Source organism: Acinetobacter sp. YH12099, from assembly GCF_013419195.1.
In the GTDB taxonomy this organism is placed as follows: domain Bacteria; phylum Pseudomonadota; class Gammaproteobacteria; order Pseudomonadales; family Moraxellaceae; genus Acinetobacter; species Acinetobacter towneri.
The window spans coordinates 1-45,819 of record NZ_VPAP01000019.1; the positions used below are offsets into that span (position 1 = coordinate 1).

49 protein-coding genes and 1 pseudogene are annotated in these 45,819 nt (G+C 39.5%); 21 read left to right on the forward strand and 29 right to left on the reverse strand.

Annotation, left to right across the window (positions count from 1 at the left end; all coding sequences use genetic code 11):
• Positions 1–467 precede the first annotated feature (467 nt).
• The 4 genes from FTU39_RS10715 to ftsY form a co-directional block, all read right to left on the reverse strand.
• Complete coding sequence (locus tag FTU39_RS10715) at positions 468–1,133, reverse strand: DUF2057 domain-containing protein (protein ID WP_180052168.1); 666 nt, start codon at positions 1,131–1,133, stop codon at positions 468–470.
• Between the two features lie 194 nt (positions 1,134–1,327).
• Positions 1,328–1,921 (reverse strand): nitroreductase family protein, encoded by a 594-nt coding sequence (locus FTU39_RS10720; protein ID WP_004976581.1) that lies wholly within the window; start codon positions 1,919–1,921, stop codon positions 1,328–1,330.
• Positions 1,922–2,186: 265 nt separating this feature from the next.
• Positions 2,187–2,873 carry a nitroreductase family protein gene (locus FTU39_RS10725; protein ID WP_154320761.1) on the reverse strand — a complete coding sequence of 229 codons (687 nt, stop codon included), beginning with the start codon at positions 2,871–2,873 and terminating at the stop codon, positions 2,187–2,189.
• A gap of 206 nt (positions 2,874–3,079) precedes the next feature.
• On the reverse strand, positions 3,080–4,186 hold the full coding sequence (ftsY, locus tag FTU39_RS10730) for a signal recognition particle-docking protein FtsY (RefSeq protein WP_004976589.1): 1,107 nt from the start codon (positions 4,184–4,186) through the stop codon (positions 3,080–3,082).
• A gap of 171 nt (positions 4,187–4,357) precedes the next feature.
• On the opposite strand from ftsY, the gene FTU39_RS10735 reads away from it, so the two are divergent.
• Together FTU39_RS10735 and FTU39_RS10740 are read left to right on the forward strand one after the other, a co-directional pair.
• On the forward strand, positions 4,358–5,707 hold the full coding sequence (locus tag FTU39_RS10735; protein ID WP_180052169.1) for a pitrilysin family protein: 1,350 nt from the start codon (positions 4,358–4,360) through the stop codon (positions 5,705–5,707).
• A 12-nt stretch (positions 5,708–5,719) separates the two neighbouring features.
• Positions 5,720–7,360, forward strand: a complete 1,641-nt coding sequence (locus tag FTU39_RS10740) for a pitrilysin family protein (RefSeq protein ID WP_131261451.1) — start codon at positions 5,720–5,722, stop codon at positions 7,358–7,360.
• Here FTU39_RS10740 and FTU39_RS10745 read toward each other — a convergent pair.
• Together FTU39_RS10745 and FTU39_RS10750 are read right to left on the reverse strand one after the other, a co-directional pair.
• Positions 7,257–7,574, reverse strand: coding sequence for a hypothetical protein (locus tag FTU39_RS10745; protein ID WP_004976594.1), 318 nt, complete (start codon positions 7,572–7,574; stop codon positions 7,257–7,259). The two genes, FTU39_RS10740 and FTU39_RS10745, sit on opposite strands and share 104 nt — an antisense overlap.
• A 126-nt stretch (positions 7,575–7,700) precedes the next feature.
• The gene (locus FTU39_RS10750) at positions 7,701–8,060 is read right to left on the reverse strand and encodes a hypothetical protein (protein ID WP_004976597.1); all 360 of its coding nucleotides are present in this window, start codon (positions 8,058–8,060) and stop codon (positions 7,701–7,703) included.
• A 219-nt stretch (positions 8,061–8,279) separates the two neighbouring features.
• On the opposite strand from FTU39_RS10750, the gene FTU39_RS10755 reads away from it, so the two are divergent.
• The 3 genes from FTU39_RS10755 to FTU39_RS10765 all read left to right on the forward strand — a co-directional run bounded on the left by FTU39_RS10755 (position 8,280) and on the right by FTU39_RS10765 (position 9,593).
• On the forward strand, positions 8,280–8,513 hold the full coding sequence (locus tag FTU39_RS10755; protein WP_004976599.1) for a hypothetical protein: 234 nt from the start codon (positions 8,280–8,282) through the stop codon (positions 8,511–8,513).
• Positions 8,514–8,664: 151 nt separating this feature from the next.
• Positions 8,665–9,039 carry a DUF2750 domain-containing protein gene (locus FTU39_RS10760; protein ID WP_004976601.1) on the forward strand — a complete coding sequence of 125 codons (375 nt, stop codon included), beginning with the start codon at positions 8,665–8,667 and terminating at the stop codon, positions 9,037–9,039.
• Positions 9,040–9,158: 119 nt separating this feature from the next.
• Positions 9,159–9,593 carry a CBS domain-containing protein gene (locus FTU39_RS10765; RefSeq protein WP_004976604.1) on the forward strand — a complete coding sequence of 145 codons (435 nt, stop codon included), beginning with the start codon at positions 9,159–9,161 and terminating at the stop codon, positions 9,591–9,593.
• 92 nt (positions 9,594–9,685) lie between these two features.
• Here FTU39_RS10765 and trpB read toward each other — a convergent pair whose 3' ends face one another.
• From trpB to FTU39_RS10810, 9 genes are all read right to left on the reverse strand, one after another.
• Entirely contained in the window at positions 9,686–10,894 is a 1,209-nt protein-coding gene (gene trpB, locus FTU39_RS10770) for a tryptophan synthase subunit beta (RefSeq protein ID WP_167845989.1), read from the reverse strand.
• A 104-nt stretch (positions 10,895–10,998) separates the two neighbouring features.
• Positions 10,999–12,186, reverse strand: coding sequence for a VWA domain-containing protein (locus FTU39_RS10775; RefSeq protein WP_180052170.1), 1,188 nt, complete (start codon positions 12,184–12,186; stop codon positions 10,999–11,001).
• 14 nt (positions 12,187–12,200) lie between these two features.
• Positions 12,201–13,052 (reverse strand): MoxR family ATPase, encoded by an 852-nt coding sequence (locus FTU39_RS10780; RefSeq protein WP_004976610.1) that lies wholly within the window; start codon positions 13,050–13,052, stop codon positions 12,201–12,203.
• Between the two features lie 22 nt (positions 13,053–13,074).
• A complete protein-coding gene (locus FTU39_RS10785) occupies positions 13,075–13,458 on the reverse strand; it encodes a hypothetical protein (RefSeq protein WP_096901448.1) in 384 nt (127 codons plus the stop codon).
• Positions 13,459–13,479: 21 nt separating this feature from the next.
• Positions 13,480–13,788, reverse strand: coding sequence for a YcgL domain-containing protein (locus FTU39_RS10790; RefSeq protein WP_004976615.1), 309 nt, complete (start codon positions 13,786–13,788; stop codon positions 13,480–13,482).
• Positions 13,789–13,957: 169 nt separating this feature from the next.
• Positions 13,958–15,100: an HRDC domain-containing protein gene (locus FTU39_RS10795; RefSeq protein WP_096901447.1), complete on the reverse strand. Its 1,143-nt coding sequence runs from the start codon at positions 15,098–15,100 to the stop codon at positions 13,958–13,960.
• Between the two features lie 224 nt (positions 15,101–15,324).
• Positions 15,325–15,921, reverse strand: coding sequence for a recombination mediator RecR (gene recR / locus FTU39_RS10800; protein WP_019837914.1), 597 nt, complete (start codon positions 15,919–15,921; stop codon positions 15,325–15,327).
• 10 nt (positions 15,922–15,931) lie between these two features.
• The gene (locus FTU39_RS10805; protein ID WP_004976621.1) at positions 15,932–16,261 is read right to left on the reverse strand and encodes a YbaB/EbfC family nucleoid-associated protein; all 330 of its coding nucleotides are present in this window, start codon (positions 16,259–16,261) and stop codon (positions 15,932–15,934) included.
• Positions 16,262–16,290: 29 nt separating this feature from the next.
• Entirely contained in the window at positions 16,291–17,478 is a 1,188-nt protein-coding gene (locus FTU39_RS10810; protein WP_180052171.1) for an O-succinylhomoserine sulfhydrylase, read from the reverse strand.
• Positions 17,479–17,629: 151 nt separating this feature from the next.
• On the opposite strand from FTU39_RS10810, the gene FTU39_RS10815 reads away from it, so the two are divergent.
• From FTU39_RS10815 to FTU39_RS10835, 5 genes are all read left to right on the forward strand, one after another.
• Entirely contained in the window at positions 17,630–18,724 is a 1,095-nt protein-coding gene (locus FTU39_RS10815; RefSeq protein ID WP_131261453.1) for an alpha/beta fold hydrolase, read from the forward strand.
• Positions 18,725–18,737: 13 nt separating this feature from the next.
• Positions 18,738–19,610 carry an NAD(P)-dependent oxidoreductase gene (locus FTU39_RS10820; protein ID WP_167845985.1) on the forward strand — a complete coding sequence of 291 codons (873 nt, stop codon included), beginning with the start codon at positions 18,738–18,740 and terminating at the stop codon, positions 19,608–19,610.
• An 85-nt stretch (positions 19,611–19,695) separates the two neighbouring features.
• Positions 19,696–19,965 carry a YARHG domain-containing protein gene (locus tag FTU39_RS10825; RefSeq protein WP_004976631.1) on the forward strand — a complete coding sequence of 90 codons (270 nt, stop codon included), beginning with the start codon at positions 19,696–19,698 and terminating at the stop codon, positions 19,963–19,965.
• A 38-nt stretch (positions 19,966–20,003) separates the two neighbouring features.
• A complete protein-coding gene (locus tag FTU39_RS10830) occupies positions 20,004–20,417 on the forward strand; it encodes an HIT family protein (protein ID WP_178867793.1) in 414 nt (137 codons plus the stop codon).
• A 352-nt stretch (positions 20,418–20,769) separates the two neighbouring features.
• On the forward strand, positions 20,770–21,810 hold the full coding sequence (locus tag FTU39_RS10835; protein WP_179990810.1) for a porin: 1,041 nt from the start codon (positions 20,770–20,772) through the stop codon (positions 21,808–21,810).
• A gap of 140 nt (positions 21,811–21,950) precedes the next feature.
• Here the strand turns inward: FTU39_RS10835 and FTU39_RS10840 are convergent, their stop codons facing one another.
• Positions 21,951–22,553 carry a YidB family protein gene (locus FTU39_RS10840; RefSeq protein WP_180052172.1) on the reverse strand — a complete coding sequence of 201 codons (603 nt, stop codon included), beginning with the start codon at positions 22,551–22,553 and terminating at the stop codon, positions 21,951–21,953.
• Between the two features lie 140 nt (positions 22,554–22,693).
• Positions 22,694–23,185, reverse strand: coding sequence for a DUF6231 family protein (locus FTU39_RS10845; RefSeq protein ID WP_180052173.1), 492 nt, complete (start codon positions 23,183–23,185; stop codon positions 22,694–22,696).
• Between the two features lie 34 nt (positions 23,186–23,219).
• Between FTU39_RS10845 and FTU39_RS10850 the strand changes: the two genes are divergently transcribed.
• Positions 23,220–24,092 carry a DUF2797 domain-containing protein gene (locus FTU39_RS10850; RefSeq protein ID WP_131261455.1) on the forward strand — a complete coding sequence of 291 codons (873 nt, stop codon included), beginning with the start codon at positions 23,220–23,222 and terminating at the stop codon, positions 24,090–24,092.
• 81 nt (positions 24,093–24,173) lie between these two features.
• Here the strand turns inward: FTU39_RS10850 and FTU39_RS10855 are convergent, their stop codons facing one another.
• From FTU39_RS10855 to FTU39_RS10865, 3 genes are all read right to left on the reverse strand, one after another.
• Positions 24,174–26,045, reverse strand: coding sequence for a SurA N-terminal domain-containing protein (locus FTU39_RS10855; RefSeq protein WP_131261456.1), 1,872 nt, complete (start codon positions 26,043–26,045; stop codon positions 24,174–24,176).
• Positions 26,046–26,176: 131 nt separating this feature from the next.
• Entirely contained in the window at positions 26,177–26,449 is a 273-nt protein-coding gene (locus tag FTU39_RS10860) for an HU family DNA-binding protein (RefSeq protein WP_004976639.1), read from the reverse strand.
• A gap of 220 nt (positions 26,450–26,669) precedes the next feature.
• Complete coding sequence (locus FTU39_RS10865; protein WP_004976642.1) at positions 26,670–27,137, reverse strand: phasin family protein; 468 nt, start codon at positions 27,135–27,137, stop codon at positions 26,670–26,672.
• A gap of 195 nt (positions 27,138–27,332) precedes the next feature.
• Between FTU39_RS10865 and FTU39_RS10870 the strand changes: the two genes are divergently transcribed.
• The 9 genes from FTU39_RS10870 (at position 27,333) to FTU39_RS10910 (ending at position 35,415) form a co-directional block, all read left to right on the forward strand.
• A complete protein-coding gene (locus FTU39_RS10870) occupies positions 27,333–27,980 on the forward strand; it encodes a hypothetical protein (RefSeq protein WP_180052174.1) in 648 nt (215 codons plus the stop codon).
• 123 nt (positions 27,981–28,103) lie between these two features.
• Positions 28,104–28,577 (forward strand): Rrf2 family transcriptional regulator, encoded by a 474-nt coding sequence (locus tag FTU39_RS10875; RefSeq protein ID WP_180052175.1) that lies wholly within the window; start codon positions 28,104–28,106, stop codon positions 28,575–28,577.
• 1 nt (position 28,578) lies between these two features.
• Positions 28,579–29,796 carry an IscS subfamily cysteine desulfurase gene (locus tag FTU39_RS10880; protein ID WP_168542054.1) on the forward strand — a complete coding sequence of 406 codons (1,218 nt, stop codon included), beginning with the start codon at positions 28,579–28,581 and terminating at the stop codon, positions 29,794–29,796.
• 105 nt (positions 29,797–29,901) lie between these two features.
• Positions 29,902–30,288: a Fe-S cluster assembly scaffold IscU gene (gene iscU, locus FTU39_RS10885; protein ID WP_168419045.1), complete on the forward strand. Its 387-nt coding sequence runs from the start codon at positions 29,902–29,904 to the stop codon at positions 30,286–30,288.
• A gap of 36 nt (positions 30,289–30,324) precedes the next feature.
• Positions 30,325–30,645, forward strand: a complete 321-nt coding sequence (iscA, locus tag FTU39_RS10890) for an iron-sulfur cluster assembly protein IscA (RefSeq protein WP_168419044.1) — start codon at positions 30,325–30,327, stop codon at positions 30,643–30,645.
• A gap of 101 nt (positions 30,646–30,746) precedes the next feature.
• Positions 30,747–31,262, forward strand: coding sequence for a Fe-S protein assembly co-chaperone HscB (gene hscB / locus FTU39_RS10895; protein ID WP_180052176.1), 516 nt, complete (start codon positions 30,747–30,749; stop codon positions 31,260–31,262).
• A 45-nt stretch (positions 31,263–31,307) separates the two neighbouring features.
• Complete coding sequence (hscA, locus tag FTU39_RS10900) at positions 31,308–33,167, forward strand: Fe-S protein assembly chaperone HscA (protein WP_180052177.1); 1,860 nt, start codon at positions 31,308–31,310, stop codon at positions 33,165–33,167.
• 15 nt (positions 33,168–33,182) lie between these two features.
• Complete coding sequence (fdx, locus tag FTU39_RS10905) at positions 33,183–33,521, forward strand: ISC system 2Fe-2S type ferredoxin (protein WP_004976656.1); 339 nt, start codon at positions 33,183–33,185, stop codon at positions 33,519–33,521.
• Positions 33,522–33,684: 163 nt separating this feature from the next.
• Positions 33,685–35,415, forward strand: coding sequence for a hypothetical protein (locus FTU39_RS10910; protein WP_158660381.1), 1,731 nt, complete (start codon positions 33,685–33,687; stop codon positions 35,413–35,415).
• Positions 35,416–35,463: 48 nt separating this feature from the next.
• Here the strand turns inward: FTU39_RS10910 and FTU39_RS10915 are convergent, their stop codons facing one another.
• The 7 genes from FTU39_RS10915 to FTU39_RS10945 form a co-directional block, all read right to left on the reverse strand.
• Positions 35,464–36,939 carry an adenylate/guanylate cyclase domain-containing protein gene (locus tag FTU39_RS10915; protein WP_218953095.1) on the reverse strand — a complete coding sequence of 492 codons (1,476 nt, stop codon included), beginning with the start codon at positions 36,937–36,939 and terminating at the stop codon, positions 35,464–35,466.
• A gap of 66 nt (positions 36,940–37,005) precedes the next feature.
• On the reverse strand, positions 37,006–37,440 hold the full coding sequence (locus tag FTU39_RS10920; protein ID WP_004976660.1) for an HIT domain-containing protein: 435 nt from the start codon (positions 37,438–37,440) through the stop codon (positions 37,006–37,008).
• Between the two features lie 208 nt (positions 37,441–37,648).
• The gene (gene mfd, locus FTU39_RS10925; protein ID WP_180052178.1) at positions 37,649–41,110 is read right to left on the reverse strand and encodes a transcription-repair coupling factor; all 3,462 of its coding nucleotides are present in this window, start codon (positions 41,108–41,110) and stop codon (positions 37,649–37,651) included.
• A gap of 150 nt (positions 41,111–41,260) precedes the next feature.
• The gene (locus tag FTU39_RS10930) at positions 41,261–41,620 is read right to left on the reverse strand and encodes a hypothetical protein (RefSeq protein ID WP_004976663.1); all 360 of its coding nucleotides are present in this window, start codon (positions 41,618–41,620) and stop codon (positions 41,261–41,263) included.
• A gap of 226 nt (positions 41,621–41,846) precedes the next feature.
• Positions 41,847–42,626 carry a glutathione S-transferase N-terminal domain-containing protein gene (locus FTU39_RS10935; RefSeq protein ID WP_004976665.1) on the reverse strand — a complete coding sequence of 260 codons (780 nt, stop codon included), beginning with the start codon at positions 42,624–42,626 and terminating at the stop codon, positions 41,847–41,849.
• Positions 42,627–42,679: 53 nt separating this feature from the next.
• Positions 42,680–43,192 carry a ribonuclease E activity regulator RraA gene (gene rraA, locus FTU39_RS10940; protein WP_004976667.1) on the reverse strand — a complete coding sequence of 171 codons (513 nt, stop codon included), beginning with the start codon at positions 43,190–43,192 and terminating at the stop codon, positions 42,680–42,682.
• A gap of 12 nt (positions 43,193–43,204) precedes the next feature.
• Positions 43,205–43,870 (reverse strand): NAD(P)H-binding protein, encoded by a 666-nt coding sequence (locus FTU39_RS10945; RefSeq protein WP_180052179.1) that lies wholly within the window; start codon positions 43,868–43,870, stop codon positions 43,205–43,207.
• A gap of 215 nt (positions 43,871–44,085) precedes the next feature.
• Here FTU39_RS10945 and rpsT point away from each other — a divergent pair, with 215 nt between their 5' ends.
• Positions 44,086–44,355: a 30S ribosomal protein S20 gene (gene rpsT / locus FTU39_RS10950; RefSeq protein WP_004976669.1), complete on the forward strand. Its 270-nt coding sequence runs from the start codon at positions 44,086–44,088 to the stop codon at positions 44,353–44,355.
• A gap of 196 nt (positions 44,356–44,551) precedes the next feature.
• On the opposite strand, the gene FTU39_RS14000 is transcribed toward rpsT, so the two are convergent.
• Complete coding sequence (locus FTU39_RS14000) at positions 44,552–45,709, reverse strand: TagA domain-containing protein (protein WP_373686612.1); 1,158 nt, start codon at positions 45,707–45,709, stop codon at positions 44,552–44,554.
• Positions 45,702–45,819 (reverse strand): annotated as a pseudogene (locus FTU39_RS10960) (IS982 family transposase); the annotation flags it as partial. The pseudogene FTU39_RS10960 and the gene FTU39_RS14000, both read right to left, overlap by 8 nt.

Genomic DNA, 45,819 nt, shown 5'->3' on the forward strand with positions numbered 1-45,819 from the left:
CCATGATCAAACTCTTCAGTTAAAATCATTTTGAAGTTTTAATCTAAACTTCCAAATCTGGCTCATCAATTTTCTGACTTAAATTTCGCTCAAATAAACTTCGAGTAATTTAAACCAATCAATCAATGAAATATTTTCGATCAATCAATCAGTAAAAATCCACACAAGTTGTTCTTCATAATCTCTTAATGATTTCCTGTTATTTCGTCAATAACAGCACCAATTCAATCAACACTGCGTTGGTGTGTTGCGTATTCTATACAGTTTTTGAATAGACGCAATATATTTTTTAGTTTTTTTTCAAAAAAAGCACCATCCGCCCAAATTTTAGACGCATTTCATATTTTTATCACACTTTTCTTATAATTTGTCTTTTTTTCGCACGTTACTGGATTGGTTTTTAAATAAATCCTTTTAAGGCGATAACAAAAAACAACCAGCTCAATGGAGCTGGTTGCAAATCAACATTAATTGGCTTGTTCTGCAAGCCATGACATGAATTTTTGTCGCTCTGCTTTAGTGGCTTGTTGCCACAATTGAATCAATTGTTGCTCTTTGCCCTGTGTTTGTTTTGCTGTAGGCAATGTTACTGAGGTGGTTTTCTCAGATGGCAACACTGCTGCCGCGGTATAAACTGCTGCTGGCTGATTGACCGCAGCACTATTTTGAGTGGTATCTACAGTTTTATTAAGCCAACTACCACCTAACCAACCAGTTGAGTTTGCTTTAGCACCTGTTTGTTGTACCAGCAACTGATTCTTTTGATTATATAAACCAACGCTTGGTTGATCTTTGAATTCTTTTGCAGCATCGAAGTCTTTAGGTGGATTTACCAAAGCGAGTCGATAGTTTTCGCCATCTTGAAGAATTGGGGTTTTGAGTGTAATGACGTCTGATTTTAAAATATCGTGCGCACCATTATGATGTTCAAAATATTGTTGATAACGCAAGTTAATGACATTTTCACCCGCATTGACTTTCACTTGCTGTGCAGAACTGAATAAACCTGAACGAATTTGTTGATCATTTACAGCGAGCAACTTAATTTCTTCAGGTACTGCAATAGTTACTGCTGAAAATGCTGAACTACAAGCCATCAATGTAATACTTGCTATGCCTAATTTAAATGCCATATTTCACTCTATATCGTTTATTAAAGTTTGATTGCACTATGCAATGTATAAATGACAGTTTTATGACAATTCATGGGTTTAGGCATTTGCACATGAATAAGTAAGTTGTAAGGCACATCACTACCCCCAGAAACAAAAAAGTAGGATGAACCATCATCCTACTTTTTTGTCTGTGCAGTATGTGTTGCTAGAGCTTAGTTAAAGCTTTTGAAACGTGCTGCATCATCCATAAATGTTTTTTCACCAGCAGGTGCTTCAATTGAACCAAACACTAATTGTGCACGTAGTTTCCAGTTTGCAGGAATGTCATAAGTTTGCGCAACTTCTTCATCTACGATTGGATTGTAGTGCTGTAATGATGCACCCACATTGATTTCAGATAAAGCTGTCCACGCTGCGAATTGTGCAATCCCTGTCGAATGTTCTGACCATACTGGGAAGTTGTCTGCATATAGCGGGAATTGCTCTTGTAGACCTTTTACAACATCTTGATCTTCAAAAAATAAAGCTGTACCAAAACCTGCAATAAAGCTATTAATTTTTGCTTCAGTGTTTGCAAATGCTTCTGCAGGAACCATTTTATGTAAAGTTTCTAAAACGATGTTCCAAAATTGTGTATGCGATGCACCGTATAAAGTCACAACACGTGAAGTTTGCGAGTTAAATGCAGATGGGCTTAAACGAACTGCTTGTTTGATTGTACTTTCAATAGTTGCCTGATCTACAGAAACATTTTTACCAAGTGCATAGATTGAACGGCGTTTTTCTAATTGATTTAAAAATGACATTTTTAATTCCTCTGCAGAATTTTGTATAAATTAATTGATACAGCGATATTAAGCTTTTTATTCAGCATAAACATTACAAAAAATACGACAGTGTGTTTTATGTATAGAACGATTATAGTTTTATAAAGTGACAAATGTATGTGACTGCATCTATATACCTCTAATTCTATAGATGCAGTCTATTGCAATATAAATATGCTGCGGTTCGCTCTTTGTAGCACATAATAATAAGCTGATTTGACCAATCTTCATCAAATGCTGTTATTTAAGCATAGACTTTAAATTGATTTTGATAGTGTGCATGACTCCGTTCGGTTACTTCTTCTTCAATTGATCCAAAAACGAGTTGTGAACGTAACAACCATGTATCTGGAATATCAAAATGCTCTGCCACAGCACGGTCTATGTTTGGATTATAATGCTGTAAAGATGCACCCACGCCTGAATCTGCCAATGCTGTCCACACTGCAAATTGCGCCATGCCTGAAGTTTGCTCCGACCAAATTGGAAATTCTGCAGCATTAAATGGAATTTTCTTTTGCAATTGACGAATCACTTGTTGATCTTCATAGAACAATACCGTGCCAAAAGCTGCTGCACATTGTTCGATTTTCATTTTAGTACCTGGAAAAACCTGCTCTGGTACAAACTGACGTTGTACTTCCTGTACTAAATTCCAAAATTTTTTATGTGATTCAGAAAATAAAATAACCACGCGCGTACTTTGTGAATGATGTGCCGATGGACAGCTACGCACAGCTTCCTGAATCAGCTCGGTCATATAAGTTTGGCTAAAATGAACGCGTTTTCCTAAAGCATAAATACTACGGCGCTTTTTTAATTGATCGATGAAAGTCAGTTCATTTGCGTCATAGTTCGGCTTTTTCTTAAGCTTAAAGTCTTTCGTGATATCTGCTGTAAGCACATGACCAATTTTATTTAACAGTGTCATTTTGACTTCCCCAAAAAATCAATCAAAATCAATCTAATATTTTTTCTTATTCTATATAGACGAAAGTGCTTTTATTCACATTCGTATTTTTAGCTGCTGCTTTTTACAACACTCAAACCCGCTAAAAACAACAAACTCCGCATTTTGCGAAGTTTGTGTGAAACTTACAGCATTTTACATTTTAGCTTTAAAACTTAATTCAGAACTTATTTTTCAGTTTCAAACAGTGCTGCAACAAATGCTTTGGCTGAGAATGGACGTAAATCATCAATTTTTTCACCCACACCAATAAAGCGAATTGGCACATGGCTACGGCTTGCAATGTTAAATAACACGCCGCCTTTTGCAGTGCCGTCCAGTTTAGTGATGGTGATGCCTGTTAAGCCAACAGCCTCATCAAACATTTCAACTTGGTTAATGGCATTTTGACCCGTGCCTGCATCCACAACCAACATCACTTCATGCGGTGCAGTCGCATCAATTTTTTGCATCACACGCTTAACTTTAGTCAATTCTTGCATCAGGTTGCTTTTGTTATGCAAACGTCCAGCAGTATCTGCAATTAACACATCAATGCCTTTGGCACGCGCACTTTCAAACGCATCGAAAATAACAGAAGCACTGTCTGCACCGTGACCTTGTGCAACAACGGCAACATCGTTACGCTCACCCCAAATCTGCAATTGTTCTGTCGCTGCAGCACGGAAAGTATCCCCTGCGGCCAACATGACTTTTTTACCTTCGCCTTGTAAGCGTTTCGCTAACTTGCCAATGGTTGTGGTTTTACCTACACCATTCACACCCACGACTAAAATCACATAAGGGGTTTTATTGGCATCAATATGTAAAGGTTTTACCCGTGGCGCAAGCAAAGCCACTAATTCTTCTTGCAAAGCCTTATATAAAGAATGTGAATAAATTAAGTCGCCACGCGCAGTACGCTCGGTCAAATTGGCAATAATGGTTTTCGTTGCATCTACACCAATATCTGCAACCAACAGTTGTTCTTCGACTTCTTCTAATAATTCATCATCAATTTCTTTACCGCCAATCAGAATATTCACCATGCCATCGGCAAAGTTTTTACGGGTTTTGGTTAACCCTTCTTTCATGCGACTAAAGAAACCACCTTTCGCAGGCGCATCCGTGTCTGATGATGTTTCTGCAGCATGTTCAGAGGTTTCTGCTTGTTGTAGAGGTGTTGTTTCAACAATCGGAATATTTACCGCTGGTAAATTCGGTAATGTGACATCATCATCTCCGATATCAGCATCAATCAAAAATTTATTTTGCCCATTAGATTGCTGTTGCATGCCGAATCCTTGAAAAGCATTGCGTTAAAAAATCGGATTCTAACATAAACCAATTGCTTTTACCTCGTATTCCAACCACATAGCCGCATACAAAAAATACCTACAGCAATCCTTGCCTTTCCGCTTTAATTTCTGAAAGATAAGCCGATAACGATTGATCTCCACTTGCTTATGTTCCAATTTTCGATGAAGTCTGTTTGTGCGTTGCTTTGGGGTTTAACAGCTTCGATTAGCCATGCTGAAGTTTTAGCTGCGAATAACACTTTTGAAACCACACTCAACAATGGTTTAAAAGTCATTATCCGTGAAGACCATCGTTCTCCCATGGTGACGACTCAAATTTGGTACAAAGTGGGCAGTAGCGATGAGTCCGGAAATACACTTGGGATTTCGCACGTACTTGAACACATGATGTTTAAAGGTACAGCCAAGGTGCCGAATGATGAATTTACCCGTTTAAGTCGTATTTATGGTGGCAGTGTCAATGCAGCAACCTTTACCAATTACACGAATTATTATCAGCTCTATCCCAAAACTTATTTCCCACTGGCTTTAGAGTTGGAAGCCGACAGAATGAGTAATTTGTTACTTCGCCAACAAGACTTTGAGCCTGAAATTAAGGTGGTAATGGAAGAACGGCGGCAACGTACCGATGATAATCCACGGGCTTTGGCTTTTGAACGCTTTAAATGGATTGCCTACCCAACCAGTCATTATCGCCAACCCATTATTGGGCACATGAAAAACTTGCAAAGCATTCAGCTGCAAGATGTACAGGCGTGGTACAAAAAATGGTATCGCCCCAATAATGCTATTCTAGTGATTGTGGGCGATGTAGATCATCAAGCCGCATTGTTGCAAGTCCAAAAGTATTTTGGAGATATTCCGAAAGCACCTACGCCACCGCGCAATGATGTGTTGGAGTTTGAACAATTAGGTTATCGACACATGGAATTGTCTGCGACTGTGCAAGTTCCTAATTTATATATGGCTTGGAATGTCGGTTCATTGGCAACAGCTAAAAATCCTCAAAATGCCTTCGCGCTCACTATCATCAAACAACTGTTAGACAGTGGAATTACTTCACGTTTAGAACAGCGCTTGGTCAGAAACAATAAGATTCTTAGCTCAGTCAGTGTCAGTTATGACCCGTATCAACGTGGGGATAGTTTGTTTAGTATTTCAGCATTGCCTGCAGCAGGTGTAACGTTAAGCGAAGCACAGGTCGCGATTCAAAACGAAGTGGATACGCTAAAACAGGATTTGGTCAATTCAAGTGAAATTGAGCGCGTGGTGACTCAATTTGTGGCCAATTGGATTTATAGTCAGGATGATTTGGCAGGACAAGCCCGAACCATTGGCAATTTGGAAGTCAATGGATTCAGTCACCGTTTAATCGATGTTTTACCACAACACTTCCAAGCGATTACTGCCCAGGATCTGCAACGTGTTGCGCAAAGTTACTTTAACAAAGACAGACTTAGCACCTTGTATTTATTACCTCAAAGCACAACACCTTAAACTGTGATTTTCATGAAAAAACATCTATTCAGCACGCTTATTTTAAGCACTAGTTTTAGCCTATGTTCTGCTGGCTTTGCGATGGAAACTGCCACCAGAGCAGCGCATGATTTTGCTGAAACAGATGTAAGTACGCCTTTACAATCTTTGAGCTTGCTGCACAGTTTAAATGCCGTAAATGAATTGGTCGATGTTCGCGCTCCACAGGTATATGAATTAAAAAATCATCGACACGTACGCACTTTATTTGTCGAAAATCCTGCTTTGCCAATGGTTGATATCCAACTGACTTTTAATGCAGGTTCTGCCCGCGATGCAGAAATTGAAAAAGGTTTATTTGGCGTTGCCAATATGGCAGCCCAACTGATTGATGAAGGCACCAAGCGTTATAAGGCAGAGGAAATTGCCGCAGCCTTTGAAACCACAGGCGCACGTTTTAGTACCACGGCGTACCGCGATATGTTTGTGGTACGGCTAAGAACACTGTCTGATCCGCAGAAAATGCAAACTGCCGTCAAAATGATGCTGGAAATACTGAAACATGCAACTTTTGAGCGTTCTAATATCCAGCGTGTGCAAAGCAATACACAAATTGGGCAAAAACAACTGCAAGAAAATCCAAGCCGTTTAATGAATATTCGCTTATATCGCGCAATTTACGGACAACATGCCTATTCAGAACCCATTACAGGCACCAATGGCAGCATCAAACGGATTCAACCAAAGCACTTACAACAATTTAGAGATCAGTTTCTGGTCGCGCAAAATATGAACATTGCCATTACAGGCAAATTAACCTTAAAAGAAGCAGAAAAACTTGCCAATACCATCAGCGCACATATTGCCCAAGGTGTTGCAGCAACAGCTTTGCCACAGCCTACACCTGCAACACGTTTCAACATCCAGCATATTCCCTACCGGTCACAACAGGCGCATGTCAGTATTGCACAACTTGCGACTACACGGGATGATCCTGACTATTTGGCTTTAGAAATTGCCAATAAAATGCTGGGCGGCAGCAGTTTCAATTCAATTTTGATGAAAGAATTACGAGTAAAACGTGGCTACACTTACGGTGTTAGCAGTTCGTTTCGTTTTACCCAAGCAGCGGGTTTGTTTAGCTTAGGCTATTCTACGCGCCAAGATCAGTTACTCGATAGTATTCAAGTCGCTCACCAGAGCTTAATTCAGTTTGTACAACAACCTATGAATTTAGAACAATTAAAAGAAACCAAAGCAGGTTTAATTCGTGCATTTCCGAATCAATACAGCAGCAATGCCAGTATTAATGCCCAGCTTGGGCACATCGGTTTTTATCGACTTCCTGCAAATTATTTAAGTGATTATGCAGAACGAGTGGAAAAAGTTACCGCTGAAGATGTGCAACGTGCAATTCGCAAACATTTGCATCCTGATCGTTTAACTTTAGTAATTGTGAGCGAACATTTAGATAAAGCCGCATTGGTAAAAATGCTGCAGGACAATTTACTCGCACCAACATCTTTAACACCGACACCGCACAATATGAATAACATGCCAACAGAAAAAATTACTCTTGCACCAAGGCAGGAAGTTGTTGAGCCCGATCTTGCTCCATTTGATGTGCCTGCATCAACTTTAAATAATGCACATAACGAATCGGACGTTGATTGAGTAAATGAACTGCCATGTCTTGGGTATTGGCATACATAGATTGTTGTGACAAACGCTCAACATTTTGAAATTGTTGCACCCCAACTGGGCGATAAAGCGCAACACTTGCTAAAGTTAAAATAATAAAAATGATACTCAGCACAACAATATTATAAATTTGCTCGAGTTTCAGTTGAGAAATAAATTGAATCGTTTTTTGAATTGCGTTGTGCATGACCTACCTCTAATCGCCTTAGTGTAGGATGCCCTTGTGAGATGTACAAGTTAAACAGCTCAATTTTACTGTATCGTCACAGTAAAAATTGAGCCTTTTTCTACAAATTCTACAAAGGATTTAGCTTTAGCCAATCGTGCCACGAATTACCGCAAAGTATAAAACCAATGCAATGACTGCAAGCACCAAGAAAATAGCAAATACACTGACACCGCCCTCTGCTTCGGCAGGATGCAGTTCATCTTCATCGGCAATACGGAGTAATTCACCATCATAATTACGATAAAACTCTATACGATCGCTTCGCTCTAAAGTTTTAGCAAAGTCAGCCACACGTTTACGTTGCGCCAAGCAGTATTCACCTAAATGAACATCTCGACGGAAAATTACCTCATCTAGTTTTTTACGGTGATGATGTGCCAACTCAATAATTTGAGAAGTCAATGGAGGTACATCAAAAGCACATCCGTCTACGGATCTTGTCATGTTGTTCTCCTTTTTTATCATGCTTAGAGCTTTAGTTTAATCAAAATTAAACTTGTTCAATGTTTAATCATGTAAACTTGAAATATGCTCATTAACCCCGATAATTATTTGACAATTCAATCAAATTGTAATATTAGTTTAACAATAAAGCGTTAAATTGATATGAAGCCTAAAAGGTAGGCTTAAATAAGTAATCATAATTACAATAAGGAGTTTAATATGATTCAAACGATCTCTCACCATGACTTAGAGCATGTTTATGCAAATGCAGTAAACACGATTCATTCACAAATGAACTTCCAAGACGCGGTAAAACAACTCGAAGAAGCTGCACGTGCAGGACATGGTAAAGCGGCAATGTTCTTAGCAGAACTGTATTATCAAGGTTTCCGCGTAGAACGTGATTCATTGAAAGCGCAATACTGGCAAAACATGGCCACCATGCAAGCATAATAAAACGTCACTTAGGTGGCGTTTTTTTTGACCCTTTTTTTAGATGCTCCAACCATAAATACATATTTGTTTACGATTTTAAGCAAAGCTTAAACGGTATATTCATCAATTCTTTTTACAATATAGCCAAATTTTACAACCTTGCTTGATTATGAATCAGATTAACCAACTCCACCCTTTACCAAAGGATTTTCTGCTTAAAGTTACACTATTAAAATCAATGATGTACTGCGGTGTACTTTGGGGTTTATTCCATCAAGGTTGGGCAATGAGTTCAGATCACGATGATTATATTTTCCCTTTTTGGTTAAATGCGGTACAAGCGCATAAATATGCTGCTAAACACTGGCCACAATATAGTCCTCGTAAAATTTCCGCGCAGGATTTTGAAACTTTTTTATTACCAACGCTCACCCGTTTAAATGTCACGCCAACCTTGTTTGGTTCGTCAAGTCAAAAAATTAAACTGACCACTTCACAAATGAAGCATTTCTTTTTTAATGAACCTGCGTTAAATATTGCTTAAATAAAAACTGAATAGAATTGACGTAAAAATCAACAATCGTGACTCTAAAGTATTTGCAATTTTTACAATTCACGTTACTTTAAAAGTCAAACAATAAACAACAAATCAGGACACAGAATATGACCAAGGTAACTCACGTTTTACAAGATAAAGCACATCACGAAATTTACACAATTCGCCCAGAAGCAACGGTTTTAGAAGCAATTAGTTTAATGGCTGAAAAAGGCATTGGTGCGTTGGTGGTTACCGATCAAAACAATCATGTGGTTGGTATTCTGTCTGAGCGTGATTACACCCGTAAAGTTATTTTGATGGAACGAACTTCTAAAAGCACAACGGTTAGTGAAATTATGACTGCTAAAGTACTGACCGTGACCAAAAACACCAGTGTGAAAGAATGCTTAAACTTAATTACTGACCATCATTTACGTCACTTACCTGTACTTGAAGGTGAGCAGTTGGTAGGTTTAGTGTCGATTGGTGACTTGGTGAAAGCGACTATGGATGATCAGCGCAAACTGATCGAGCAGTTACAACAATATATTGCAAGCTAAGACACTGTTTTATAAAACCTGCCAAATATAAAGTAAAGATAAAAAAACCGCCTAAACTTACACATTTAGGCGGTTTTTCATATTCAGTAGAATTAATTCAAACCTAATTTTTCTGCTACATAGTCTGAATCTTTATCACCACGACCTGAAAGATTAACCACAATTTTCACGTTTTTTGCCATTTTTGGTGCTTCACGTAATGCCCACGCCACCGCATGTGAGCTTTCCAAAGCAGGTACAATACCCTCTACACGTGACAACGTCATAAAGGCATCTAAACATTCTTGGTCAGTTGCCGTTGAATACTCCACGCGACCAATGTCTTTTAAGAAGCTATGTTGCGGCCCCACACCCGGATAATCCAAACCTGAAGCAATTGAATGTACTGGCAATGGCTCGCCTTGTTCATCTTCAAGCACATAACACGCCATACCGTGTAATTGACCCGGTTTACCCAAAGTTAAGGTTGCAGAGTGCTGATCTGTATCTAAACCATGACCTGCAGGTTCTACACCCACAAGCTTAACTTCTGGGTCATTTAAGAATGCGGTAAATGCACCCACTGCGTTTGAACCACCGCCCACACATGCCACGATATAATCTGGATTTACTCCAAAGCGTTCTTGGCTTTGCATTTTAATTTCATCGCCAATAATTGCTTGGAAATCACGTACCATTTTTGGAAATGGGTGTGGGCCAACCACCGAACCAATTGCATAAATATAATTTTTCGGGTCTTTTAAGTATTCTTCAAAAGCGCTGTCCACTGCATCTTTTAAAGTGGCTGTACCGCGGGTCACTGAAATCAGGTTGGCACCTAGAATTTTCATTTTCACCACATTCGGGTGTTCTTTTTCAATATCCACCTGTCCCATGTGAATTTCACACGGAATTCCCACTAGCGCACATGCCGTCGCCAAGGCTACCCCGTGCTGTCCCGCACCAGTTTCTGCAATGACTTTGGTTTTACCCATATATTTGGCTAGTAATGCCTCGCCTAAACAGTGGTTAATTTTATGTGCACCAGTATGGTTTAAATCTTCACGTTTCAAATAAATTTGCGCACCACCCAACTGTTCAGATAAACGCTTTGCATGAAACAAAGGACTCGGGCGCCCTACATAATTTGCAAATAAATCTTTTAATTCATTTTGAAATTCTGCTGTATGACGAATTTCTTCATAAGCAAGGTTAATTTCATCCATGGCTTCTTTTAAATGCGGTGGAATAAACTGCCCGCCATATTGTCCGAAAAAACCTTCTTCATTCGGTAATGCGATGCCATTAATTTGATGTTCCATCTCGATCCCCTCAAATTGAAATTCACGTTGCTTATCGTATTGCTATTTCATCAATATGCATGCAATAACTGATATTGATAAAAAATTAATGGAAAAAATGGCGCTTATCGCGCCAAATATTTCGTCATATCTTCAATGCCTTTTAAAGTCATTGGGTACATATGATTTTCAAAAATTTGTCGAATTAAACCAATGGTATGTGTGTAATGCCAATAGCCTTCCTGTTCAGGATTCAGCCATGCGGTTTTTTCAAAATGCTGACGCAGACGTTGTAACCAAACTTGCCCTGCCTCATCATTCATATATTCTACCGAACCACCAATCGAATTCAGCTCATAAGGTGCCATACTCGCATCACCGACCACAATTACCCGATAGTCGCGTCCATAGGTATTAAATAAATCCCATGTATTCATGCGGGTACTGCTACGGCGTAAATTATCTTTCCAAACATAGTCGTATAAACAGTTATGGAAATAAAAATATTCGAGAGTTTTAAACTCAGTTTTAGCCGCACTAAACAGTTTTTCACATTGTGCGATGTGTGCATCCATCGAGCCGCCCACATCAAACAGCATCAACACTTTGACGCGATTACGACGTTCTGGCACCAATTGCACATCTAAAATGCCCTGTTTGGCCGTTTCGCGGATAGTGCCATCAATATCCAGTTCTTCGGCAGCACCTTGACGGGCAAATTTACGCAAACGACGCAGTGCCAATTGCATTTGTCGTGTACCTAAAATCTGCTCATCGTCTAAATTTCGATACTGACGCTGCTCCCAGACTTTAACAGCTGAACGCTTACGTCCAGGCCCACCAATGCGTACACCTTCAGGATGATCACCAAAAGCACCAAACGGTGATGTACCGCCCGTACCAATCATACGGTTGCCACCCTGATGCTTTTTATGCTGCTCGCGTAAACGCTCTTCCAGCATTTTCATCAATTCTTCTAAAGAACCTGCTTTTTTCAGCTCTTCGCGTTGTTCTGGCGTGAGATGTTTTCCTAATAGTTCTAAGTCGAACCAGTCTTTAGGCAATTGATGAACTTGCTGCAGTAAATCATCTAAATCAAAAGTGGAAATGCCATCAAAATAATCTTTCATGGCACGGTCAAACTTGTCAAAAAAACGCTCATCTTTGACCATGACGGTTTTAACAAGTTGATAGAATTCATCTTGATCTGCAAAAACCAGACCCGATGCCACCGCCTGATTTAAGTCAATCAATTCACGTGTGGTGACAGGTACACCGTAACGTCGCAAGGTATAAAACAAGCGCACGAACATGGCGTTGTCCTCCCTTAACGGCGCGACATAAAGGCTAAACGCTCAAGCAATTGCACATCTTGTTCATTTTTGATTAATGCACCGTATAAAGGCGGAATGGCTTTGCTTTTATCGCTATTACGCAAAATATCTTCCGGCATGTCATCTGCCATCAATAGGCTTAACCAATCAATTAATTCAGACGTAGATGGTGGTTTTTTTAAGCCCGGAACTTGGCGCAATTTAAAGAAAACTTGTAAAGCTTCTGAAACCAATGTGCTTGAAATATTCGGGAAATGCACATCGATAATATCGCGCATGGTCGCTTCATCTGGGAAATCAATATAATGGAAGAAACAACGACGTAAAAAAGCGTCTGGCAGCTCTTTTTCATTATTTGATGTGATGATCACGATTGGACGTTGTGTTGCCGTAATGGTTTCGCCTGTTTCATAAACATAAAACGACATTTTATCAAGTTCATGTAGCAGGTCATTTGGGAATTCAATATCTGCCTTGTCAATTTCATCAATCAACAACACACAGCGTTCTTCGCTGGTAAATGCTTCCCACAATTTCCCAGGTTTAATATAGTTTTTAACGTCATACACACGGTCATCGCCCAGTTGGCTGTCACGCAAACGCGACACTGCATCATATTCATATAAACCTTGCTGCGCTTTGGTGGTCGATTTAATGTGCCATGTAATCAACTTTAAACCCAAACTTTTAGCAACTTGCTCTGCCAATAAGGTTTTACCTGTACCTGGCTCACCTTTCACCAAAAGCGGTTTTTGCAAAGCACGAGCGGCTTTCACCGCAAGTTTTAAACTATCAGTCGCAATGTACTGATCTGTACCCGAAAATTGTTGCGCATCAACAGACATGATTTTACCTTAATTGTTTTAGTTACAGTGGTGAGGTATTTTTCTTGGCTTTATAAGTCGTTTGTTTAAGACAGTATCTTGACCAGAAATAACCGATCAATAAGCCAAGACCGATCACAAATAAAATGGCAGATAAATTAGACCAAACCAATGGGGTTTCTTTGGTTAAAACACCAAAAAGAAGTCCAAAGATGGCTGGGGCAAGTGCTGCATTGCTGCCTTCTGATACTGTTGGGGTAAGTAAAATTGCAAACAGCACAATCCAAGTGATACCACCTAACGGATTGGGCAAGCGTTTGGCAATTTCGTACCAGCACCATAAAATAATGGCACTCCCCAACAAATAAACAGAAACAGCAATTGCAGTTTCAGGAATTGAATCCAATCCAGTCATCACACTATTCATTTCTCAACTCCTGAATAAAGCTTAAGCACCACGTAAACCTTCTGGTTCAACGGCATTTGGGTTAATTAAGCCTTCTGGTGGCACTTGAATAAAGAAGCCACGTGTTTGAATAGAATCCATGACATGCAAAACATTCACACGTGCCAACTTACGGCTTTCAGACAGTTGCAAATCCATTACAAATGTCGCACGACCAAATGCAACTCGCATTGGCTCAGGTAAAACCTCTAGCGGGTTAAACGCTTCTGCTTGATCTTCAGTTTGCTCAGGACGGGCGATGTATAAATACATCTCATCTTTTTTGCTCGATTTATAAATTGAACAGTGCATAAACAACAAAACTCTAAAAACTCAGGCAAAGGATACAACAAAAAAAACCGAGATACATTAACCATTATTAACGCATTGGTCTATGTTTACACTCAAACAAAGAATGGCGTGAAAATTCATCCATTTTCAGGTGAAAAACGGCTTTATTTAAAATGTGGATCGGTTTGATTTATTCAGCAACTTTCATCTGACCAGACAAATAACGCTCGTCGGCATGTAAAACTTCAATTAAAGGCTTGGTGAGTAATTCATAACGCCAACCTAACAAATAGTTAGGCAAATCTTGCTCATCGTTATGAAATACCACATGCTGATAAAGCGCATTGAGCCATTTTTTACGCAGCAAAACTTCTTTTGGAATTTGAGTTTCCTGTACGGCACGTTGAATCACCTGTTCTACATTTTCGCCCACTTCTTTTGAAGAATGACGAATTGGTCGCGCCATACGTAATGGCCATTGTGATTGATCAGGCAAATATTTAATTAAATCTAAAATAGTTTTGCCATGTTCACGCACAATATGCGCACGTAAATCTTTAATAGTACTGAGCTGGAACTGATTTTTAGGATTTTTCTCGACCAAGTCCAGCATAGTAGAATTACGCAAAATAAAACTACGTGGTTGGTTTAAGGCTTTTACCATTTGCTCACGCCAAACGGCCAATTGTTGCAATTGCATGAGTTGACGGCGTGAATGACGATAGTTGCCCACATCCTGATACAACAACTCTAAAGGTGTTTCTTCACCAATTTCCTGAGTTAAATTGCGGCAATCTTCTTGTGCAAAATCCAGTAAATAATTTTGTTTTAAGTCGGTTTGTACCTTATCTGCCAATTGCATTAGATACAGCACATCATTGGCAGCATAATTTAACTGCTCATCGGACAACGGACGTGCAAGCCAGTCTGAGCGAGTTTGCCCTTTATCAATATCGACATTGAGCATGGTTTTTAAAGCGTTTTGATAACTGACTTGTAAACCATGCCCTAAAAATGACATGCCAACTTGGGTATCAAACACGTTATCTAAGTTTTTTTGCTGCGCATAATGATAAATTAAATCAATATCTTCACCGCAGGCATGAAAAATATTTTGCTGCGCTTGAAACAGTTTTTCCCAAAATGCACTTAAATTTAAAGAAGTGCCATCTAACAAATAGACCTGATCATTCACATTAATTTGGAATACACCCAATTTTGGCCATAAAGTATCGACCTTAATAAACTCGGTATCTAAACCATAGATGCTGTTTTGACTCATTAATGCCAAGACATTTTCAAAGTCTTTTTGTTGGTGAATAAATTGGAACATAGCGACCAGATAGACTGCACTCTCTAGAGTTTCATTTTAAACATTAAATAGCGTTTAGCTATAAAAATATAATCGGTATTTTACTTTTTTATCTTATTTTTAAGTCAATGCAGATATTTTCTAGTTTTTTTTATCGTTTTTTTATCTTAATTTGAGTTTTTATTCTATATTAATTCAAGCAAACACTTTAAATGATCATTCACATGAAATAAGCACCAAGATGCTTATTTCATTCGCATCCGATTATGCACGGCTTGACTTAGAGTATGACTATCGACATATTCAAGCTCGCCACCTTGCGGTACGCCTTGTGCAATCCGCGTCATCTGCACAGGTAAATGCTTTGTGGCTTCGACCAAATAGTGCGCCGTTGCCTGACCTTCCACAGTTGCATTGGTGGCTAAAATCACTTCGGTGATATTGCCATCACTCAAACGCTGTACCAAGTACGGAATGCCAATTTCATCTGGGCCAATACCATCTAAAGGCGATAAATGCCCACCCAAGACATGGTATTTGCCACGAAAACTACCGCTTTGCTCAATGGCCATCACATCGGCCGGAGATTCCACAACACACAGCAAATGTGCATCCCGATCATGTGAGGCACAAATATTGCAAACTTCATCTTCAGTTAATGAATGGCAAATCGAACATTCGTGAATATAGCTGGTGGCTTCATTCAAAGCATGAGCCAAACCGACTGCACCTTCTCTATTTTTCATAATCAGGTGCAATGCCATGCGTTGAGCCGATTTAGGCCCAACACTTGGCAAAATGCGTAGCGCTTGTACCAGTTGATCAAAACGATCACTAAACATACGCCGTTCCTTAGAATAAACCTGCCAAGCCTGGTGGCAAGCCCATACCAGAGTTTGCAGACTTCATTTTCTCTTCAGAAATTGCTTCAGCCTGACGTGCTGCGTCATTCATTGCAGCTGCAATCAAATCTTCAATCATGTCTGCATCGTCTTGCAACAATTCAGGATTAATTTCGATACGTTTCACTACATTACGGCAAGTCATAGTCACTTTCACTAAACCACCACCCGCTTCTGCATGCACTTCAGTTTGCGCAAGTTCTTCTTTGGCTTTTTTAATGTTGTTTTCCACTTCTTTTTGCATGCGCTGAGCTTGCTGCATCAACATATTAATGTTCATAAAAATCTCCGAACAAATGATCTATCGTTTTAAATAAGGTCTAAACCGCGCTCGATGTCGCGAATAATATCATCAATATCTTCCAAGCCAACAGAAACACGAATTAAACCTTCACTGATGCCTGCTGCATGTTTGGCTTCTGGGCTCATACGGCCATGCGATGTTGTTGCAGGATGAGTAATAGTCGACTTTACGTCACCCAAGTTACTGGTAATCGACAAAAAGCGTGTATTATCAATTACAGTCCAAGCGCCTTCACGCTCACCTTTCACTACAAACGATACAACACCCCCAAAACCAGACTGTTGCTTTTTCGCAAGTTCATGCCCTACGTGATGTGGCAGTCCCGCATAATACACTTTTTCGACTTTTGGATGTGCATCTAGCCACTCTGCAAGTTTTTGTGCGCTGGCACAATGCGCTTTCATACGCAGGCTTAATGTTTCCAAGCCTTTTAAGAAAATCCATGCATTAAACGGACTTAATGAATTGCCCAAGGTACGAATAACGCTGTTGATTTCTTCGACCAACTTGTCTTTACCAACAACCGCACCACCCAAAGCACGCCCCTGACCATCAATATATTTGGTTGATGAGTAGATAATTAGGTCAGCACCAAATTTAATTGGTTGTTGTAAAACTGGGGTACAGAAGGTGTTATCAACTGCAAATAAAGCATTATTTGCATGTGCAATATCGGCAATGGCTTGTAAATCGCCTACTTGTGCCAATGGATTTGATGGTGTTTCAATAAATAACAAACGCGTATTTGGACGAATCGCTTGCTTCCAACTGTCTAAATCTTCTAAATCAACAAAAGTGACATCGACACCAAACTTCATCACGTATTTTTCAAATAGTGAAATGATCGAGCCAAATACAGCACGTGAACAGACTACATGATCACCCGCTTTAAGATAAGCCAAAGTGATCGCATGAACGGCCGCCATACCCGAACTTGTCGCAACCGCACGTTCTGCACCATCTAATACTGCCAAGCGTTTTTCAAAAGCCTGTACAGTTGGATTGGTATAACGTGAATAGGTATTGCCTTCAATTTCACCTGAGAATTTTGCAGCTGCATCGGCAGCATTTTCACAAACAAATGATGAAGTCAGGAAAATTGGCTCACTGTGTTCGCCTTCAATTGTACGGTTGTGTCCGGTACGAATTGCCAAAGTATCTAATTGATATTCAATGTCGTCGTGTTGACTCATCTTTACTGCTCAGCCCTAAACTTAGTCCTAAGACCTGTTTGTTAAATAATTGCCAACATTTTGAGCGCCAAGCGCATTTAAGGTCAAGGTAAAATGTATAAATATCGCTTAGACTTCATTCAAATCGGCGCCACGTGTGATGGAACACCTCATGAATCAGCTACAAAGAAAATTTAATCCGCACCGAAAAAAGCTTAAAAACCTCAGCACTCGCTTATTTAAAAGCCGTGATTTGATCTTATCTCAGACCACGCCATACGACATCGTGGCACGTTATAAGTATGCGCAGATTCGCTATTACGCTTCGCCAGATAAGCAATATAAAGAGCCGCTGGTTTTTGTTGCGCCTTTAGCAATTACCATGTCGATTTATGACTTATATCCTTATCGCTCTTTAGTGAAACATTTTCAGCATAGCGGTTTTGATGTGTATTTGGTTGATTGGGGACAATTGACCTATCAACATTGTCATTTAAATTTTATGGCTTTTATTCAGGATGCAATCCCTAATTGTATTCAACTCATTTTACAACACGCCAAAGTCGAACAAATTTCACTACATGGTTGGAGTATGGCGGGTATTTTTGCCATGCTTTATACCGCCGACCAACAAACAACTCATATTAAAAACTTGATGGTTTTGGGTAGCCCTGTAGATAGCTATGCTTCGGGGCGGGTTGGTAAACTCTTTCAACTGACCAATCAACTGATTTCTAAATATCCCAAATTGCAACATGCCTTTTATTCAGGAAAAATTCCAAAGCATTTAATTCATACACCGGGTTTAATCAATGCGATTGGTTTTAAGATTTTAGACCCTAGAGCATGGCTGGAAAGCAATAAACAGATGCTGTCGAATCTGCACGACTTACAAACCTTGCATGAAAACGCAACTTTAGCCAATTTTTTAAATAATATGATTGATTATCCGGGTGGGATTAATCAGGACATGGTATTGAATGTATGGCTGCAAAACCCACTCAAACAAGGTCATATTCAACTCAAACAACATCAGATAGACCTTAAAAATATTCATTGTTCACTTTTGGTCGGTGCGGGTGATAGCGATCAAATTGTCACTGCTGAAGCTGCTCAACCTTTATGTGAATTGACAAGTAGTACCGATGTCACGTTTACTCTTATTCCAGGTGGACATTTGGGTTTAATGTCCAGTCAAAAAAGTGCCAATGAATTCTGGCCTAAACTGACCACTTGGTTAGAACAACGATCTAGCAAAATTGCATAAAGAGAGCAAAAACATGATTCAATCTGTTGCATTTATTGGCTTAGGCGCAATGGGCTACCGCATGGCAGCCCATTTACCTAAACATTTTGATACGGTCTATGTCTGGAATCGTAACTTTGCCAAAGCCGAGCAACATGCTGCTGAATATGGCACACAAGCGGTTGAATTGGCTCAAGCGGTGCAAGCAGATATTATTTTTTCTTGCTTGCCTACCAGTACCGAAGTTGAAAACCTGATTGCACAAGTTCCGCTGAAAGCAGGTTCAGTCTGGGTCGATTGCACCAGTGGCGTACCCGAAAGTGCTAAAAAATTGGTACAACAACTTGAAACACAACAGATCGACTTTTTAGATGCACCTGTAAGTGGACAAACGATTGGTGCAGAAAATGCCACCTTAACAGTCATGATTGGTGGTAAAGCAACTGCTTTTGAAAAAGCCTTACCTGCAATTCAGGCTTTTGGTAAAGTGATTCAGCATGTGGGGGAACCCGGTGCTGGCTTTGCCGTAAAAGCGGTGAACAATATGTTAATGGCAGTAAGTTTGTGTGCTGCAGCTGAAGGCTTTACCACCTTAAAAGCGCATGGCGTAAACTTAAATCAGGCCTTGCAATGCATTAATGCTTCGAGCGGTAAAAGCGCAGTAACGGAAATGATTTTGCCGCAGCGAGTACTGAACCGTGCTTTTCCAAAGACTTTTGCTCTGCCTTTACTGGCCAAAGACACAGGAATCGCATTGGATTTAGTCCGTGAAGCAGCTTTGCCTGCACCTGTATTGGCTTTAACCCAAAGCCTGATTCAGGCAGCGAATTTAACCGCAGAAAAAGACAGTGATTTTTCCACTGCTGTGAAAATGTATGAATTATGGAGTAATATTACCCTAGAGTAAGAACTCGCCATTGAATATACAGCCATAAACCCAATAATGTGTATCAAGTGGCTAGTCACACCATCATTAAGTAGAGGAAACTCTTATGAACAAGTTTAGCATTGCCGTATTTGCAAGCCTTGCAACTTTAATTGGGGCAAGTTCAACTACTTTTGCATCTGAACAAGAATGTCAGAAACTGAAAAATGACCACGATGTTATTTATGCATCTAAAGGGTTCTGCTTCAAAGACCCAGAAGCTAAAGCACGTTTTGGTAATGACAACTGCTATACAACCAAACCTAAGTTTTCTGAAAAAGAACAACAACGTCTTGACGCAATCAAAGAACGTCAAAAAGAACTGAACTGTAAATAACCGTTCTGAAATATCAAAGCTGAATTTAAGGAATCATAATGGCTTACGATGATCAAAATATTTTTGCAAGAATTCTACGTGGCGAACTTCCTGCAATTAAAGTGTATGAAGATGACCAAGTGCTTGCGTTTATGGACATCATGCCGCAAGCCGATGGTCACACTCTCGTGATTCCTAAAACACCTGCAGTAACTTTATTGGATTTACCTGCAGATGCAGCAGCATATACCATTCAAATTGTGCAAAAAATTGCAAAAGCAATGCAGCAAGCTTTGGGTGTAGATGGTATCGTGTTAATGCAATTGTCAGGTACAAGCGCAGGTCAAACTGTCCCCCACGTGCATTTTCACTTAATTCCGACGTCGGTACATCAGCTTGGGAAACATGCTGCACAAATGGGCGATCAAGAAAAAATTAAAGCCCAAGCAGAAAAAATTAAAGCAGCGCTTTAAAAATTTCAAAAATGTCATACAAAATGAATGGAGCAGCTGCTCCATTTTTTTCGTCTCAAGCTTTGACTCTGCATGTTTTAAAGTTGTTTATGACAATAACATGTCAATCGGCTTACAATTAAGTTATTCATTTCATATATTTTTTTAAAATTTAAAACTCAGTCATTAAAAAAATGCGAATAAAAGTAAGTTTTTGATCTAATTTGTTCTTTTTAATAATTTAGAAATATTTCCTTAATATTACTGTCGCATTTGTAAGGAATACTTAGCACCAATAGAGAACAGCGGTAGATCAACTCTACTTCTGAACAATGTTTAGGACTAAAAACAATAGTCTGTATTGGAGCTACACATGAAAAAAACGCTTTGCGCATTAGCAGTTGGGGCAACCTTCTTAACACCAGCATTAGCTATGGCTGCTGATGTTAAAGTTTATGGTCGTGCACACGTATCTTTAGACTATCTTGATGATGGTAAAGACTATAACGAAGTTGGTCTTTCTTCAAACTCATCACGTTTAGGCTTTAAAGCTGAACAAAAATTAGAAAATGGCATGACTGTTTTCGGTCAAATCGAGCAAGAAATTAACTTTGCTAGCGGCTCTGCAAATGATGATTTAGAGTTTGCTACGCGCGATACTTTTGTTGGTTTAAAAGGTGATTTTGGTCAAGCGCGTGTAGGTCGTTTTGACAGCCCATTTAAAGCTGCACGTGGTCCAGTCAACTTCTTTGGTGACATGGTGGGTGACATCCGTAACGTAACCCGTGCGGGTAATTTACGTTTTGATGAGCGTAATGCCAATACGATTGAATATCAAACTCCTAAATTTGGTGGCGGCTTTAACGTAACTGGTGCTTTATCACTACACGAACAAAACAGCCCTGATGCTGCAAAAGATAAAGATAAAGCTTACGACTTAGCTTTAACTTATAAAGAAGGTAACGTAGACTTTGCAGCAGCTTATGAGCACTATGAAGAAGAAGCAAGCCGCGGTGAACGTGATGGCTTCCGTGTTGCAGCTGCCTATAAAATCACACCTGAATTTAACTTAGGTGCTTTATACCAGTATTTAACACATGACAATGATACTGCAAACCCAGATGTGCAAGTATTTGGTGTAGCGGCTGACTATAAAGTTGCACCGAAAACTTATGTACGTGGTCAAGTCTTCCACCGTGACGTAGATGCTGATGATGCAAACGCAACATTAGTAGCAGTAGGTGTTGAGCACCGTTTAGACAAGGCAGTGCGCGTATATGCTAACCTTGCAACAATGCTTAATGACACTAAATCTAACCTAACACCATGGTCACAAGGTCGCTCTAACAGCGTTGCTGGTGTGGCTGACGAAGATGCCTTAGGTCTTTCTTTAGGTTTCCGTTACGACTTCTAAGTCTAAACCACACTTAAAACATAAAAACACGCTTCGGCGTGTTTTTTTAATGCATGCTTAAAAAACCAAATAAAACAAAGCCAGCAAATGTGCTGGCTTTGTTTATTAAAGTCAGTTTTACCAAGCTGAATTTTTCAATATTAACGTTTTAAAAACCCAGACACTAAATTCATCACTTGCTGAATATCGTCATTGGCTTCTTGCTTACTCGTTTGCTCACCTTGTGGTGTCAATGAATCAATAATTTGCGGCAATACTGCAGAAATCGCATTATAAATATCTTGCTTTGGCGCCTGAGTTTGCTGTGCAACCTGCTCTACATCGGCATCATCAAATAAACTTTGAACTTGTTCAGCACCTACATGCGCATTTTCACCTGGGCCTGTAGACACCCAATCCTCCACCTGACTGGTTAAGCCTTGTCCTTTTAGTTTATCCAAAGCACCTTGTAAACCACCCTGTTTTTGAATCCATGCCAACACCAAAGGCAAGACTGCAATCAATAAACTTTGTGTACCTGAAGCACCTGTAGCAGAACGCTGTTGTTGCCCACCCAACTGACCAAGCACCGAACCAAGAATTCCACCCAAGCCACCTTGCGCAGATTGTTGGTTATTACCACCAAGTTGCCCCAAAACCGAACCTAAAATGCCACCCAATCCACCTTGAGATTGATTAGATTGCTGATTCGCGCCCAATGCCTGCTGTGCTAAAATTTCAACAATATTGCTTAAATTGGTCATTTTATTTTCCTCATAATGCCCTTATGACAGCATACGAAGTTTTGACTGAATTGCGCGCTTGAAATTGTTAAATTTTGCAATATCCCAAATTTATGTGACCAAATTATCACTATCGAGATTTTGTGATTATAATTCAGTACTTACCACCGGAATTTATCCCAATTTTCAGGATTTGCCCAAAACTTAGAGTTAAACCAATCAGGCACGTGCTTATAAGTCAAAATATTAAATTGCCATAAGCACAAATGATGCTGCTCAAAGCGATGTTCAATCAATTGCGTAAAACCAAGCGCTCTAAGCAATTGCTCATCTTCATGCGCAGCAATCACCACAATACGCTTTGCCAATAAGTCACGGAGCTTCACCAAAATTTGTGATGTGTGTTGTGGCGTCTGCAAATCAAAATCAGTAGCATCCAAAAATACAACTGCCAAATCAAAACGTTGGGTAAAAGGCAGATTTAAAAATGCCAATGCGCTAAAATACTGCCATTGGATAGCTGACTGATCATCCGCTTGATTGTTATGCTTCGGGCTTGCTTCAATATTTTGCCCTATACACAATGCAGTAGAAATTGGCTGTTGTTGAGATAAATCATCAATTAATGCTTGAATTAAACGCATTTCAGCCATCACTGCATTCCTTCATTTTCGAGAGAGTATTCTTATGGAACTACAAGGCATTTGCCATAAAATGCACGCAGGTCTTAAGGACCATAGTGTAACTGATGAACAGGTACACAAGGCAAATGTTGAATATAAATTTATTCTAGACCGTGCAGAAATTGACCTGCCTTTTCAGCTTGGGCAAGAACTTGAACTGGAATGGACGGGCAATATTTATTGTGTTTCTTGTGGTGTGAAAACACCAAAATCCTATTCGCAAGGACATTGTTTCAAGTGTTTTAAAACCAAAGCATCTTGCGATATGTGCATCATGAAGCCTGAGACCTGTCACTATCATTTAGGTACCTGTCGTGAAGATAGTTTTGCTCAAGAAGTCTGCTTTCAACCGCACATCGTATATTTAGCCAATTCAAGTGCTTTAAAAGTGGGAATCACCCGTTTAGGTCAAATGCCAACACGTTGGCTAGATCAGGGCGCAACTCAAGCCTTGCCAATTATGAAAGTCGGCTCACGCCGTTTATCTGGGCAATTGGAAGTTATGTTTGGTACACAAGTCGCAGATAAAACCGACTGGCGCAAACTACTCAAAGGCGAAGCAGAGCCGCTAAACCTAATTGAAGTGCGTGAACAACTGATTGAAGAGTTTGCGCCTAAAATTCAGACCATTCGTGATGAGTTTAGTCAAAACCTTGAATTCAACGAAACGGTAGAGCTTTTAGATCAGGAACTTCCGCGTGAATTTGTGTACCCTGTAGAACAGTATCCTGAGAAAATTAAATCGCATAACTTAGATAAAACCCCAATCATTCGCGGCAAACTGCAAGGAATTAAAGGGCAATATTTAATCTTGGATACAGGTGTCATCAACATTCGTAAATACACAGGTTATGAGCTAAAAATTCGCGCTGAATAAATCTTGAAACTGCTTACTTAATCATTTTAGATGCACAAAAAAACCAGCAAATTTGCTGGTTTTTTTGTAGATGTTCATCACTTATTTGATTTTCGCTTTCGATTTCAAATATTGCGTATAGTCATCTAGCTCTTGTTGAGCACGTAATTGTTGATACAACTGCGCTAACTCTTTCAGTTGCTCAGGCGTTAAAGCATTCGATGTAGTATCGTTTACATTTGATACAGCTACCACCACCAATTCATTTGGTATAGATGCTGTTGTTACTGACCACATACCATCTTTAGGCGCAAGCACACTAAATGCAGCACGTTCAATTTCACGCTTTAACAAACCATCTGCACGGGTGAATGTGCCTGCATTTTCAAAACGGATTTGGTTTTTCGCCAAAACGGTCGCTGCAGGTTGAGTTTTAAAGGCATCCAACGCAGCTTGAATATCTTTTTTCGCTGCATCAAAGGCTTTTTTCTCAATCAGTTTAGCTTTTACGCGGGGTGTTGCTTCTTCTAAAGTTTGCACACCTGCGGCATGGTAATTACGCACTTTCACCCATACCACATCGCCATTGGCTAAAGTAATGTTACTCGATGCGTTGCGATCGCCATTTTTCACATCATCATTAAACAATTTAACTTTGACAGATGGCTGGCTTAAAACAGGATGCTGCGCCGCCAAAGTTAAACCATTAACAGATTCGACTTTGGCCGTTTTCACTTCTTCTGCCACAACATCTAAAGCATCACTACTCACCACCAATTCATTTAAGCTGTTGATGGTATCGGTATACGCATTTTCAGTTTTGGCTTTTTGCAACTCTGCCATTAAACGTGCTTTTTGAGTTTCAAACGCAGGGACTTGAACTGTAGCACCTTCTGTTTGAATCACATGATAGCCATATTGAGTTTTAATCGGCTGTGATACTTCACCAGATTTTAAGCTACCCACGGCTTTGTCAAAGGCATCGCCAAATACGCCTGCTTCATAACCTGCAACCTCACCACCTTTGGCTTTAGACTCAGGATCATCCGAATACTTTTGTGCAGCTGCAGTAAAGCTTGTACCTTGCTTAATTTCAGCTGCGGCTTGCTCTGCAAGTTTTTTAGCTGCGGCATCATCACGCGCATCGGTGGTGATTAAAATATGTTTCACTGTCGGTACAGCAGCACCTTTTTGAGTTTCGACAAACTTTTGATAAGCCTGTTGTAACTCTGCGTCAGTGACAGCCGTATTTGCAGGTGCAATATTGGCTGGAGTCACCACAATGTAATCGACATCAACGCTAGCAACCTGTTTAAAGGCATTGGCGTGCTGTTCATAATACGCAGCAATCTCTTGTGCATTTGTGGTGATGTTTTTCTTGTAGTCATCTAACTTAATGCTAGATAAATGCAAAGTACGTTGCTGGGTTTGTAAATTGGCAATTTGCTGAATATCAGACGGGCTAACTAAAGCATAATCGGTAAAGCTAGCACTCAGCATTTTTAACGCATGGTCTTGGCGTAAATTTGCCACAAGCGCCTGATTGGTCATGCCTACAGATTGCAGATAGTTCGCATACAAGCTTTCAGAAAACTTGCCATCTTGTTGGAAATTCGGTTGCTGTGCAATCATTTGTTCAATTTGTGCATCGCTCAAAGAAATCCCTAATTTCTCAGCTTGTTGTAATAACAAGGTACGTGCAACCAACGTATCTTTGGCTTTGTTTTGAATATAATTTTGATTCAATAGTGTTTCATCACCATTGGTATAGGCCAAGTATTGTTCTTTCAAGGAATTGGTCAGATTATCTAATTCTCGTTTTGAAATTTGCTGACCATTGACTGTTTGTGCAGTGTCTTCAGACTGACCTCCACTAAAATATCCTTCAATACCTACAAGTGCTAAAGGGGTCAAGAACAAGACGAGCAAAACTTTGCCCAACCAACCCTTAATAACTTTACGAAAAGATTCCATAAGTATTCCAATATTTTATTTGTGCGAGATTTTAACTGAAAACCCTCAACGAATGAATGCGTTGAAGCCGTTTATTGACATTATTAATAAAAAACGCGCCAATTGGCGCGCTTTCTTGGCATTTTAAAAGATTATGCTACTGAATCTTTTAAACCTTTACCCGCTTTAAAGCTTGGTACTTTGCTTGCTTTAATTTCAAGTGTAGCACCTGTTTGTGGGTTACGACCTGTGCGAGCAGCACGCTCTTTCACATTAAATGTACCAAAACCAACGAGGGTTACAGTATCACCCGCTTTAAGCGCTTCAGTAATAGAAGCAATTGTTGCGTCTAAGGCCTTACCTGCATCAGTCTTAGACAATCCCCCTTTCTCTGCAATTGCATCGATTAATTCTGATTTATTCATGAAAATTACGTCCTCTTAATATCGTTTATTTAAGGTCCAGAGATTTAATTTAAATTACCGTAACGCCTTTATAGCAATGCTTTGAGGGTAAAAGCAATACTCCCTGCACGCTTTTATGCAAAATAAATGGTAAAAACGATGGAACTGTTAGCCTCTATTCAGTTTTGCCCTAAAATACCCGATGTATAATAAAGCAACATCAAGCCCCCTTTCCACAGAATTACTTTTTCGCGACATCTTCTTTTAATTGTTTATTTTCTTCAATCAACGCATCGACTTTGGCATGTAATTGCAGTACCAATTGCTCCAAATGTTGTAGGTCTTTTGCTGTCACCAAGCCAATTCTATTTAAAGAATGATTGACGCTATGGTCAATTAAACGCTCAACTTTATCTTTAGTATCAATGACCGACTCTTTGGCTTTTTCAGACACTTTTTCAACTGTTTGATCGGCAATTTCTGTAGTTTTAGATTCTAATTCCTCACCCACCTTGACCAGAGAGTCAAACAATTTATTGCCTTCTTCTTCTGCGCGTGAAAATGCACCTAAACCTGCTAGCCAAATTTGCTTGGTATATTTACGAAAATCGAGTGATGATTTACGTCCTGAGCGTAATTTATCTTTATTTTTCAATGTGGTTTCTGATTCAAGCAAATGCTCTTCTACGCTATCCGTCGTTTTTTCCATGAACCTCTCTCCTGCTTATTTTATGCGCACATAAATGTAATAAACCTACAAAATGCTTTCATAATAGCAAATTAAATACTTGATCGTTTTGCTAAACTGTTCTACAAAGCAAGATTATTCGCTGCGCTTCTTAGAATGTATTCTCAACGAAGCGCAAAACAAGGAATTCAACTTTAGATTTAGGGACTTGATTTTATGAGTGATTCGCAACAAAGACAAAGTAATCCACATTTGTTGCTGACCATGCTCATGATTGTGCTGGAAACAATTTTTAGCTTTATTCTAAGACATGATCGTGTGGTCGCTTTGCAGGCTAAAAAGTTTGTCGACCAGAAAATCACCATTAAAATTAATAGCTATATTCCTTATTTCGACATTTACGTGGAATTCAATCCAAACGGCATCTTATTTGACAGCAAAGCACCTGAACAAGCTGTCGATTTAGATGTGCGCACCAGCCTCATAGATTTATTTAAAATCTTTATTTTAGGTAATCGTCGCAGTATTAAACACATGCGTATAGATGGTGACATTACCCTTAAAGATGAGTTTCGTGATCTAATTTTGCATTTTAGTGCACCCAAAGTTTTAGCTGACTGGAAACAATGGCTGAAAGAAGCACCGCAAGAACAAGAAGTGATTGGTTCTAAAAAGCGCATTGCCCCACTTTTAGACAAAATTGATGAACAACGCTCTAAGATCAACACCCTACAAGTTGAGCTTAAACAGCATAAAAACCGTATTCGTCGGATTGAACGTCGTCAAAAGCGCATTAACATCGTCTTTGGTGTAATAACAGTACTATTAATTACGTTATTAGTGTATAATTTATGGATCGTTTAAACGCATTAAAATATCAAGAAAAACAGCGTAAATCCTCGCGTACAATATCACAATAAAATACTTGACTAATTTAGTCGGGATTCATAGAATACCCATATCTAGTCTAATCATGTGTATCGAATCATGCGCTTAACAACTCGCGGTCGCTACGCAGTGACTGCTCTACTTGATTTAGCTTTGCAGCCAACTGAACAAACGATCACGCTTGCTGAAATTGCAGCCCGTCAAACTATTTCTGTTGCTTATCTTGAGCAGTTATTCGCAAAACTTAAGCGCCACGGCTTAGTGTCTAGTGTTCGCGGTGCTAACGGTGGTTACCATTTAGCACGTAGTGCAAATGAAATCACTGTGCTAGAAATCATTGAAGCCGTAAACGAAACTGTTGATGCAACCCGTTGCGACCATAAAGGCAACTGTCAAAATGGTGCAATGTGTTTGACTCACCATTTATGGCAGGAACTCTCCCATCATATTGCCGACTATCTCGCTAAAATCTCACTTGCTGACTTAGTTGCGCGTGACAACGTACAAACTGTTGCCATTCGCCAGAACACAGCACCGTTTGATTCAGCTCTTTTATCGGTTACAGGTATTTGACATGAAACGTCCAATTTATCTTGACTACGCAGCAACCACTCCTGTAGATCCTCAAGTTGCAGAACGCATGATGGAGTGCCTGACTTTTGATGGGACTTTCGGTAATGCCGCTTCTCGTTCGCACGCTTATGGCTGGCAAGCAGAAGAAAAAGTTGAATATGCACGTGAACAAGTTGCGAACTTGATCAAAGCAGACCCACGTGAAATCGTGTGGACTTCTGGTGCAACAGAATCAGATAACCTTGCACTGAAAGGCGTAGCGCAATTCTATGCGTCTAAAGGCAAACACATTATTACCTCTAAAATTGAACACAAAGCCATTTTAGATACCTGCCGTGAGCTTGAATCTGAAGGTTTTGAAATCACCTACTTAGAGCCACAACCACAAACAGGTTTAATTACCCCTGAAATGGTTGAAGCGGCAATTCGTCCAGATACGATTTTAGTATCTTTGATGATGGTGAATAACGAAATTGGCACCATTACCGATGTCGCTGCAATTGGCGAAATCACACGTGCTAAGAAAATCTTCTTCCACGTTGATGCTGCACAGGCCGCTGGTAAAGTTGAAATTGATTTATCTACTTTAAAAGTAGATTTGATGAGCTTCTCTGCACACAAAATCTATGGTCCTAAAGGTATTGGTGCACTTTTCGTTCGCCGCAGCCCTCGTGTTCGCCTAAAAGCGCAAATGCATGGTGGCGGTCACGAACGTGGTATGCGTTCAGGCACACTTGCAACACACCAAATTGTAGGTATGGGCGAAGCGTTTGAGCTTGCAGGTAAAAACTTAGCTTCTGAACAAGCACGTTTACGTGTATTGCGTGACAAGCTTTGGAATGGCTTAAACTCTATGGAACAAGTGTTCCTGAACGGTCACCCAACTCAGAACGTAGCAAACTACTTAAATATCAGCTTCAACTTTGTTGAAGGTGAATCTTTAATGATGTCACTGAAAGATGCTGCGGTATCTTCTGGTTCTGCATGTACATCTGCAACTTTAGAGCCATCTTATGTATTACGTGCTTTAGGTCTTTCAGACGAACTCGCACATAGCTCAATCCGCTTCAGCTTTGGTAAATACACCACTGAAGAAGATATTGATCATGTACTTGAAGTCACTAAAGCTGCTGTTGAAAAGTTACGTGAACTTTCACCACTTTGGGATATGTACAAAGAAGGCATTGACCTTTCTAAAGTGGAATGGACTGAGCACTAATTCATCCCTAAATCTAATGGCTTTGTTAGGAAACCATTAGATTGATAAAGGTAATTTTACCCCCATATTCATATTAAGGCTGACCCCGAGGTTTGGAGAAGCGACATGGCTTATAGCGATAAAGTAATTGATCATTACGAAAACCCTCGTAATGTTGGCGTTTTAGACAAAAATGCTGAAAACGTTGGTACAGGTATGGTGGGCGCACCTGCATGTGGCGATGTAATGCGTCTACAAATTCAAGTTAACGATGAAGGCGTGATTGAAGAAGCACGTTTCAAAACTTATGGTTGCGGTTCTGCAATTGCATCAAGTTCCTTGGTAACTGAGTGGCTTAAAGGTAAAACTTTAGATGAAGCTCAAGCGATCAAAAACATTGATATTGCCAATGAATTAGCCCTTCCACCAGTAAAAGTACACTGCTCTGTGTTGGCGGAAGATGCAATCAAAGCCGCTGTTGAAGACTATCGCAGCAAAAAAACTAAAGCTTAATTTGCTGGGTTTTGTGAAAAGATAAACGGAGTTTTCATGATCAATTTAACTGAAAATGCTGCAACTCATATCAGCAATTATTTAAAAAATCGCGGTAAGGGTGAAGGTATTCGCGTTGGCGTGAAAACTTCAGGCTGTTCTGGTTTGGCTTATGTGCTCGAATTTGTAGATGAAGTAGATGCACATGACCAAATGTTCGAACAGTTTGGCGTTAAAGTTTTCGTAGATCCTAAAAGTCTAGTGTATCTAGATGGTATGGAAATGGACTACGTTAAAAACGGCTTAAACGAAGGTTTTGAGTTCAACAACCCCAATAAAAAAGGCGAATGTGGCTGTGGTGAATCTTTCACTGTATAACCAGCACCTCCCTCTTTTATGACTTAAAACAGTGTACAATGCACTGTTTTAATTGCATTTATGCAGTCATTTTTGCACACTAATTGCGGATTCCATCTCCCATGAATCATTTTGAGTTGTTCAATCTTCCCGTCGCACTCGATATTGATTTCGCTACTTTAAAAGCTGAATTTTTAAAGCTGCAGCAACAATATCACCCAGATAAAGCTGAAGACAAAGATCAAGCCCTGATTAAATCTAGTGAAATTAATCAAGCCTTTAAACAACTCTCTGCAATTGACAGTCGTGCAGCTTATCTGCTGTCACTGAAAAAACAGGATTATCACTTAGATCAATCTATTCATGATTTTGAATTTCTACAAGATGCCCTAGAAATTCGAGAACAACTGGATGATGCAAGTGCTGCCGAAGACCTGCAGTCCCTCAAAGTTGAAGTTCAGCAATGGATTGATGGTTTGGTACGTGAGTTTAAAATTGACTATGCCGAAGAAGATTGGGCAGAAGCACGGGACACAGTTCGCAAGTTACGCTTTTTCATGAAAGTTATGGCTGACCTAGACAAAGCTGAAGATCGTTTCCTTGATGATGACAGTTTTGATTTAGACGATGATTTTTAATTTTAGTTTGTATTTTAATATTTAACGGGCAAAGGATTTTACATAATGGCGCTCTTGCAAATTGCAGAACCAGGTCAATCAAGTGCACCGCATGAACATCGCATTGCGATTGGCATTGACTTAGGCACCACTCATTCATTGGTTGCCACAGTTCTTTCTGGTAAAGCCAAAGTCTTGCATGATGAGCAAGGTCGCGTGCTACTGCCTTCTATCGTCCATTATGCAGAGCAAAATACACATTATGGCAATGCTGCTGCGCCATTTATTACTACAGACCCTAAAAACACGATTGTTTCAGTCAAGCGTTTTATGGGTCGTTCTAAAGCGGACATTAAATTTCAACATCCATACACGTTAGTGGGTGAAGACAATCAAATGCCTGCTTTTGAAACAGCACAAGGCCGTAAAACGCCTGTTGAAATTTCTGCAGAACTGCTTAAACAACTCAAAGACCGTGCTGAGGCAAGCTTGCAGAATCCAATCAATGGCGCAGTAATTACTGTCCCTGCTTATTTTGATGAAGCTCAACGCCAAGCCACACGTGACGCTGCCGAGCTTGCAGGTTTAAAAGTATTGCGTTTATTGAATGAACCGACTGCAGCAGCGGTTGCCTACGGTTTAGATCAAGACACCAACTTGGCTCAAGACCGTAACTATGTGATTTACGACTTGGGCGGTGGTACGTTTGACGTTTCTATTTTACGTTTCTCTCAAGGTGTTTTTGAAGTTTTAGCCACAGGCGGCCACACTGCTTTAGGTGGTGATGACTTAGATCGTCTGATTGTAAAATGGGCAAAAAAACAGCTGAATATTGAAAGTTTAGATGATGCAGAATATGCACACTTTATTGTGTCTGCACGTAAAGCCAAAGAAGCGCTCAGCAATGCAGAAAGTGTTGAATTAAAACTGTTAGAGCACACGCTGCAATTAGACCGCGCAAACTTTGAAAGTATTATTCAGGTTGCTTTAGATAAAACCATTAGTGTATGCAAACGTGTATTACGCGATGCCAAACTTGACCTAGATGACATTCAAAATGTAGTTTTAGTTGGTGGTTCAACACGTTCTTATGCCGTGCAAAAAGCTGTTCGTGAAGTATTTAATCAAGAACCATTATGCACAATTAACCCAGATGAAGTGGTTGCAATTGGTGCATCAATTACCGCCAATCAACTAATTGGTAACAGCAAAGATGGTTCGTTGCTATTAGACGTTACCCCACTGTCTTTGGGTTTAGAAACCATGGGCGGTTTGGTGGAACGCTTAATTTCACGCAATACTGCAATTCCTGTAGCACGTCGCCAAGAATTTACCACTTATCAAGATGGCCAAACTGCCATGTTGATTCATGTGGTACAAGGTGAGCGTGACTTGGTAGAACATTGTCGTAGCTTAGGTCGTTTTGTGCTACACGGTATTCCACCAATGACTGCGGGTCAGGCACGCATTGAAGTTACGTTCCAAGTCGATGCTGATGGCTTGCTCAGTGTTTCTGCTAAAGAAACCACTTCTGGTGTGACTGCAAATATCGACATCAAGCCATCTTATGGTTTATCTGAAGCAGATACCGAGCGTTTGCTGCTAGATGGTTTCAAATATGCAGAAGAAGACAAGCAATTGCGTCATTTGCATGAAACCAAAGTTGAAGCACAACGTGAACTTGAAGCTTTACAACAAGCCTTAAAAGTAGATGCACAACTATTAAGCCCAGAACAATTAGAAGCTTTAAATACTGCCAAAGCGCAGTTGGAAGCCGAATTGACTGGACAAGACATTAAAGCCATTGAACATGCTGTTGAACAGCTTAAAATACACAGTGATGCTTTTGCTGCAATTCGTATGAATCAACATATTGATGCAGCACTTAAAGGCACTAAACTCGACGACTGGTCAAACTCAAACTAATTTAAGGTAAAGATTATGCCACGTATTAAAGTACTTCCACATGCGCAATTCTGCCCAGAAGGTGCTGAGTTTGAAGTCGAACAAAATGCCAACTTATGCGAAAGCTTACTTGAAAATGGCATTAAAATTGAACATGCTTGCGATATGTCTTGTGCATGTACCACTTGCCACGTTGTTGTTCGTAAAGGCTTTGACAGCCTAGAAGAAATGGATGATGTTGAAGCTGACTTATTAGACCGTGCTTGGGGTTTAGAGCCTGATTCACGCTTATCTTGTCAGGTTAAAGTGGTCAATGAAGACTTGGAAGTCGAAATTCCAAAATACACCATTAACCATGCTTCAGAAAATCACTAATATCTTAGTAAAAAAGACCCTTTTAGGGTCTTTTTTATGCTATTAATATTTTTAAGATAATAATAGAATACATCTCACGTAAGTATATAAATTATTGATTTTCATCACAGATATAAATATTATGTGTGAAATTATATACACTGATAAATTTATGGGTAAACGTATGAAAGATTATATTCCTTATGAGTTAAGATCAATTGCCAACCAAATAGATCCCCAACTCGATTTGTACTGGATTGAGTCGGCACAAAACCTTTTCAATAATATTAACGATGAATATAAAAATTTGATCCAGAATCAAATTTTTCAAAAAAAATCTATTTTCTGGGATAAGGCAAATAATACTTTCAAACTAAACAAAAAATATAACTTTCAAAACTACATTGAAACTATTACTCATATCGGTATTAAAAATTTAGCAGAAAAAATTTTAGTTTCGTCTAGTCTCTTAGAGAAATATACAGATGCATTAGAAATAGCAAATTTTATCGAAGGTTTGATTAGTCAAGTTAATAAAATTGATACCGAAGAGAATATTAATCTTCAAAAATATAAAAATGAGATTAAAATACATTTCATTTATCATCTTGCTCACATTATCAAAAATAAAAATAATATCACCCTCTCAAAAGGGCTAAGACAGATAGATTCAGATGTCATTAAGGCATTTATCAACGAAGTTTATCTTAAACAACAACTCTTGGGTTATCTCTTTAAAACAACGCCTATTCGTGAACTTAAGAAGCAAAGCAATCCTTTATTTTCTGAATATCTCATCGAACAAAAGCAACTTCGCCAATTGGAGATAATTCGCACTTCTAAATATTTTTTCTGTTTATCGCAGCCTTCAAATTCACAGCAGATTAACACTTATTCTATTCGTCGCTTCTTGAATGAAGAAAAAAGTGCTGTTTCTGATATTGTTTATCTCTACAGTTTACCTTTAGATTTAAGTCGACTTCAGGATCAACAATATATCTCGACATTCAAACAGCATATGAATCGAATTGTAACCGTTGAAAAACAAATTGGTAATGATGCAAGTAACTTCATTGCCCATTTACAAGAACATAATAACAATATATTACTTCCTCTACTAATGAGTCCTTTGGATTCAACTGGATTAAATATGGACAAAGTAGTAGAAGATCGCTTAGTCGATTTCGAAAAATTACTGATTCTTGATATTTTAGAACACATTACGATTTTTCAAAAATCAAAAGTTACACATCAAGACGAATGTGACTTTATCTACATGAGCATACGTGAAATATTTTCAGATATCGTAAACTATTTTCAAGACTTTCAACAACAACCAGCCGTTATATTTAATGACAAAGCCAAACTTTTTAGTTATCGCCTCATTGCATGGATAAATTTACTACAAAAAAGAAACTTAGATATCTTTACACGGCAAACTTCAGGTGAGTGGAACAGTAAACATGAAAAAATGTATCAATCAATTCAGGATCTAGAAGAAATCACAAAAACATCTTTGCATAAGTACAAAAAGATTTATAAAGAAATTAAAGAAATTGAAAAAGATATTGCATCTTCTAACGGTCTGTTTAATCGTATCATGAAAACTAAAGAAAAAAAGGAAGAAAAGCTTTCTATTAGATTAAAGGATTTAAACCAAATTAAGGTTGATGCATTTCTAGACATCATTCGTATTCCTAAGAAATACCCAGACCTAACAGTTTACTTAGAATACGAAGCAACAATTTCTATTGATTCGAAAGAACGCCATTACGCTTTTTCAATTGGTGACAATGGACTATCTAGATTACCGATTATGATTAAACTTCCTGAGGATAGATCCAAATTCAATCTAAATGAGCTTAAAAACAACCTAGATTTTGATATTAAAGCAGCAAATCAAAAATGGATTTGATTAGAAATATCATCTATTGATCAAATGGGCTTCTGATGGGAATCATACTTAAATAACTCTAGTATCGTCAGAAGCCGATTTATATTGTATATCTTCAACAATCTCATCCTCAAGTTTGAGTTTCACAATACCCTGTGAGTTGGTCAGCTTTTGCTGCGTTTGAATTCTTTTAATCATTTTTTCTAATACGGTAATTAGCTCAGGATATTCAAAATTCTGCACTTCATCCAAATTTAGCAATAAATGGAAGCCTTTGTATTCGTAGTCAAACCAACGCTGATAATCCGACTTACTTGCCGCATATTTTTCCATCACTTGCCAAGTTTTTACAGGGTCTTGAATCCCCTTTAAAAAGATCGGTGCTTTCGGAGCACACAAATAATCATTTTTAATCAGTTTATAAGTGTCATCTGAAAGTAAAATTTCATCAACTTCGGCCGCACTTTGCAAACGCGCAGCTAAGTTAGCATCACGCCCAACAATGGTATATGCCATCCGATGTGCTGCACCGTAGTTCCCAACGTGGCAATATCCTGTACTGATACCCATACGAATATGTAAAGGCGGATAGCCCATTTTGACCCAACGTTCGCGTAACAATTTCATTTGCTGACGCATCGCAATAGCCATCTCTACACAAGTTTTAGCATCTTGTTCAACACCTTGCGTATTTGGATCACCAAAGAAAATTAAAATCGCATCACCCATAAACTTATCCACCGTCGCTTCATATTGCTTGGCAATTTCGGTCATGTGGCTTAAATAATCATTGAGCAGGAATGCTAAATCATCTGGAATTAGTGTTTCAGAAAGTTCAGTAAAGCCTTGAATATCAGAAAAGAAAATCGTCATTTTTTTACGTTTATATTCAATTTTCGCTTCCGACTCACCTTTCATAATCGATTGCCACAACTGCAAAGGTGCATAGCGACTAAGCTGATTCGCAAATTCCATATAGCGGTTCATTTGTGTGTAGTAATGGTCTTTCTTTGCCGTGGTATAGCGGATACGATGTGCCTGATAGGCACTGCCCATGCCAAAGTAAAAGATCATACATAAAAAGGCTAAAATCGTAAGTTCGGTACTGCTTTGTTCAAAATATTCGTTAAAACCAAAAATAAAAATATTACAAAAATAAAAAACTGTGACCGCCAATAAGGATGCCAATGCCACCAAAAAGAAAGAAACTTTAATATAAATGGCGGTATATAGCAGCGCAAATAAAGCGGCAAAAGTAAGTACCAAATTCAGATGTACCGCAGACAAACATACTGCGACTACCACAATATCAATAATAAACAGGATATTACGCTTGGCTTGATGACTATATTTATATTGCAGCCAACGCGAAAATTTAGGAATTATCAGTAATAAAAAAGTAAGAAAAAACGGAAGGTAAATTTGATAATTGGTATCGGCGTAGGTGTAGTGATAGACCACCATAATCAGGGATAAACTTGCATACCCGACTAAACGATGCAGAAATTCGAATTGTTTGGGATCTCTTTCCATCCAATTGTACATGAACACCGCGGCCTACTCCAATCTAGGATTAAAAAGCCACGCATCCTGCGTGGCAATTCATTTCAATTAATCCATTCGCCAGTCAAATGGCATATCGCCTTGACCACGCAGAGCAAGCATCAAGGTTTGACGCATGTGAGCCAAAACTTCATTGCTGTATGGTACAGCTGGCGTACCCCAAACTGGTTTAGGCCAAGCCACATCATTTTGATAACGCACGACATGATGAAAATGCAATTGTGGAACCATATTACCTAAAGCCGCCACATTCATTTTATCGGCACGGAATACACGTGATAATTGGCTAGATAACCAGCTAGATTCACGTAAAAATTGTTCTTGGTCTGCCTGGCTTAATTCGTATAGTTCTGTAACCCCTGGCACACGTGGAATTAGAATTAACCAAGGGAATTGCATATCATTCATTAAACGACATGTTGACAGAGGAAAGTCGCCTACAAAAAAAGTATCTTGAGCAAGTTGTGGATGCAAACTAAACATATCTTTATAAATGACGCAAATTGTAATGATGGGTAATACTATCACATCCCTAGTGAACTGAGTATGATTCCCATCATGTTTCGATGTAAATAAAGTGCAATTTTAACCAAATTCATCATGAATAATATTCATTATAGAATCAGTGGTTTCTTAGAAAATATTCATAAATTTACCGATATGATATTTGGATCAATTTGCATTTTTAAACTCAGCTGTGCAAAGTTTTTAGCAGGCTGTTTAATAGATCGGCAATAAATTGAATCCGCTTTTCAGCTTCCTCCAACATCACCATCACTTTTAAACGCTGTCCACCATCCATACGGAAATAGGTCGGATGTTTTTGCATCATTTGGATGATACTCATGGCTTGCACAGGTGTATCTGGTGAAAATTCAATATGACCGCCATTTGTACCAATATCAATTTTAGTGATGCCCAACTGCTCTGCTTTTAAACGCAGTTGGTGCACAGCAAACAATTGTTTCACTGCTTGTGGCGGAATACCAAAACGGTCAATCAATTCCATACGAATATGATCAAGCTTTTCTTGAGTATCGGTATTACTAATGCGTTTGTAGAACAATAAGCGCTGATGCACATCGCCCAAATAATCATGTGGAATTAAAGCAGGCATGTGCAGGTTGATTTCCGCAGTTAAAGACAATGGCGCATCGAAGTTAGGAGTTTTACCCTTTTGAATGGCTTTGGTGGCTTTTTCCAGCATTTCCATATACAGGCTATAACCAATAGCTTGCATTGAACCGCTTTGTTGCTCACCCAGTAATTCGCCCGCACCACGAATTTCCAAGTCTTCGGTTGCCAGCATAAAACCTGCACCCAAAGTTGAGGCACGCTGAATCGCATCCAAGCGTTTTTCAGCATCGCCTTTTAAGCCCTTAATGGAAGGTACCAGCAAATACGCATAAGCTTGGTGATGCGAACGTCCAACACGACCACGTAGTTGGTGCAACTGCGCCAATCCGAGTTTATCTGCACGTTCAATTAAAATGGTATTGGCATTTGGAACATCAATCCCTGTTTCAATAATGGTTGAGCAAACCAATACGTTATATTCTTTATGATAAAACTGCTGCATGACTTGCTCTAATTCACGCTCGCGCATTTGCCCATGCGCAACTGCAACCCGCGCTTCTGGTACCAATTCACGAATGGTTTCAGCACTACGCTCAATGGTTTCCACTTCATTATGCAGGAAATACACCTGACCACCACGTAACAATTCACGTAAAATGGCTTCTTTCACCGTATCGCCTGTATGCTCTTGCACAAAGGTTTTCACCGCTAAACGACGTGCAGGCGGTGTGGCAATAATAGATAAATCGCGCATACCACTAAATGCCATATTTAAGGTACGTGGAATTGGCGTTGCGGTTAAAGTCAACATATCAACATCGGCACGCAACGCTTTAATACGTTCTTTGTCACGTACACCAAAACGATGTTCTTCATCGACAATCATCAAGCCTAATTGCTTGAACTGAATATTTTCTTGTAGAATTTTGTGCGTCCCAATCACAATATCGACTTTGCCTTCTGCTAAATCTTCAATGGTTTTTTGATGAGATTTGCTTGAACCAAAACGCGACAAGACTTCAATACGCACAGGCCAATCGGCAAAACGGTCTTTAAAGGATTCATAATGCTGTTGTGCCAACAATGTTGTTGGAACCAATACAGCAACTTGCTTGTTGTTCTGTACCGCGACAAATGCAGCCCGCATTGCGACTTCAGTTTTACCAAAACCGACATCACCGCAGACCAAACGATCCATTGGTTTTGCCAATTGCATATCATGTAAGGTCGCTTCAATTGCATTAGCTTGATCTAAGGTTTCTTCATAAGCAAAGCCACTGGCAAATTGCATATAAAGACTATGATCCAACTCAAAAGCAAAACCCGGTTTAGATTGACGACGTGCCTGAATATGCAGTAATTCTGCTGCCACATCGTGAATTTGTTCCAACGCTTTGCGTTTGGCTTTATTCCATGCATCTGTGCCTAATTTATGCAAAGGCGCAAGGTCTGGATCACCACCGCTATAACGGCTGATTAAATGCAAATTGGTAACAGGTACATACACTTTTGCAGCATCGGCATAATCAAGTTGTAAAAACTCATGCTCTTGCTCATCAATATTTAAAGTAATTAAACCTGCATAACGCCCTACGCCATAATCAATATGTACCACAGGTGCACCAATGCTTAACTCGGTCAAACTGCGAATTAAAAACTCTTCAGAAACTTCCTGCTGACGTTTACGACGGCGCTGCACCACACGATGTTCATACAACTGATTTTCTGAGATTACACTCAATTGATCTTGAATGACCAAGCCGCGATCTAAAGGTGCATTGGTAATCGCAATGGCTTGTAAAGACTGCTGAAATGCCTCAAAACTCTCCACTTGTGGAATTTCACCCAAAGCGGCACGCAACGCATCTTTTAAGGTTTCACGACGACCTGCACTTTCTGCCACCAATAAAACAGGATGATTGGCCGCATCAATATATTGCTTAACGGCATGAAAGGGTTGTTCTTGTTTAGGATCAACCGCCAAACATGGTGGTACAAGTGTGCTTAAGTTCACTACACCTGCTTTTTGCTCAAAAGCTTCGGGCGATGCAATCACACGTCCAAATTGATTCAGTTGTTCTAATAATTGATTTGGTTGTAGGAATAATTGCTCAGGCGGCAAAATCGGCTGGTCGATGTTATGACGTCTGTCCTCATAACGATACAGCACATCTTTCCAAAATTGAGTTAAACAGTCATCCACCGCCTTATCTGTAATGACAATGCAATGCTTTGGTAAGTATGAAAGTAATGTATTTTGACCTTCAAGCTGTGCTTGAGTGAAGAATAACGGAAAATAAAACTCTAAACCAGGCGATGCAATGCCTTCTAACACATCCTGATACACAGGGTTCTTTTTCGGGTTTGCCGTTGGAAAACTTTCTGCATAGCGGTCACGGAAAATCGCACGACCTTCTTTTAATGGAAATTCTTTGGCGGGTAAAACCGTAAAATTCTGCAAACTTTGGGTGGTACGCTGCGTTTCTGGATCAAAAAACTTTAAGGTTTCAACTTCATCATCAAATAAATCAATACGGATGGGTGCTTCCTGTCCCGAAGCATAAATATCCATAATACTGCCACGCACAGCGAATTCACCATGATCATAGACTGTATCGACCAGATGATAGCCTGCTTGTACCAAACGCTGCTTTTGTTGTTCCAAAGCAAACTTTTGCCCAACACGAATATCGAAATGCTCGCCTAACACCCATGAGGTTGGTGCAACACGTTGTGCCAAAGTGGTTGCCGAAACCAACAATACACCTTGCTGCGGCATATTGGATAAAATCGCCAAACGCTCCGACACAATATCTTGATGCGGTGACAAGCGGTCATAAGGCAAAATTTCCCAATCGGGGAAAATAGTCGGTTTTACCCCGTAAAATTCTAATTCGCTTTCTAACTGCGCCAAATGTTGTTGATTGCGCGCGACAATCACAAATAAATGCTGATTCTGCTGACCAATTTCTTTAAATAATAATGCTGCGGCAGAACCTTGTAGATTACCAATCCAGCGTTTTTCGCCAGCTTTCAGTTGTGCTAAATTGAGTTGGGAAATTTCGTGTTGGAACATGTATATAGCTTTAGGGTCTAAACAACATGGGGCTTATACTAGCACGATGAATTGACGGTTTTACGTAATTTTTTTCATCCACCATTACAGCGTATTTAATTGCAAAATTTTATAAAACAGCGAGCTTTAAAGTTTGATACACACGCCTCTTTACTTTTGATCACGTAAAAACTGTCGATAATAATCATTCAATTTTTTAACAATCGCTTTAAATTCCAGTAAGTTTTCTTCGGTATTACCAAGCATTGTGTTAAAACGCTGTTGCGCAATTTCCAGATCAATTTTTTCATTGATAATCATAGCTGTAGAATACAGCTGTGCCAAATCATCAAACTGCTGCATACGGCGGTTGGATAAATAATTTAAACGCTCTGCCAAAACATCGTTAAGCAAAATACCATCGACAATATAGCCTTGTTCCGCATCCCATTGAATATTCTGTGCTTCTAAATAGGCAATTTCTTCGAGATTGGCTTTATTTTTAAACAACCCTGTAAGTTTGCTGAACATTTTGAACCTATAAATTGGCGAAATCAAAGTGAATGCTGCAGAGTTTAAATGCTTCACTAAAATAGATGCAACTGATCAGGGTGATTTATGCTCCCCTGATGTTATAAGTCAGTGTTTCAACCCCACTTTGCTTAGGCTATTTATAATAATGCATATTTTGCATCCTGCCAAATGCAAAAAAGCATCTTGAAGATGCTTTTATAACAATCAAAAAATGACTTAAAGCTTATTTGCCATAAGTTTGCTGTAAATACTTCACAATCTTGGCCGATTCAAAAAGCTGAGTCTGGGTATTTGGATCGATTAAAAATGGGACTTGAATATTATCACCCATAACTTTTAATACCTGCTCACGCTTACCACCTGCCAGTGGCACATATTTACCCGGTTTTAAACGTAATTTTGCCAAGCCTTGATCTTGCCAACGCTCTTTGGCTACATTATGAAATTTGAATGGCAACTCCAGTTCAGTCAATACACCACGTACTACACGTGTATAAGGACTTCCCTCAAAACCCCACAGTTCAATCAGTTGTTCAGGTGCAGCGCGCTCTACAATTTTCTGGTTAATCCACACACCACGTGCACCATTCAATAACGTGCCTGCAAGTGCAACATAAGGAATTTTAGGAAAATGCGCGTATTTTTTTGGCGTTTTTCCACTTTTGCCATAATGTTTGAATAAATGATGAATGATCTGCTGTGATTCATAGAGCTGATCACCTGTATTTTCATCAATTAAAAATGGAAACTGAGTTTTACCACCCAGTTGTTTCACCAAAGGTCGATATTTTGTGCCGCCTTTGGGGCATGGATAAACCTCATAATCCAAATTTAACAAGGTCATGACTTCGCGTACACGACGGCAAAATGGTGAACCTTCAAACTCATATAACTTTAAGGCTTTTTCGGGTTGCTTGGGAAATGCTGTCCCATTCACTCCACGTCCACCTTCGGTAAGCATAGATGCCACTGCCTGAATGACTTTAATTTGATGATGCACCATTTTGTTTTCCTTGTGATGTGCTCAGCAATTTGATGACTGCGCCATCAAACCGCTTATAAATCGACCAACTTTTCTTTTGCCACAATAATACCGTTGTTATCAGCATAGACATAATCGCCCGAATTAAAAGTGACTTGTCCGAAATGCAAACTCACATCCACTTCACCCACGCCTTTGCGGTTACTTTTTTGTGGAATTGAAGCCAAAGCATGTACGCCTAAATCAAGTGCTGCAATTGCATCGACATCACGTACACAGCCGTAAATGATCACGCCATTCCAGTGATTTTTCACTGCGGATTCAGCAATCAAGTCACCCATTAAGGCACAGCGCATAGATGCCCCACCATCTACCACCAAAACTTTGCCTGTGCCATCGGTTGCCAATAACTCTTTTACACGTGAGTTATCTTCAAAGCATTTTACAGTCACAATTTGACCACCAAAAGTTTTACGTGCACCGTAACTTTTGAAAAATTTACCATCCAAAGATGGAATCACCACTTGAAGGTCATGTTCTGGATGGTCATCTAATAAGTCACAAGTTACGAATGGTACTGTAGACACGTTGTTCCCCTTTTACTTGGTTTTTTGTATTTGTAAATTATCATAAATTTGAAATTTATGAATTTGCGATTGCGCTGCCTCGACCATAGTATGAGCCACTTGCGTAGCACTTACTGGCTTATATGTAAAATGATCGGGAATAAATCGTGATATTTTAAGATACAGCTTTTGTCCTAAATCGTCTAAACGCCGTTGTTCGTTGCGCTCACCCAATAATAAAGATGGACGCAAAATTGATACTTTGTCTAAATCCAAACTTTCAATATATTGTTCTAGCTCACCTTTGACACGATTATAAAATACGGCTGATTTGGCTTCTGCTCCCAAAGCACTGACCAATATGTAATGCGTACCCTTCGCCTGCAATAATTCGGCAAAATGTGCATTGATGGTATAGTCCACAGCATAAAATCCCTGCTTTGAGCCTGCCTTTTTTAAGGTTGTGCCTAAACAACTGAATGCATGACTATAACCGCTCACATCTTCATCATTGAGCAATAAAAAGTCTTCGAGGAGTAACGTCTGGACTTTTTCTAAGCGATTTAATTCCGAGCAAGGTCTACGCAAAACAACGGTGATATTTTTACATTCAGGCAGCTGATTAAGCTGTTTGACCAATTGCTGCCCAACTAAACCATTCCCACCAATTACAATTGCATTTTGAATAGAATTTGTCATTTTTTAAACAATCTCTGAGGCTTAAAGCTAATCTACCTGTTTCTTTCTGATTTTTCTGCAGCTAAAATGTTGTCAAAGCATGTCAAGACTTGACTTAACTGTCTAGTTTCATCAAAATATGGCACTTGTTTACGGGCTGGTGATAATTCTTCTGATGTTGGTTTTCGGAAGTAATTGCAGCCCGCCCAGACCAATCTATTTCAAGGAGTGCACGAGTGGCAAACTCTGCTCAAGCTAGAAAACGTGCTCGTCAAAACGTTAAAGCACGTAAACACAACGCAAGCTTACGTTCTATGGTTCGTACTTATTTAAAACGCACAATCGCTGCTATTGCTGCAGGTGATTATGCGGTTGCTACTGAAGCTTACAAAAAAGCTGTTCCAGTAATTGACCGTATGGCTGATAAAGGCATCATCCATAAGAACAAAGCAGCTCGTCATAAGAGCCGTTTAAACGCTCAAGTTAAAGCTTTAGCTTCTAACTAAGTGTTAAACAAAAGAAGCCCGTTAAGGGCTTTTTTTGTGCCTGCTGTTTCGATAATTTATCAAATTAAGCAATCTTTAGTTTCTGCACGCCAATTACATCACTTCAAATACACCTGCCACCATAAAATAAAAAACACCTCCTGAACTGGTCAAAAGGTGTTTTAAATTAATGAAGATGAATAATTCAGACGAAGAATTATTTCAGCATCAGTCGTAAATTTTGTGGACTTAAATAAGCCAGTTGCAAACTGTTATTAGCCTTTAATTGCGTCCATTGCTGATTCGCACCACCTGTGCAACCATAACGAATTAAACGCGCGCGGTTTTCTTTTAGGTAGCCATGCTCTAAATCAAAGCACTGATTCCCCTGACGAATCGTTCCCGAAGCTGTGTGCATTTCCCAGACCTGACTGTCTTTAGATGTACTGCAGCTTGCAAGTGAGACCACATTGCCGTTGTTGGTTAAGCACTGATCCATTTCTGCTTTGCTGTGAATACGCCCCAAACCATCATAAATCCACTGCTCAGTTGCATCGCCTGTACAGCCACTTGCTCCACTAATGTAAGCATTTTTCTGACCACTCGCCAAAGTTTCAACTTTCAAACAGTTATTTCTGTTTTTCATTAGTGTTGCTTCAGCCACAATATTTTCATTGCCTAAACCCAATCGCTCCACAAAATTGTGCAATGCTGTTTCCGCTTCAGGCTTAGTCTTTTCTAAATCGGCACGATAAACATTCATCCAGCGGTTTAAACGATAAATCGTATTTTGCTGTTGTTCATAACGCTGTAATTGTTGCTGTGCAGTTGCACTTAGCTCTTGACGATAATCTGCATAAGAATCATACAATAGTTGTGCAGCAGGTTTTAAAGCCACCACAGCTTGACTGGCTTGCGCTTCCAACTGCTTCTGAAAATCAGGCATTTCAACTTTTCTTAAAGCTTCATAGCCATGTGTACGACCAATTTTTACCGCAGGTTGAATACTATCGCTATATTGCGGAATATTCAGTGTCGATAATAACTTCTCGGCATGATTGGCTTTTTTACAGTATAAATTCACCTGTTTTGGCTGCTCAGCAAGTGCTAAATTGACATGCAGTTTATTGGCATTGCTGGTCATACGGTTAGGTGCCAATGCCACGTTCTGATTACGATTGGCATATTGAACATCTAACCAACATGCGGCATTTTCAGCAGCACGATTTGCCCCAGGTAAATTATAAACATTACCCCAGTTACTGCGTGCAGCAGGATACAACACACCTTGCTGAGTTTCAGGATCATATCCGCCAATAATAGTAATTACAGGCACACCAAATAAGCGCGGTTTTAAATAACCCCAGTTACGGATAAGCCAAAGATTTAATCACATGAATTTTAGGCTTATTCTTTTGGCAAAGTTGATACGCACATAGTGAAGAAAATACGCCTGCTAAAAAACCAGCAATCGAACGATGTTTA

Bases quoted from the DNA above. Each gene is read 5' to 3' on its own strand.
- FTU39_RS10715 (WP_180052168.1), bottom strand. From the start codon at position 1,133: ATGGCATTTAAATTAGGCATAGCAAGTATTACATTGATGGCTTGTAGT.
- FTU39_RS10930 (WP_004976663.1), bottom strand. From the start codon at position 41,620: ATGTTCAGCAAACTTACAGGGTTGTTTAAAAATAAAGCCAATCTCGAA.
- FTU39_RS10790 (WP_004976615.1), bottom strand. From the start codon at position 13,788: ATGCACTGTTCAATTTATAAATCGAGCAAAAAAGATGAGATGTATTTA.
- FTU39_RS10725 (WP_154320761.1), bottom strand. From the start codon at position 2,873: ATGACACTGTTAAATAAAATTGGTCATGTGCTTACAGCAGATATCACG.
- FTU39_RS10765 (WP_004976604.1), top strand. From the start codon at position 9,159: ATGACCAAGGTAACTCACGTTTTACAAGATAAAGCACATCACGAAATT.
- FTU39_RS10935 (WP_004976665.1), bottom strand. From the start codon at position 42,626: ATGGTGCATCATCAAATTAAAGTCATTCAGGCAGTGGCATCTATGCTT.
- iscA (WP_168419044.1), top strand. From the start codon at position 30,325: ATGATCAATTTAACTGAAAATGCTGCAACTCATATCAGCAATTATTTA.
- FTU39_RS10920 (WP_004976660.1), bottom strand. From the start codon at position 37,440: ATGTTTAGTTTGCATCCACAACTTGCTCAAGATACTTTTTTTGTAGGC.
- FTU39_RS10815 (WP_131261453.1), top strand. From the start codon at position 17,630: ATGAATCAGCTACAAAGAAAATTTAATCCGCACCGAAAAAAGCTTAAA.
- FTU39_RS10835 (WP_179990810.1), top strand. From the start codon at position 20,770: ATGAAAAAAACGCTTTGCGCATTAGCAGTTGGGGCAACCTTCTTAACA.
- FTU39_RS10865 (WP_004976642.1), bottom strand. From the start codon at position 27,137: ATGGAAAAAACGACGGATAGCGTAGAAGAGCATTTGCTTGAATCAGAA.
- FTU39_RS10735 (WP_180052169.1), top strand. From the start codon at position 4,358: ATGTTCCAATTTTCGATGAAGTCTGTTTGTGCGTTGCTTTGGGGTTTA.
- iscU (WP_168419045.1), top strand. From the start codon at position 29,902: ATGGCTTATAGCGATAAAGTAATTGATCATTACGAAAACCCTCGTAAT.
- FTU39_RS10860 (WP_004976639.1), bottom strand. From the start codon at position 26,449: ATGAATAAATCAGAATTAATCGATGCAATTGCAGAGAAAGGGGGATTG.
- FTU39_RS10910 (WP_158660381.1), top strand. From the start codon at position 33,685: ATGAAAGATTATATTCCTTATGAGTTAAGATCAATTGCCAACCAAATA.
- trpB (WP_167845989.1), bottom strand. From the start codon at position 10,894: ATGGAACATCAAATTAATGGCATCGCATTACCGAATGAAGAAGGTTTT.
- FTU39_RS10880 (WP_168542054.1), top strand. From the start codon at position 28,579: ATGAAACGTCCAATTTATCTTGACTACGCAGCAACCACTCCTGTAGAT.
- FTU39_RS10855 (WP_131261456.1), bottom strand. From the start codon at position 26,045: ATGGAATCTTTTCGTAAAGTTATTAAGGGTTGGTTGGGCAAAGTTTTG.
- hscA (WP_180052177.1), top strand. From the start codon at position 31,308: ATGGCGCTCTTGCAAATTGCAGAACCAGGTCAATCAAGTGCACCGCAT.
- FTU39_RS10820 (WP_167845985.1), top strand. From the start codon at position 18,738: ATGATTCAATCTGTTGCATTTATTGGCTTAGGCGCAATGGGCTACCGC.
- FTU39_RS10915 (WP_218953095.1), bottom strand. From the start codon at position 36,939: ATGTACAATTGGATGGAAAGAGATCCCAAACAATTCGAATTTCTGCAT.
- FTU39_RS10795 (WP_096901447.1), bottom strand. From the start codon at position 15,100: ATGTTCCAATTTATTCACCAACAAAAAGACTTTGAAAATGTCTTGGCA.
- FTU39_RS10850 (WP_131261455.1), top strand. From the start codon at position 23,220: ATGGAACTACAAGGCATTTGCCATAAAATGCACGCAGGTCTTAAGGAC.
- FTU39_RS10805 (WP_004976621.1), bottom strand. From the start codon at position 16,261: ATGAACATTAATATGTTGATGCAGCAAGCTCAGCGCATGCAAAAAGAA.
- FTU39_RS10720 (WP_004976581.1), bottom strand. From the start codon at position 1,921: ATGTCATTTTTAAATCAATTAGAAAAACGCCGTTCAATCTATGCACTT.
- FTU39_RS10740 (WP_131261451.1), top strand. From the start codon at position 5,720: ATGAAAAAACATCTATTCAGCACGCTTATTTTAAGCACTAGTTTTAGC.
- FTU39_RS10830 (WP_178867793.1), top strand. From the start codon at position 20,004: ATGGCTTACGATGATCAAAATATTTTTGCAAGAATTCTACGTGGCGAA.
- FTU39_RS10845 (WP_180052173.1), bottom strand. From the start codon at position 23,185: ATGGCTGAAATGCGTTTAATTCAAGCATTAATTGATGATTTATCTCAA.
- FTU39_RS10775 (WP_180052170.1), bottom strand. From the start codon at position 12,186: ATGTTCGTGCGCTTGTTTTATACCTTGCGACGTTACGGTGTACCTGTC.
- FTU39_RS10810 (WP_180052171.1), bottom strand. From the start codon at position 17,478: ATGAGTCAACACGACGACATTGAATATCAATTAGATACTTTGGCAATT.
- mfd (WP_180052178.1), bottom strand. From the start codon at position 41,110: ATGTTCCAACACGAAATTTCCCAACTCAATTTAGCACAACTGAAAGCT.
- FTU39_RS10745 (WP_004976594.1), bottom strand. From the start codon at position 7,574: ATGCACAACGCAATTCAAAAAACGATTCAATTTATTTCTCAACTGAAA.
- FTU39_RS10825 (WP_004976631.1), top strand. From the start codon at position 19,696: ATGAACAAGTTTAGCATTGCCGTATTTGCAAGCCTTGCAACTTTAATT.
- FTU39_RS10870 (WP_180052174.1), top strand. From the start codon at position 27,333: ATGAGTGATTCGCAACAAAGACAAAGTAATCCACATTTGTTGCTGACC.
- FTU39_RS10785 (WP_096901448.1), bottom strand. From the start codon at position 13,458: ATGAATAGTGTGATGACTGGATTGGATTCAATTCCTGAAACTGCAATT.
- fdx (WP_004976656.1), top strand. From the start codon at position 33,183: ATGCCACGTATTAAAGTACTTCCACATGCGCAATTCTGCCCAGAAGGT.
- FTU39_RS10760 (WP_004976601.1), top strand. From the start codon at position 8,665: ATGAATCAGATTAACCAACTCCACCCTTTACCAAAGGATTTTCTGCTT.
- FTU39_RS10945 (WP_180052179.1), bottom strand. From the start codon at position 43,870: ATGACAAATTCTATTCAAAATGCAATTGTAATTGGTGGGAATGGTTTA.
- ftsY (WP_004976589.1), bottom strand. From the start codon at position 4,186: ATGCAACAGCAATCTAATGGGCAAAATAAATTTTTGATTGATGCTGAT.
- FTU39_RS10750 (WP_004976597.1), bottom strand. From the start codon at position 8,060: ATGACAAGATCCGTAGACGGATGTGCTTTTGATGTACCTCCATTGACT.
- hscB (WP_180052176.1), top strand. From the start codon at position 30,747: ATGAATCATTTTGAGTTGTTCAATCTTCCCGTCGCACTCGATATTGAT.
- FTU39_RS10875 (WP_180052175.1), top strand. From the start codon at position 28,104: ATGCGCTTAACAACTCGCGGTCGCTACGCAGTGACTGCTCTACTTGAT.
- FTU39_RS10780 (WP_004976610.1), bottom strand. From the start codon at position 13,052: ATGTCTGTTGATGCGCAACAATTTTCGGGTACAGATCAGTACATTGCG.
- FTU39_RS10755 (WP_004976599.1), top strand. From the start codon at position 8,280: ATGATTCAAACGATCTCTCACCATGACTTAGAGCATGTTTATGCAAAT.
- recR (WP_019837914.1), bottom strand. From the start codon at position 15,921: ATGTTTAGTGATCGTTTTGATCAACTGGTACAAGCGCTACGCATTTTG.
- FTU39_RS10840 (WP_180052172.1), bottom strand. From the start codon at position 22,553: ATGACCAATTTAAGCAATATTGTTGAAATTTTAGCACAGCAGGCATTG.